This is a genomic window from Streptomyces sp. NPDC003284 (assembly GCF_053589675.1).
Genome location: NZ_JBSFSI010000022.1, coordinates 1 through 56663, shown reverse-complemented (window position 1 = coordinate 56663; position 56663 = coordinate 1). Strand labels below are relative to the sequence as shown.

Annotated in this window: 48 protein-coding genes and 2 pseudogenes (1 of these 50 running past the window's edge); 28 read left to right on the top strand and 22 right to left on the bottom strand. The window is 73.8% G+C overall.

Annotated features, from left to right (window positions below; translation table 11 throughout):
- The 3 genes from ACWDYF_RS31805 to zapE all read right to left on the bottom strand — a co-directional run.
- On the bottom strand, window positions 1-1520 hold the 5' portion of the coding sequence (locus ACWDYF_RS31805) for an FAD-dependent oxidoreductase (RefSeq protein ID WP_389473908.1). The gene continues 40 nt to the left of window position 1, outside the view; the window shows 1520 of its 1560 coding nt (coding positions 1-1520); it begins with the start codon at window positions 1518-1520; its stop codon lies beyond the left edge, outside the window.
- A gap of 100 nt (window positions 1521-1620) precedes the next feature.
- Window positions 1621-2664, bottom strand: coding sequence for a slipin family protein (locus ACWDYF_RS31800; RefSeq protein ID WP_389473906.1), 1044 nt, complete (start codon window positions 2662-2664; stop codon window positions 1621-1623).
- Between the two features lie 155 nt (window positions 2665-2819).
- Entirely contained in the window at window positions 2820-3944 is a 1125-nt protein-coding gene (gene zapE, locus ACWDYF_RS31795) for a cell division protein ZapE (protein WP_381739795.1), read from the bottom strand.
- Window positions 3945-3981: 37 nt separating this feature from the next.
- Here zapE and ACWDYF_RS31790 point away from each other — a divergent pair, with 37 nt between their 5' ends.
- From ACWDYF_RS31790 to ACWDYF_RS31755, 8 genes are all read left to right on the top strand, one after another.
- Entirely contained in the window at window positions 3982-4809 is an 828-nt protein-coding gene (locus ACWDYF_RS31790) for a pyrimidine reductase family protein (RefSeq protein WP_389473903.1), read from the top strand.
- A gap of 206 nt (window positions 4810-5015) precedes the next feature.
- Window positions 5016-5489, top strand: a complete 474-nt coding sequence (locus ACWDYF_RS31785) for an indole-3-glycerol phosphate synthase (RefSeq protein ID WP_381739799.1) — start codon at window positions 5016-5018, stop codon at window positions 5487-5489.
- Window positions 5490-5561: 72 nt separating this feature from the next.
- Window positions 5562-6950, top strand: a complete 1389-nt coding sequence (gene murC, locus ACWDYF_RS31780; protein ID WP_389473901.1) for a UDP-N-acetylmuramate--L-alanine ligase — start codon at window positions 5562-5564, stop codon at window positions 6948-6950.
- Window positions 6951-6968: 18 nt separating this feature from the next.
- Window positions 6969-7376, top strand: a complete 408-nt coding sequence (gene msrB / locus ACWDYF_RS31775) for a peptide-methionine (R)-S-oxide reductase MsrB (protein WP_018564402.1) — start codon at window positions 6969-6971, stop codon at window positions 7374-7376.
- Between the two features lie 136 nt (window positions 7377-7512).
- On the top strand, window positions 7513-7881 hold the full coding sequence (locus tag ACWDYF_RS31770; protein WP_018564401.1) for a DUF6479 family protein: 369 nt from the start codon (window positions 7513-7515) through the stop codon (window positions 7879-7881).
- Between the two features lie 733 nt (window positions 7882-8614).
- Window positions 8615-9757 carry an ABC transporter ATP-binding protein gene (locus tag ACWDYF_RS31765; RefSeq protein ID WP_389473898.1) on the top strand — a complete coding sequence of 381 codons (1143 nt, stop codon included), beginning with the start codon at window positions 8615-8617 and terminating at the stop codon, window positions 9755-9757.
- The gene (locus ACWDYF_RS31760) at window positions 9754-10461 is read left to right on the top strand and encodes an ABC transporter permease (RefSeq protein ID WP_018564399.1); all 708 of its coding nucleotides are present in this window, start codon (window positions 9754-9756) and stop codon (window positions 10459-10461) included. Before ACWDYF_RS31765 ends, ACWDYF_RS31760 begins: the two co-directional genes overlap by 4 nt.
- Window positions 10458-11126: an ABC transporter permease gene (locus ACWDYF_RS31755; protein WP_381739803.1), complete on the top strand. Its 669-nt coding sequence runs from the start codon at window positions 10458-10460 to the stop codon at window positions 11124-11126. The genes ACWDYF_RS31760 and ACWDYF_RS31755 overlap by 4 nt, the downstream gene beginning before the upstream one ends.
- A 73-nt stretch (window positions 11127-11199) precedes the next feature.
- Here the strand turns inward: ACWDYF_RS31755 and ACWDYF_RS31750 are convergent, their stop codons facing one another.
- Genes ACWDYF_RS31750 through ACWDYF_RS31735 form a run of 4 tightly spaced genes read right to left on the bottom strand, consistent with a single transcriptional unit; the run spans window position 11200 to window position 15452 of the window.
- Window positions 11200-11811, bottom strand: a complete 612-nt coding sequence (locus ACWDYF_RS31750) for a GTP-binding protein (protein ID WP_037889347.1) — start codon at window positions 11809-11811, stop codon at window positions 11200-11202.
- The gene (locus ACWDYF_RS31745) at window positions 11798-12214 is read right to left on the bottom strand and encodes a DUF742 domain-containing protein (RefSeq protein ID WP_018564396.1); all 417 of its coding nucleotides are present in this window, start codon (window positions 12212-12214) and stop codon (window positions 11798-11800) included. The genes ACWDYF_RS31750 and ACWDYF_RS31745 overlap by 14 nt, the downstream gene beginning before the upstream one ends.
- 35 nt (window positions 12215-12249) lie before the next feature.
- Entirely contained in the window at window positions 12250-12726 is a 477-nt protein-coding gene (locus ACWDYF_RS31740) for a roadblock/LC7 domain-containing protein (RefSeq protein WP_018564395.1), read from the bottom strand.
- Complete coding sequence (locus ACWDYF_RS31735) at window positions 12723-15452, bottom strand: sensor histidine kinase (protein ID WP_389473891.1); 2730 nt, start codon at window positions 15450-15452, stop codon at window positions 12723-12725. Before ACWDYF_RS31735 ends, ACWDYF_RS31740 begins: the two co-directional genes overlap by 4 nt.
- Before the next feature lie 365 nt (window positions 15453-15817).
- Between ACWDYF_RS31735 and ACWDYF_RS31730 the strand changes: the two genes are divergently transcribed.
- Both ACWDYF_RS31730 and ACWDYF_RS31725 read left to right on the top strand, forming a co-directional pair.
- Window positions 15818-16780 (top strand): ABC transporter substrate-binding protein, encoded by a 963-nt coding sequence (locus ACWDYF_RS31730; protein WP_018564393.1) that lies wholly within the window; start codon window positions 15818-15820, stop codon window positions 16778-16780.
- Window positions 16781-16852: 72 nt separating this feature from the next.
- On the top strand, window positions 16853-18484 hold the full coding sequence (locus tag ACWDYF_RS31725) for an aromatic amino acid lyase (RefSeq protein WP_389473889.1): 1632 nt from the start codon (window positions 16853-16855) through the stop codon (window positions 18482-18484).
- Between the two features lie 103 nt (window positions 18485-18587).
- Here the strand turns inward: ACWDYF_RS31725 and ACWDYF_RS31720 are convergent, their stop codons facing one another.
- Window positions 18588-19043 carry a tellurite resistance TerB family protein gene (locus ACWDYF_RS31720; protein ID WP_018564391.1) on the bottom strand — a complete coding sequence of 152 codons (456 nt, stop codon included), beginning with the start codon at window positions 19041-19043 and terminating at the stop codon, window positions 18588-18590.
- 501 nt (window positions 19044-19544) lie between these two features.
- Between ACWDYF_RS31720 and ACWDYF_RS31715 the strand changes: the two genes are divergently transcribed.
- The 5 genes from ACWDYF_RS31715 (at window position 19545) to ACWDYF_RS31695 (ending at window position 25921) form a co-directional block, all read left to right on the top strand.
- Window positions 19545-20192, top strand: a complete 648-nt coding sequence (locus ACWDYF_RS31715) for a ScbR family autoregulator-binding transcription factor (protein WP_018564390.1) — start codon at window positions 19545-19547, stop codon at window positions 20190-20192.
- A gap of 137 nt (window positions 20193-20329) precedes the next feature.
- Complete coding sequence (gene cyc2, locus ACWDYF_RS31710; RefSeq protein ID WP_389473885.1) at window positions 20330-22513, top strand: germacradienol/geosmin synthase Cyc2; 2184 nt, start codon at window positions 20330-20332, stop codon at window positions 22511-22513.
- Between the two features lie 178 nt (window positions 22514-22691).
- The gene (locus ACWDYF_RS31705) at window positions 22692-23300 is read left to right on the top strand and encodes a PDZ domain-containing protein (RefSeq protein ID WP_389473882.1); all 609 of its coding nucleotides are present in this window, start codon (window positions 22692-22694) and stop codon (window positions 23298-23300) included.
- Between the two features lie 401 nt (window positions 23301-23701).
- Window positions 23702-24829 (top strand): aminopeptidase P family protein, encoded by a 1128-nt coding sequence (locus tag ACWDYF_RS31700; RefSeq protein ID WP_389473880.1) that lies wholly within the window; start codon window positions 23702-23704, stop codon window positions 24827-24829.
- Between the two features lie 42 nt (window positions 24830-24871).
- Entirely contained in the window at window positions 24872-25921 is a 1050-nt protein-coding gene (locus tag ACWDYF_RS31695; protein ID WP_389473878.1) for a phosphotransferase family protein, read from the top strand.
- A gap of 20 nt (window positions 25922-25941) precedes the next feature.
- On the opposite strand, the gene treZ is transcribed toward ACWDYF_RS31695, so the two are convergent.
- Complete coding sequence (gene treZ / locus ACWDYF_RS31690; protein ID WP_389473876.1) at window positions 25942-27696, bottom strand: malto-oligosyltrehalose trehalohydrolase; 1755 nt, start codon at window positions 27694-27696, stop codon at window positions 25942-25944.
- Window positions 27697-27866: 170 nt separating this feature from the next.
- Here treZ and ACWDYF_RS31685 point away from each other — a divergent pair, with 170 nt between their 5' ends.
- Both ACWDYF_RS31685 and ACWDYF_RS31680 read left to right on the top strand, forming a co-directional pair.
- Window positions 27867-28418 (top strand): DUF1707 and FHA domain-containing protein, encoded by a 552-nt coding sequence (locus tag ACWDYF_RS31685; protein WP_018564382.1) that lies wholly within the window; start codon window positions 27867-27869, stop codon window positions 28416-28418.
- Between the two features lie 83 nt (window positions 28419-28501).
- Window positions 28502-28942 carry an SSI family serine proteinase inhibitor gene (locus ACWDYF_RS31680; protein WP_389473873.1) on the top strand — a complete coding sequence of 147 codons (441 nt, stop codon included), beginning with the start codon at window positions 28502-28504 and terminating at the stop codon, window positions 28940-28942.
- A 127-nt stretch (window positions 28943-29069) separates the two neighbouring features.
- Here the strand turns inward: ACWDYF_RS31680 and ACWDYF_RS31675 are convergent, their stop codons facing one another.
- Complete coding sequence (locus tag ACWDYF_RS31675) at window positions 29070-30320, bottom strand: M14 family zinc carboxypeptidase (protein ID WP_381739817.1); 1251 nt, start codon at window positions 30318-30320, stop codon at window positions 29070-29072.
- Between the two features lie 109 nt (window positions 30321-30429).
- Window positions 30430-32796 (bottom strand): malto-oligosyltrehalose synthase, encoded by a 2367-nt coding sequence (gene treY, locus ACWDYF_RS31670; RefSeq protein WP_389473871.1) that lies wholly within the window; start codon window positions 32794-32796, stop codon window positions 30430-30432.
- A gap of 80 nt (window positions 32797-32876) precedes the next feature.
- Between treY and ACWDYF_RS31665 the strand changes: the two genes are divergently transcribed.
- Window positions 32877-34289, top strand: a complete 1413-nt coding sequence (locus tag ACWDYF_RS31665) for an MFS transporter (RefSeq protein WP_389473869.1) — start codon at window positions 32877-32879, stop codon at window positions 34287-34289.
- Here the strand turns inward: ACWDYF_RS31665 and glgX are convergent.
- Window positions 34249-36366 (bottom strand): glycogen debranching protein GlgX, encoded by a 2118-nt coding sequence (gene glgX, locus ACWDYF_RS31660; protein WP_018564377.1) that lies wholly within the window; start codon window positions 36364-36366, stop codon window positions 34249-34251. The genes ACWDYF_RS31665 and glgX overlap by 41 nt on opposite strands.
- A gap of 301 nt (window positions 36367-36667) precedes the next feature.
- On the opposite strand from glgX, the gene ACWDYF_RS31655 reads away from it, so the two are divergent.
- Both ACWDYF_RS31655 and ACWDYF_RS31650 read left to right on the top strand, forming a co-directional pair.
- Window positions 36668-37957: an SAV2148 family HEPN domain-containing protein gene (locus tag ACWDYF_RS31655; RefSeq protein WP_389473867.1), complete on the top strand. Its 1290-nt coding sequence runs from the start codon at window positions 36668-36670 to the stop codon at window positions 37955-37957.
- Window positions 37958-38056: 99 nt separating this feature from the next.
- Window positions 38057-38779 (top strand): 3'-5' exonuclease, encoded by a 723-nt coding sequence (locus ACWDYF_RS31650; RefSeq protein ID WP_018564375.1) that lies wholly within the window; start codon window positions 38057-38059, stop codon window positions 38777-38779.
- A gap of 49 nt (window positions 38780-38828) precedes the next feature.
- Here ACWDYF_RS31650 and ACWDYF_RS31645 read toward each other — a convergent pair whose 3' ends face one another.
- Window positions 38829-39695, bottom strand: a complete 867-nt coding sequence (locus ACWDYF_RS31645; protein ID WP_389473864.1) for a phosphotransferase enzyme family protein — start codon at window positions 39693-39695, stop codon at window positions 38829-38831.
- A 150-nt stretch (window positions 39696-39845) separates the two neighbouring features.
- Here ACWDYF_RS31645 and ACWDYF_RS31640 point away from each other — a divergent pair, with 150 nt between their 5' ends.
- The 4 genes and pseudogenes from ACWDYF_RS31640 to mgt all read left to right on the top strand — a co-directional run bounded on the left by ACWDYF_RS31640 (window position 39846) and on the right by mgt (window position 44149).
- Complete coding sequence (locus tag ACWDYF_RS31640; protein ID WP_389473862.1) at window positions 39846-40775, top strand: carbohydrate ABC transporter permease; 930 nt, start codon at window positions 39846-39848, stop codon at window positions 40773-40775.
- Window positions 40772-41614 carry a carbohydrate ABC transporter permease gene (locus ACWDYF_RS31635; RefSeq protein WP_389473860.1) on the top strand — a complete coding sequence of 281 codons (843 nt, stop codon included), beginning with the start codon at window positions 40772-40774 and terminating at the stop codon, window positions 41612-41614. The genes ACWDYF_RS31640 and ACWDYF_RS31635 overlap by 4 nt, the downstream gene beginning before the upstream one ends.
- Window positions 41614-42897 (top strand): ABC transporter substrate-binding protein, encoded by a 1284-nt coding sequence (locus ACWDYF_RS31630; RefSeq protein WP_389473858.1) that lies wholly within the window; start codon window positions 41614-41616, stop codon window positions 42895-42897. Before ACWDYF_RS31635 ends, ACWDYF_RS31630 begins: the two co-directional genes overlap by 1 nt.
- Window positions 42898-42903: 6 nt before the next feature.
- A pseudogene (mgt, locus tag ACWDYF_RS31625) lies at window positions 42904-44149 on the top strand (macrolide-inactivating glycosyltransferase).
- A 75-nt stretch (window positions 44150-44224) separates the two neighbouring features.
- On the opposite strand, the pseudogene ACWDYF_RS31620 reads toward mgt, so the two are convergent.
- Window positions 44225-44440 (bottom strand): annotated as a pseudogene (locus ACWDYF_RS31620) (hypothetical protein); the annotation flags it as partial.
- 29 nt (window positions 44441-44469) lie between these two features.
- On the opposite strand from ACWDYF_RS31620, the gene ACWDYF_RS31615 reads away from it, so the two are divergent.
- Window positions 44470-45015, top strand: a complete 546-nt coding sequence (locus ACWDYF_RS31615; RefSeq protein WP_389473856.1) for a DUF1697 domain-containing protein — start codon at window positions 44470-44472, stop codon at window positions 45013-45015.
- Here the strand turns inward: ACWDYF_RS31615 and ACWDYF_RS31610 are convergent.
- A complete protein-coding gene (locus ACWDYF_RS31610) occupies window positions 44987-45868 on the bottom strand; it encodes a transglutaminase-like domain-containing protein (protein ID WP_389473854.1) in 882 nt (293 codons plus the stop codon). The two genes, ACWDYF_RS31615 and ACWDYF_RS31610, sit on opposite strands and share 29 nt — an antisense overlap.
- A gap of 33 nt (window positions 45869-45901) precedes the next feature.
- Window positions 45902-46762, bottom strand: a complete 861-nt coding sequence (locus ACWDYF_RS31605) for an aldo/keto reductase (protein WP_389473852.1) — start codon at window positions 46760-46762, stop codon at window positions 45902-45904.
- Window positions 46763-46817: 55 nt separating this feature from the next.
- On the opposite strand from ACWDYF_RS31605, the gene ACWDYF_RS31600 reads away from it, so the two are divergent.
- The 3 genes from ACWDYF_RS31600 to ACWDYF_RS31590 all read left to right on the top strand — a co-directional run bounded on the left by ACWDYF_RS31600 (window position 46818) and on the right by ACWDYF_RS31590 (window position 50969).
- Window positions 46818-47846 (top strand): ketopantoate reductase family protein, encoded by a 1029-nt coding sequence (locus ACWDYF_RS31600; RefSeq protein ID WP_389473850.1) that lies wholly within the window; start codon window positions 46818-46820, stop codon window positions 47844-47846.
- A 43-nt stretch (window positions 47847-47889) separates the two neighbouring features.
- Window positions 47890-48615 carry a mycothiol-dependent nitroreductase Rv2466c family protein gene (locus tag ACWDYF_RS31595; protein ID WP_389473848.1) on the top strand — a complete coding sequence of 242 codons (726 nt, stop codon included), beginning with the start codon at window positions 47890-47892 and terminating at the stop codon, window positions 48613-48615.
- Window positions 48616-49010: 395 nt separating this feature from the next.
- Window positions 49011-50969: a hypothetical protein gene (locus tag ACWDYF_RS31590; protein WP_389473846.1), complete on the top strand. Its 1959-nt coding sequence runs from the start codon at window positions 49011-49013 to the stop codon at window positions 50967-50969.
- Window positions 50970-51036: 67 nt separating this feature from the next.
- On the opposite strand, the gene ACWDYF_RS31585 is transcribed toward ACWDYF_RS31590, so the two are convergent.
- The 6 genes from ACWDYF_RS31585 to ACWDYF_RS31560 form a co-directional block, all read right to left on the bottom strand.
- A complete protein-coding gene (locus ACWDYF_RS31585; protein WP_389473844.1) occupies window positions 51037-51699 on the bottom strand; it encodes a hypothetical protein in 663 nt (220 codons plus the stop codon).
- 72 nt (window positions 51700-51771) lie between these two features.
- Window positions 51772-52512, bottom strand: a complete 741-nt coding sequence (locus ACWDYF_RS31580; RefSeq protein ID WP_018564361.1) for a sirohydrochlorin chelatase — start codon at window positions 52510-52512, stop codon at window positions 51772-51774.
- A 6-nt stretch (window positions 52513-52518) separates the two neighbouring features.
- Window positions 52519-53430, bottom strand: coding sequence for an ABC transporter permease (locus ACWDYF_RS31575; protein ID WP_389473841.1), 912 nt, complete (start codon window positions 53428-53430; stop codon window positions 52519-52521).
- Window positions 53417-54199 carry an ABC transporter ATP-binding protein gene (locus tag ACWDYF_RS31570; protein ID WP_018564359.1) on the bottom strand — a complete coding sequence of 261 codons (783 nt, stop codon included), beginning with the start codon at window positions 54197-54199 and terminating at the stop codon, window positions 53417-53419. Before ACWDYF_RS31570 ends, ACWDYF_RS31575 begins: the two co-directional genes overlap by 14 nt.
- A gap of 27 nt (window positions 54200-54226) precedes the next feature.
- Window positions 54227-55348: an aliphatic sulfonate ABC transporter substrate-binding protein gene (locus tag ACWDYF_RS31565; protein ID WP_381739834.1), complete on the bottom strand. Its 1122-nt coding sequence runs from the start codon at window positions 55346-55348 to the stop codon at window positions 54227-54229.
- A gap of 223 nt (window positions 55349-55571) precedes the next feature.
- A partial coding sequence (locus tag ACWDYF_RS31560) for a sulfate adenylyltransferase subunit 1 (protein WP_389473839.1) occupies window positions 55572-56663 on the bottom strand: 1092 nt, incomplete at its 5' end.

Below are 56663 nucleotides of genomic sequence, written 5' to 3'. Positions count from 1 at the left end.
TGGAGCACCCTGCCCTCGGTGTCGAAGCGCGAGCCGTGGCAGGGGCACTCCCAGGCGCGCTCGGCGGAGTCGAAGGCGACCAGGCAGCCCAGGTGGGTGCAGCGGGCGGACAGCGTGTGCGTGCTTCCCTCGTCGTCGCGGTACACCGCGAGGTGGTCGAGGCCGGACCGGACCACGGCGCCCTCGCCCGGTGCGATCGCCTCGACGGGCGGGGAGGGGCGCAGCCGGTCGCCGACGAAGTGCCGGGCGACCTCGGCCTGGTTCCTCAGGAGGGCGGGCGCCTCCCGGACGGCGGTCCGCAGCCTGCGCGGGTCGTACAGTTCGCGCCACGGGCAGTCCCGGCCGGTGATCAGTGCCGTGAGCAGTCCGCCCGCCATGATGCCGCCGCTCAGCCCCCAGCCGCCGAAGCCGGTGGCCACGTAGGTGTTGCGGGCCGCCTGGTGCAGTGGGCCGACCATCGCCACGGTGTCGGTCGGGTCGGTGTCCTGGGCCGCCCAGGAGCGCGTGAGCGCGGCGCCGGGGAAGTGCTCGCCCGCCCAGGCCGTCAGCCGGTCGAGGCGTGCCCGGCTGTCGCCGGTGCCCGGGGTGAAGTGCTCGCCGGTGACCACGAGGAGGCGCTGCCCGTCGGTGCCGTACGGTGCCGTGCGCACCGAACGGGTGTTCTCCTCCGGGGTGATGTACATGCCGTCCGGGTCCTCGGCGGTGCCGACCGGTCCGGCCACGACCAGTTCGCGGCGCGGGGCGAGCCGGGCGAACAGCAGCGCCCGGTCGAACACCGGATAGTGCGTGGCGACCACCACGTGCCGGGCCCGCACCGTGGCGCCCCCCGCGGTCGTCACCCGGCACGGCTCGCCCTCCGACAGGCCCCGCACCACGGTGTTCTCGAAGACCCGGCCGCCCCGCGCCACCAGGTCCGCCGTCAGGGCCAGCAGATACTTGCGCGGATGGAACTGCGCCTGCCCGGCCACCCGCACCGCGCCCGCCACCGGGAACGGCAGCCCGGTCTCCGTCACGAACGACGCGGCAAGACCGGCCTCCCGGGCCGCCTCCGCCTCGGCGCGCACCTCGGCCACCCGGTCCGCGTCCCGGACGTAGGTGTACGCGCTGCGGGTCTCCCACTCGCACTCGATGCCCAGCTCGTCCACCAGCGACCAGGCGCGCTCGACCGCCTCGGACTGCGAGCGCGCGTACAGCCCGGCCGCCCGCGCGTCGCGGGTCCGGCGCAGCCGGTCGTAGACCAGGGTGTGCAGCGCGGTCAGCTTGGCCGTGGTGTGCCCGGTGACGCCCGCCGCCACCCGCCGCGCCTCCAGCACCGCCACGCCGAGCCCCGCCCGCGTCAGCTCGTACGCCGTGCTGAGCCCGGCCATGCCGGCGCCGATCACGACCACGTCGACGTCCAGGTCCTCGGTGAGCGCGGGGCGCCCGGGACCCGGGGCCGTCTCGATCCAGTACGAGCCGTCGACACGCCGCCGCCCGCGCGGCTGCCCGGGGTGCTGTTCCTGCCGCTGTGCGTCGTCCATGGCCGCCGGGTACCCCGTCGCGGGCGGGTCACGACGGGGCCGGGCGGGGGCGGGCGCGGGTGGACGGGGTCGGCCGGGGTCGGCCGGGCGGCCGGGCGGGTCAGTGCTCGGGGCGGTCGGGTGCCGCGGCGTCGGCCGCCGCCCTGACCGGGGTCACCGAGGCGGCGTCGGCCGGGGGATCGAACGGTGCCTCGGCGGGAGGCCCGCCGGGTGCCTCCGGTACGGCGGTGCCGCCGGGCGTGGCGGCGGGTGGCTCCCCGGCCGGGGCGTCGCCGTTGCCGAGGGCGTGCGCCGGTGGTGCGGGCGGGACCGGGGGCGCGGACGGGGGCGGTGCCGGTGCTGCGGGCGCTGCCGGTGCTGCGGTCTCGGCGGGGGCCGGTGGCTGCTGGTGGGCCCGTTCCAGGAAGCGCAGGAGCTCGACCGGGAAGGGCAGGACCAGGGTGGAGTTCTTCTCGGTGGCCACCGCGGTCACCGTCTGGAGCAGCCGCAGTTGCAGCGCGGCCGGTGTGTCGGCCATCTGCTGGGCGGCCTCGGCCAGCTTCTTCGACGCCTGGAACTCCGCGTCGGCGTTGATGATCCGGGCCCGCCGCTCCCGGTCGGCCTCCGCCTGCCGGGCCATGGACCGCTTCATCGTGTCCGGCAGGGAGACGTCCTTGATCTCCACGCGGTCGATCTGCACGCCCCAGCCGATCGCCGGGCTGTCGATCATCAGCTCCAGTCCCTGGTTGAGCTTCTCCCGGTTGGAGAGCAGATCGTCCAGGTCGCTCTTGCCGATGATCGAACGCAGCGAGGTCTGGGCCATCTGGGACACCGCGAACCGGTAGTCCTCGACCTGGATGACCGCGCTGGCCGGGTCGACCACCTTGAAGTAGACGACCGCGTCCACCCGCACGGTCACGTTGTCCCGGGTGATGCCCTCCTGGGCGGGGATCGGCAGCGTGACGATCTGCATGTTGACCTTGTACAGCCGGTCCACGAACGGCACGATCATGGTGAAGCCGGGATCGCGCGGGCCGCCGGCGAACCGGCCGAGCCGCAGCACCACCCCGCGCTCGTACTGCTTGACGACCCGGGCCGCCGCCGCGAGGTACACGAGACCGGCGCAGCCCGCGGCGACCACGGCGGTCAGTACGTCCTGAAGCATGATGACGACTCCTCGACAGTCGTCCCGCGCCCTTGCAGGGCCTCATTCCACGATAGGCCCGGCGCGAGAGGACGGTCGAGTCCCCGGAGCGGTACGGTCCCGCCCCGCGGGGCGGGACCCGTACGGGGAGCGGCCGCGCACGGCCGCCGGTCAGGTCAGGAGGGTCCGACGAGCCCCTTGGCGTCCCGGGCGAGCGCGGTGAGCCGGGATATCGCGCGGAAGTACTTCTTGCGGTAGCCGCCGTTCAGCATCTCCTCGCTGAACAGCCGGTCGAAGGGCCGTCCGGAGGCGAGGACGGGCACCTCGCGGTCGTAGAGCCGGTCGGCGAGGACCACCAGCCGCAGCGCGGTCGACTGGTCCGGCACCGGGCCGACCCCGGTCAGACAGACGGCCCCGAGGCCGTCGGTGAGCGCGCCGTAGCGGCTGGGGTGCACCCGGGCCAGGTGTCCCAGCAGGTCGGTGAAGTCGTCGAGGGAGGCGTTCCCGGTGGCGTGCGCCGCCTTGGTGACCTGCTCGTCGGAGAACGGGGCCGGTGCCTCGGGCAGGCCGCGGTGGCGGTAGTCCTCGCCGTCGATGCGCAGCGGGCGGAAGTGTGCCGACAGGCCCTGGATCTCGCGCAGGAAGTCGGCGGCGGCGAACCGGCCCTCGCCGAGTTTGCCCGGGAGCGTGTTGGAGGTGGCGGCGAGCGCGACGCCCGCGTCGACCAGCCGGCCGAGCAGGGTGGAGACGAGCACGGTGTCCCCGGGGTCGTCCAGCTCGAACTCGTCGATGCACAGCAGCCGGTGCCCGGACAGCGTCCGGACCGTCTGCTGGAAGCCGAGGGCGCCGACCAGGTTGGTCAGCTCCACGAAGGTGCCGAACGCCTTCAGGGCGGGCTCGGCCGGGGTGGCGTGCCACAGGGAGGCCAGCAGGTGGGTCTTGCCGACGCCGTAGCCGCCGTCCAGGTAGACCCCGCGGGGCCCGGCGGGCACCTTGGGGGCCTTGGCGCGGCCGAAGCCGAAGAGCCCGCGCCGGGCGGGCCCGGCGGCGTGCGCGCCGCCGAGTCCGGCGGCGAAGTCCTCCAGGACCCGCACGGCCTCCGTCTGCGTCGGCTGCTTCGGGTCGGGGATGTACGTGGCGAAGCGGACCGAGTCGAAGCGCGGCGGCGGCACCATCTCGGCGACCAGCCGGTCCGCCGGGACGTGCGGTTCGCGGGCGCACAGGGAGAGAGGGGCGCCGAGGGCGGTGGGGGAGGTACCGGTCACGGGGCTGAGCCGGGAGCCGGCTGTGGAGGACGACACGGTTCCCCATGGTAAGCCGCGTGGAACACTGCACGGCATGCGACGCCTGTTCCCTGTGACCGAAGAAACACCAGCCCAGCCCGCGAGGGGGGCCGCCGGGACCGGCCCGGGGAGCGTGCCGGACGCCCTCGCGGACCGGGAGTGGACCCTGGCCGAGCTGGCCGCCGTCTACGCCTATCCCGAGCTCGCGCCGGGCGGCGGGACGGCCTGGCTGCGGGCCAACATGGTCTCCACGCTGGACGGGGCGGCGCAGCACGAGGGCCGTTCGCAGCCCCTCTCCGGCGCCGCCGACATGCGGATCTTCGGCACCCTGCGGGCGCTGGCCGACGCGGTGGTGGTCGGCGCCGAGACCGTACGGCAGGAGGGCTACCGTCCGGCGCGGGCGCGGACGGAGTTCGCCGCGCTGCGGGCGGCGGCCGGGCAGGGCCCCGCCCCGGCCGTCGCGGTCGTCACCGCCGGTCTTGAGCTGGACTTCTCGCTGCCGCTGTTCACCTCGCCCCTGGTGCCCACGCTGGTCCTCACCGGAGCGGCGGCGGCCCCGGACCGCGTCGCGGCGGCCGAGAAGGCGGGCGCCCGGGTGGTGATCGCCGGTGACGGGGCCGGGGTGGACCCGGCGCGGGCCGTGCGGGCGCTGGCCGGTCTCGGGCACACGCGGCTGCTCACCGAGGGCGGCCCGCGGCTGCTCGGCCAGATGGTCGCCTCCGGCGTCCTCGACGAGCTGTGCCTGACCGTCGCGCCGATGCTCACCGCGGGCGACGCGCAGCGCATCGCCGGCGGCCCCTCGGTCGCCGTCCCGCACCGGTTCGTCCTGGCGTCCCTGCTGGAGGAGGAGGGTTTCCTGTTCAGCCGGTACCGGCGGGCCTGACGGCGGTCCCCGAGGGTCCGCGGCGAGCGGTGTGCGGCCCGCCGTGTCCAGCAAACGGAATTGGTAATTCCGTTCAGGTGGTGGCAGGCGGAGGAAAAGCCGCGATACCCGTGCGATCACAGGGCAGGATGGTTTCTGCGGGGGCTGCTTCGGCCCACACGGAGGTAGCAGAGAGGGCGCGGCCCTCACACGAGAAAGGGCGTCTGGTGTTCACAAGCGTACTGATGATCGAGAAGGCCCTGACGTCCGCCGACGTGGAGTTCGTCACCACATTGCACGGGGAGGAGCAGGTCGCCTTCCACGTACTGCTCCAGCCGCGCGGCGACCAGGCCGACCGGCTGTTGCGGGCCATCGACGACATCGCGCTCGGCGAGATCGACGAGGCCGCGCGCGAGGGCGGCACCCCGGAGGGCGACGCGGCCAAGCCCGAGGGAGAACAGGCCCTGGAGGTCTCCCTGACCGCGCTGCACGCCGCCGGCCGGCAGGCCGACGGCAGACTCGTCGAGGACCACCCGCTGGACGCGCTGAAGTCCCTGGTCGCCGAGGTGGGCGCCGACGAGGTGATCGTGCTCACCGATCCGCACTACGTGGAGGAGTTCTTCCACCGCGACTGGGCCTCCCGGGCCCGCCACAAGGTCGGCGTGCCGGTCCTGAAGCTGTTCTCCCACAGCAAGGCATAGGCTGGGGCGGCGCCCCGCGCCCGCGGCCGGCGCACCTCGTACCGACGCCGCACCACCTGGGGAGAACAGCGCATGGCACCCGGCCTTCCTACCGCCATGGACCGACCGCACTTCATCGGCATCGGCGGCGCCGGAATGTCGGGCATCGCCAAGATCCTCGCCCAGCGCGGCGCCGAGGTGGCCGGCAGCGACGCCAAGGAGTCGGCGACCGCCGAGGCGCTGCGCGCGCTGGGCGCCACCGTGCACATCGGGCACGCGGCCGGGCACCTCGCCGACGACGCGACCTGCGTCGTCGTCTCCTCGGCGATCCGCGCGGACAACCCGGAGCTGGTGCGCGCGGCCGAGCTGGGCATCCCGGTGGTCCACCGCTCCGACGCGCTGGCCGCCCTGATGCACGGCCTGCGCCCGATCGCGGTGGCCGGCACCCACGGCAAGACCACCACCACCTCGATGCTGGCCGTCTCCCTCACCGCGCTGGGCCGGGAGCCCTCGTACGCCATCGGCGGCGACCTGGACGCCCCCGGCTCCAACGCGCTGCACGGCACCGGCGAGATCTTCGTCGCCGAGGCGGACGAGTCCGACCGCAGCTTCCACACGTACGCCCCCGAGGTCGCCATCGTCCTCAACGTGGAACTCGACCACCACGCCAACTACGCCTCGATGGACGAGATCTACGAGTCCTTCGAGACCTTCGCCGGGAAGATCGTGCCCGGCGGCACACTGGTGATCACCGCCGACCACGAGGGCGCCCGCGAGCTGACCCGGCGCCTGGCGGGCTCGGTGCGCACGGTGACGTACGGCGAGTCCGAGGACGCCGACGTGCGCGTCCTGTCCGTGCGGCCGCAGGGGCTGCGCAGCGAGGTCACCGTCCTGCTGGACGGCGCCGAACTGACCTTCACGGTCTCCGTGCCCGGCCGCCACTACGCGCACAACGCGGTCGCCGCGCTGGCCGCCGGTGCCGCCCTCGGCATCCCGGCCGCCGAACTGGCCCCGGCGCTCGCCGCCTACACCGGTGTCAAGCGCCGCCTCCAGCTCAAGGGCGAGGCCGCCGGGGTCCAGGTGATCGACTCCTACGCCCACCACCCCACCGAGATGACGGCCGACCTGGAGGCCATGCGCGGCGCCGTGGGCGACGCCCGGATCCTGGTGGTCTTCCAGCCGCACCTGTTCTCCCGCACCCAGGAGCTGGGCAAGGAGATGGGGCAGGCGCTGGCCCTCGCCGACGCCTGCGTGGTGCTGGACATCTACCCGGCCCGCGAGGACCCGGTCCCCGGCGTCACCAGCGAGCTGATCATCGAGGCGGCACGGGCCGCGGGCGCCGACGTCACCGCGGTCCACGACAAGGCCGAGGTGCCGGACGCGGTCGCGGGAATGGCGAAGGCCGGTGATCTTGTTCTCACCATGGGCGCGGGCGACGTCACCGACCTCGGACCGCGCATCCTGGACCGTCTGAAGAACTGAGTGAGGAGCTGAGGGCTCATGGCGTACGACGTGGAGAAGCCGGACGAGCAGTGGCGCGCGGAGCTGAACCCGGCCGAGTACGCCGTGCTGCGGCAGGCCGCGACCGAGCCCGCCTTCACCGGTGAGTACACCGACACCAAGACCGAGGGTGTCTACTCCTGCCGGGCGTGCGGCGCCGAGCTGTTCACCTCGGACACCAAGTTCGAGTCCCACTGCGGCTGGCCGTCCTTCTTCGACCCGAAGGACACCGACGCGGTGGAGCTGTTGCACGACCGGTCCCACGGCATGGTGCGCACCGAGGTGCGGTGCGCGCGCTGCGGCTCGCATCTCGGGCACGTGTTCGAGGGTGAGGGGTATCCGACCCCGACCGACCAGCGCTACTGCATCAACAGCATCTCGCTGCGGCTGCGGCCCGCGGAGGGCTGAGCGGGCCGTCGTCCACGGCCCTTTGCGGTGGTCCGCTGTGGTGGGACACTGATTGCGGTGGGACAATAGGGACACAGGTGGCGTCGTTGGCGCCACCGGTTGTTTCGCCGCATCTCCGCAGAGGCGGGTGGAAGACATGGGCACAGCGTCCAACGTCGTACTGGCCGTGGCGCCGCACATCTGGGCCACGTTCGGTGCCTTCATCGGCGGGCTCGTCGTCGTGGTGGCGCTCGTCTGGGCCGTGGGCATGGGCATCGGTGTGATGCGCCGCGAGCCCAAGCGGCCCGAGACGTCGGAGCAGCCGCACCTCCCGGTCACCGGCGCGATCGAGGAGATCAGCGAGAAGCGCGAGCCGGACGAGGTGCACTGCGGCGACGACGGCAAGCGGATCCTGCCGCACGAACTGCACGGCGCCGGCACCCGCCGCAGCCAGGACCAGCACCGCAGCCGCTGGGCCCCGGGCGGCAGCGGCTCCTTCGGCAGCGGAGGCCCCGGCCGCACCTGATCCCGCCCGATCCACCCCGCACCACATCGCGCACCCGCACCCGCCCGCCGACCGGTCCGACGGCCCCGGCGGGCGGCTCGGTGCGCGGACCGGAGGTGCGGCCTCCGGGCGGGCGGATCTCGTCCGGCGGCTCGCGCTGGGAGGCGGGTCGGTCCGCCGTTCCCGGGCCGGTGGCCTCCCTGCGCGGCGCCGGGGACCACCGTGGAGTGCGGTGGCCTGCTCGCAGGGGCGGGGGGCCATGCGGGAGCGGCCCCGGCCGACGCGACCCGCGCCGCGCACTCGTGTGCTCCCGCACGCGTGGTCCGGGCCGCCGGGCGGCTCGGCGCGTGGAGTGGCAGAGGCCGCGCCCTGCGCGCGGGCGGCCGGATCTCGTCCTGTGGCGGGTCCGTAGGGGGAGGGGGCGGCCGTTCCCGGGGCGGCGGCCCCGCGCGTCCCGGGGCCCCGGGACGCGGGTTCCGGGACCCCGGTGGCTCTGCCGGAGAGTCCGGCCGTCCTCCGCGCCCGGCGGCGGCGCCGTCCGTGCGCCGGGGCGGCGTAGGGCCGTGTTCCTGGGCGGCGTACGGCGGCGCTCCGGGGTGGCGTACGGCCGTGCGCCCGTGTCCAGGGGCCCCGCCCCGGCGCCGATGCCGCAACCCTGCCGCAATCACAGGCGTCTAGACTCTCTCCGCAACGGCCCGCGCGACCGTGGCCGAGAGCGGGCAACTCCTGCCAGACCCGAAGGGTATGCGGCGTTTTGATACGCATAGATTCAGTCACCAAGCGGTACCCGGACGGCACCGTGGCGGTCGACCGGCTCTCGCTGGAGATACCGGACCGTTCGATCACCGTCCTCGTGGGACCGTCCGGCTGCGGAAAGACCACCACGCTCCGCATGATCAACCGGATGGTGGACCCGAGCGAGGGCCGCATCCTCCTCGACGGCGCCGACATCAGGGAACAGCCCGTCAACACCCTGCGCCGGTCGATGGGTTACGTCATCCAGAACGCCGGGCTCTTCCAGCACCGCACCATCGTCGACAACATCGCGACCGTGCCCCGCCTGCTGGGCTGGAACAAGCAGAAGTCCCGGGCGCGCGCGGTGGAGTTGATGGAGCGCGTCGGCCTCGACGCGGCGCTCGCCAAGCGCTACCCCTACCAGCTCTCCGGCGGCCAGCAGCAGCGCGTCGGCGTGGCGCGGGCGCTCGCCGCCGATCCGCCGGTGCTGCTGATGGACGAGCCGTTCTCGGCCGTCGACCCCGTGGTGCGCAAGGGGCTCCAGGAGGAACTGCTGCGCATCCAGGGCGAGCTGGGCAAGACCATCGTCTTCGTCACCCACGACATCGACGAGGCCATCAAGCTCGGCACCATGGTCGCGGTGCTGCGCACCGGCGGCCGGCTCGCCCAGTACGCCCCGCCCGCCGAGCTGCTGACGCACCCCGCCGACGCCTTCGTCGAGGACTTCCTCGGCACCGACCGGGGCATCCGCCGGCTCTCCTTCTTCGGCACCGACGAACTGGAGCTGCTGACCGAGCCGATCGTCGCCGTCGACTCCACCGCCGAGCAGATCGCCGCCCGCACCCGCGCCGACGTGCCCTACCTCCTCGTCACCGACCTCGAAGGGCGCCCCCTCGGCTGGAGCGACCCCGACGGCCTGACGCCCGGCCGGATCGACCAGGACCGGCTGCTGCCCCACGGGCGGCCCTTCGCGCGGGGCGAGTCGCTGCGCGCCGCCCTGGACTGCGCGGTGCTCTCGCCGACCGGCTGGGCGGTCGCCGTGGACGAGTCGGGACGCGCGGCCGGGGTGGTCTCGCAGCAGGCCATCGGCGCCGCCATCCGCGCCGCCCACGCCGAGGGCCACCGGGACGCCGCCGCCACCGACGCCAGGGTCGCCGGATGAACCGCTTCTTCGACCTGCCGAGCGACCTCCAGCACAGCTGGTTCGGACTGATCGGCCTGCATCTGCGCGAGGCGCTGCTGCCGGTCCTGGCCGGACTCCTGGTCTCCCTGCCGATCGCGCAGCTGTGCGTGCGCTTCCGCTGGCTCTATCCGCCGGTGCTCGGCCTGACGACCGTGCTGTACGCCGTCCCGTCGCTGGCCTTCATCGTCTTCCTCATCGACTACACCGGCCAGACCGAGCTGACGGTGATGATCCCGCTCGCCGTCTACAGCCTGGTGGTGCTCGTCCCGGCCATCGTCGACGGTGTGCGCGCGGTGCCGCAGGAGACGCTGGCCGCCGCCACCGCGATGGGCCTCGGCCCCGTACGCCGCTACTTCCAGGTGCAGCTGCCGATCGCGGTGCCCGCCATCTTCGCCGGTCTGCGGGTGGCGACCGTGTCCAGCATCTCCCTGGTCAGCGTCGGCATGCTGATCGGCAACCAGGGCGCGCTCGGCAACCTGCTCAACGACGCGAACATCTACCACCGCCCCGAGCTGGCGGTGAACTCCGTGGTCACCACGGCGGCGCTCGCCATCCTCGCCGACGCCGCGCTGGTCGGCGTACGGCTCCTGCTGACCCCGTGGATGCCGCGCGGCACCCGCCGCCGCGGACCGCAGGCAGAGCCGGAGCCGGCCGCACCCGCACCGAAGGACGCCGTCCGGTGAACGTACTCCACTTCGTCAACGCCTTCTTCAGCGACAGCGCCCACTGGCACGGCTACGACGGCATCCCCACCCGGCTCGCCGAGCATCTGCGGTACTGCCTGATCGCGCTCGCCGTCGCCGCCGCCATCGGGCTGCCCGTCGGCCTGGTCACCGGGCACTACGGGCGCGGCGGCAACACGCTCGCCTTCCTCGCCACCGCCGGGCGGGCACTGCCCAGCTTCGGCCTGCTGGTCCTGATGACCATCCTGGTCGGCTTCGGGCTGCTGCCCGTCATGGTGCCGCTGGTCGTCCTCGCCGTCCCGCCGATCCTGGTGACCACCTACGAGTCGATGCGCTCGGTCGACCCGTCGCCGGTGGACGCGGCCCGCGGCATGGGCATGCAGGAGTCGCGGATCCTCTTCCAGGTCGAACTGCCCGTCGCGCTCCCGCTGATCCTGAGCGGCCTGCGCTCGGGCGCCATCCAGATCGTGTCCACGGCGACCATCGCCGCCTACGTCGGCATCGGCGGCCTGGGCCGCTATGTCATCGACGGGCTCTACCAGCGCAACTACGAGAAGGTGGTGGGCGGCGCCAGTCTCGTCGCCGGTCTCGCGCTGGTGACCCTGGTGCTGTTCTGGGCCGCGGCACGGCTCGCGGTGTCCCGGGGCGTACGGCGCGGCGCCTGACACCCGGCGCCCCGGCGCGGCGGACCGGACGGCACGCCGCCCGGTCCCCGTACCGGCCGAGGGGGGCCGGGCCTCAGGCCCCGGTCCTGGCCAGCGCCAGTTCCAGCACCACCAGCAGCGCGTCGCGCACCGAGCCGCGTTCCCGGGCGTCGAAGACGACCACCGGGACGCGCTCGGACACGTCGAGCGCCCAGCGGACCTCTTCGAGGGAGTGCTCCACCCGGCCGTCGAAGGCGTTGAGCGCCACCGCGAACGGGATCTGCCGGTGCTCGAAGTAGTCGACGGCCGCGTAGCAGTCGTCCAGGCGCCGGGTGTCGACGATGACGAGGCCGCCGACCGCGCCCTCCACGATGTCGTCCCACATGAACCCGAACCGCTCCTGGCCGGGCGTGCCGAACAGATACAGCTTCAGCGTCGGGTCGATGGTGAGGCAGCCGAAGTCCATGGCGACCGTGGTGGTCGTCTTGCGCGGCGTGTGGGTGAGGTCGTCGACGCCCGCGGCGACCTCGGTGATGGCCGCCTCGGTGGTCAGCGGCTCGATCTCGGAGATGGAGCCGACCGCGGTGGTCTTCCCCACGCCGAAGCCGCCCGCGATCACCATTTTGACCGGCAGCGGCGGCCGTACGGCGCTCTGCCCGGCCGCCCCGGCGGCGGCACCGCGGGCGAGTTGTTCAGTCGGTGTCACGGAGTACTCCCCGGGAGTCGGGGATGGCCCGCAGGCCATCGATAACCCTGCGCAGGACGGAGGCGTCGTGGGTGGCGCCGGAGTCGGGCACGTGCACCGTCAGCTGCCCGGCGGCCCGCAGGTCCTCGGCGAGCACCCGTACCACGTTGAGGTGCAGCCGCAGCCGGGCCGCGAGTTCCGCGATGGACTGCGGCACGCGGCAGGCCGCGATGATGTCACGCTGTTCGAAGGAGAGTCCGTCCAGCGCCGCGAGCCCGGCGGTGGTGGCCACCACCTGGGTCTCCACGGGCACCGGCCGGCCCGCGGCGGTGGGCGCCACCCGGCCGGCCGTGACCAGGAACGGCCGTACGGCGGGGGCGGGGCCCACCGGGTCTCCTCCCGGGGGCGGGGAGCCGTCCGCCATGGGTGCTACTTCCTTCCTCGACCGGCGGTGACCGGTCAGCGCGCCGACGTGGCGCCGACGTTGTTCTTCAGTTCCAGGACGAGCTGCGGGCTGAGCGCGGCACCGGCCCGGTTGGCGAACAGCGTCATCTCGTAGGCGATGTTGCCGAGCTTGGCCTCCTTGTCGGTGACCACACCGAGCACCGCGCCGCTGCCGATCGCGGAGACCAGGACGTGGCCGCCCTCCAGGTCGATGATGACCTTGTTGAGGGCGCCGAGGCGGTAGTTGCCGGAGGCACCGGCGGCCAGGCTGGTGATGCCGGAGACGATGGCGGCCAGCCGCTCGGAGTCCGCGTGCTCGCGCAGTTGCGAGACCGCGATGAGCAGTCCGTCGGAGGAGACCGCGATGGCGTCGACGACACCGGCGGTCTCGGTCGCGAAGCGGTTGAGCAGCCAGGTGAAGTCGGCTGCGGCGGCCTGGAGATCGGTCGGCGTGGTGCCTCCCGTCGGAGTGTCACCTGTCGACGTGCTCACTGCTCGGCTCCTTCCGGGAGGTCGTTCTGGCGGTGCGTGCCGGGGGTGGCGGGACGCGAAGAGGTCGGGGGAGAGGCGGGCGGGGCGGCGGTGTCGCGGTGGGCGCGCTCCACCGCCTCCTCGAACTCCTCCAGCGCGGACCGTACGGCCTCGGCGTCGGCCGGCCGCGCGCTCTCGTGGGCGTTCGCGGCGGAGGCGTCCGCCGTGGTGCGCAGGGTGGCGCCGCGCACACGTCGGCGCAGCGGCCGGGAGGCGGGTTCCGGGCCGGACGCCGTCCGGTCGGGCGTGGCCTCCGTGGGCGCCGCCTCCATGGGCGCCGCCCCCATGGGCATGGCCTCTTTGCGGGCCCGGGGGATGAACGGGGCGGGGGCCGCCGGGAGTTCGGCGGCGGGCACGGGCTCGGGCGCCGTCGCTCCGGTCGCTCCGGTCGCTCCGGGAACGGTCGTACCCGTGCCGGTCGTACCCGTACCGGTCGTATCGGTGTCGCTCGTGCCGGTGTCGCTCGTGCCGGGACCGGCCGTGGCCTCGTCGGCGGGCTCGCGCCGGGGCAGCCGGCGCGGGAGCGGGCCGGGCTCGTCCTCGTCGGCCGGGGCGTGCGCGGGCGCCACGGCGGTCGCGGGCCTGGGTCCGCCGGTACCGGACGCTCCGGCGGCGCCGGGCGCGTCAGCGGGGGCCGCCGCGGGCGCGGGGTCCGCGCCGGTCCGCGATCCGGCCGATCCCGCGGCCTCCGCCGGGCCCGCCATGGCCACCGCGCTCAGCGACAGCAGCAGGGCGGACGGGATCACCACCTCGGCCGTGACACCGCCGCCCGGGGTGCGGGTCAGGGCGACCTCGATCTCCCAGCGGCGGGCCAGCGTGCCCACCACGAACAGGCCCAGCACCTTGGTCGGCACCACGTCGAGGCGTTCGCGGCGGATCAGCCGGGCGTTCTCCTCGGCGAGGCGCTCGGCGCTCATCCCCAGACCGTGGTCGGCGACCGCGATCGACGCGCCCTCGGCGTTCGAACGCACGGTGACCTCGACGGGACTGCCCGCCGGGGAGAACGACACGGCGTTCTCCAGGAGTTCGGCCACCATCAGCGTGAGGTCGCCGATGATGTCCGGCGCCACCATGACCTCGGTCTCGGCGTACAGGCGTACCCGCTGATAGCCCTCGATCTGGCCGAGCGCGGCCCGCACCACGTTGGTCAGCGCGGCGGGTCCGGCGTCCAGGACGGTCTCGCGGATGCCGGCCAGCAGCATCAGGCTGTCGGCGTTGCGCCGCAGGCGTACGGCGATGTGGTCGATGGAGTAGAGGCGTTCGAGCAGGGCCGGGTCGGTCTCGCCGCGCTCGACCGCGTCGATCAGCGCGAGCTGGCGGGTGGTGAGGTTGCTGACCCGGCGGCCGACGTTGCCGAACATCTCGGCGACGTTGCGGCGGCTGAGCACCTGGCGCTCCAGCAGCGCGGCGGCGGTGGTCTGCACCTGGTTGAAGGCCGCCGCGAGGTCGCCGATCTCGTCGCGCGCGGTGACCGGCACGTCCCTCAGCCGGGGCGGTCCGCTGTCGTCGGCGTCGTCGTCGGCGACCCGGGCCAGCTCCCGTCCGGTGGCGGCGGAGACCTCCTGCGCGGCCCCGGTCAGCGCCTGCACCGGCCGGACCACCGAGCGGCGCACGGCCACCGAGAAGCCGAGCCAGAACAGGAAGCCGAGCAGCGCGGCGGCCAGCAGTCCGGCGGCGCGCCACCAGGCGTCGGACGAGGCGTCGTCGGCGGTGTCGGCGATCTCGCCGATGAGCGAGGAGGCGATCTGGAGCCGGGCGGCGGCCTGCCGGGGGTAGGACGGGTAGTCGGCCAGCGCGTCCTGGAAGGCCCGCCGGATCTTGTCCGGGGTGTTGGCCTGCAGACCGCTCGGGTCGATCTGGAGTTCGGCGTACGCCTCGGCGATCCGGCGCTGGTCGGCGGTGTGCTCCATGTCCGCGAGCCGGTCGGCCTGGGCGGCTCCGGCGAACCGGGTGAAGCGGTCGGCCTGGTACGTGTACAGCTCGTAGGCGCCGACCGCGCCGGTGAACTCGATCAGCGCGTTGGTGTCACCGGTCGTCGCCGAGAACACGCTCGTCTCGAAGGAGCTGTGGGCGGCGTCGGCGCGCAGCAGGGAGTCCAGCAGATTGCCGGTGAAGGTGGCGGCCAGCGCCGGGTTGCGGTCGAGGCCGAGACCGTCGATCAGGTTCTTGGCGGCGCCGGTGTAGGCCGGGTCGATGTTGTCGGCGGGCAGATAGCTCTGCTCCACGGTGTCGCGCAGGCTGGTCAGGCCCTCGATCTCCTTCAGGGCCTGTGCCTCGGTGGCGGGCAGCCGGTCGCCGAACGCCCGCCGGACGGCGGCGACCTGGGCGTCGACGGCGGCCTGCGCCGTGCGGTAGGCGGTGGCGGAGGGCCGGGAGCCGACGCCCTGGGCCTCGTAACGCACGGAGAGCAGGACCGCCTGCTGGTGCTCGGCCTCCACCCGGTCGACGAGCGCGGCGACCTGGGCGCTGTCCCGCACCAGCCGGGCGGCGGCGGCCGCGTCCCTGGCCTGGCCGACCTGTCCGGCGATGAGGTAGGCGAGCAGCAGGCCGACGACGGCGAGCGGGACACCGACCAGGACGTTGAGCTTGCGCCGGAAGGGCCACCGGTCGGCGAATTCCCTGATGCCGCCGGCCGGGGGCGGCGCCGGGGCCTGCCGGGCGGGCGCGTCCACCTCGTTCGTGGACACCGGGCCTCCTTCGACGGGTGTCTCCACCCGGGACGGTCATGAGAACGATGATGCGCGACGACACCGGAGCGGTCCGAGTCCACCGCTGTGGCCGATGTCAACTGCGCTGGAATCTATCGCTTCTTCGCAGCGCGGTCAGACGCGTCCCATGTCAAGAATGCATTACGAAGCAATCGCTTGCGCTTCACAAGTGCACCAGGATCGAAGCCAATCGGTGACCTGGCTGCCCTTGACCGATCGAGAAGCGGCTGGATTGGATCAGTAAAGTGCGGTGTTCCGCATGCCGTACCCCCTTGTCACCCCTGTCACCCTGTCCCCCCTGTCCATGTAACGCCCCCACGACTTTCCGACCCGGAACGAGAATTGTGACTTCTTACGCGAAGAGCACCAGGTCCAGCACGAGGCGCACCGGCACGGCCGTCGTCACCCTCGCCGCCACCGCCGCACTCGTCGCCGGGTGTTCGTCCTCCGACGACAAGTCCGGCAGCGACCCGCTCTCCGGCGGCAAGGCCAGCGGCGACAGCGTCGTCGTCGGCTCCAACAACTTCGCCGAGAGCATCCTGCTCGCCGACATCTACGGCGAGGCCCTGAAGGCGAAGGGCGTCAAGGTCACCTACAAGCACAACATCGGCAGCCGCGAGACCACCTACGGCCTGCTCAAGAACGGCTCCGTCACCGTGCTGCCCGAGTACAACGGGGCGCTGCTGGCCTATCTCGACAAGGACGCCGCCCCCAAGACGGTCGCCGCCACCACCGCCGCGATCGGCGCCAAGCTCGACCCCAAGCTGACGCTGCTGGAGCCCTCGCCCGCGCAGAACAAGGACTCGGTCACCGTCAACGCCGCGACGGCGGACAAGTACAAGCTGACCGACAAGTCCTCCATCGCCGACCTCAAGGACGCGGCGAAGGACATGGTCATCGGCGGCTCGCCGGAGTTCCAGACCCGGCAGCAGGGCCTGCTGGGCCTGAAGTCGCTGTACGGGCTGGAGTTCAAGTCGTTCAAGGCGCTGGACGCGGGCGGCCCGCTGACCCAGGCCGCGCTGAAGAAGGACACCGTGCAGGCGGCGGACGTGTTCACCACGGACCCGACCATCGCCAAGGAGAAGTTCGTCGTCCTCCAGGACCCGAAGAACCTCTTCGGTTTCGAGAACGTGCAGCCGCTCGTCTACAAGAGCGGCCTGGACAAGAAGGGCGTCGACGCGCTCAACGCGCTCTCCGCCAAGCTGGACACGGCGACCCTGCTGGACCTGGACACCCAGGTGCAGTCGCAGAACAAGGACCCGCTGGACGTCGCCAAGGCCTGGCTGAAGTCGGCCGGCCTCGTCTGACCCACCACCGCGCACCGGCGCGGACCGCACCACCGCGGGAGCACCGGAACACAGGACCATCAGGACGCAGGGATGAGCAGCACGGCGTGGGCGCCCCGGGAAGCGGGCCGGGCCCGCGTCGTGCTGGACGGGCGCGAGCTGACCCCGGACGACGTGGTCCGCCTCGCCGACGCCTCGGCCGAACCCTTCGTACCGGCCGAGGCGCTGGCGCGCGCCCACCGCTCCTGGAAGGCGGCGGACCGGCTGGCCCGCGACGGCCGGCTCTACGGCCGCGGCACCGGGGTCGGCGCGCACCGCTCGGTGCCGGTGGAGGATCCGGAAGGGACCGGGCACGGCCTGCGGCTGCTGCGCAGTCACGCGGGCGGCGCGGGCGCCGAGCTGCCCGCCCGCCAGGTCCGGGCGATGCTGGCGGTCCGCGCCAACCAGCTCCTGGCCGGCGGCTCCGGCATCCAGCCCGCCTTCGTCACCGCCCTCGCCGAGGCGCTGCGCCTCGGTGTCCACCCGGCCGTCAACGAGTACGGCGGTCTCGGCACCGGCGACCTGACGGCCCTGGCCCAGACGGGCCTGACCCTGATCGGCGAACGCCCCTGGCGGACCGCCGCTCCCGCTCCCGCTCCCGCTCCCGGTCTCGCTCCTGGTCCCGCCGCCGTCCCGGACGGCGTGGGCGGGCCGTCCGCGCCCGTGCCGCCCACCGCCCCCGCACCGGCCGCCGCGGCCGCCGCCACGGGCCCCGCCGTGGTCGTGCCCGCCGTCCCCGAGCTGCCCGCTCCGGTCGTCCTGCGGCCCGGTGACGCGCTCGCGCTGCTCAGCAGCAACGCGCTCACCCTCGGGCAGGCGGCCCTGGCCTGCCACGACCTCGACGTGCTGCTGCGGGCCACGCACGCCGTGGCGGCCCTCTCGCTGGCCGCCGTCTCCGGTTCGCTGGAGGCGTACGCGCCCGAGGTGCACGCCCTGCGCCCCTATCCGGGAGCCGCCCGTGCCGCCGCCGAGGTGCGGCGGCTGCTCGGCGGGCCCGGCGGGACGGGCACCGGCGGTGCGCGCCGGATCCAGGACCCGTTCGGATTCAGGGCCTTCCCGCAGGCGCACGGGCCCGCGCTGGACGCGGCGGACGCGCTGCGCCGCGTCGTGCGGACCGAGGTCAACTGCCCCTCGGAGAACCCGCTCATCGGCGCGGACGGCACCACCGCCCACCACCACGGCGGCTTCTACGCCGCTCCGCTGGGCCTCGCCCTGGACGGGCTCGACCTCGCGCTGCTCCAGACCGCCCAGCTGTCCGCCGCCCGCCTCGCCGCGCTCGGCCGCCCGGACCTCACCGGACTGCCGGCCTTCCTCGCCTCCGGACCGGCGGGCAGCTCCGGCACCATGATCCTGGAGTACACCGCCAACTCGGCCCTGGCCGAGCTGCGGGCCTGCGCGCTGCCCGCCTCGGCCGGTCACGCGGTGCTCTCCCACGGACTGGAGGAGGCGGCCAGCTTCGCCTCCCAGGCGGTCCGCCAGACCCTGCGCGCGGTGGACGCCTACGCGACCGTCCTGGCCTGCGAACTGGTCACCGCCGTGCGCGCGTTGCGCTGCTTGCGGGAGCCGCCGCGCTGCGCGGTGTTCGCCGTGGCCGCCGCCGCGCTGCCGGCCGGTACGGAGGACCGGCCGCTGACGGCCGATGTCACGGCCGCCACCCGGCTCCTTCCGGTGCTGGCCGGGCTGTGACCGCACACCGGCGGCGCGCAGCCGGGCGCGGCGGCCGTCCGGCCCCGCCGGACCGGCCGGGTCCACCGCCGCCCGCGTGCCGCCATCGCCCTGTCCGCGCCGCTCAGAGGTCGAACTCGTGCGGCGGGAGGTCCAGCGCGTAGCACGCCTCGCGGACCACGGCCTGCTCGGTCTTGTCGAAGTCGCCGTCCGCGCCGCCGATGACGATGCCGATCTGCACGACCGCGCGGGCCTCGGCGGGCTTCTTCTTCGCCTTGGCGATCTCCTGGAGGACGCTCACCTTGCCGAAGGCGAAGTCGGCGGTCAGCTTGTTCAGATTGTCCTCGAAACGGCGGCGCAGATCGTCGGCGGGGAAGTTCTGCAACACCTCGTTGGTGGCGATCAACTGGGCGACGCGCTGCCGCTCAGAGGGGTCGACGGTGCCGTCGGCGGCGGCCACGAGCGCGCACATCGCCATGCTCGCGTCGCGGAACGCACCGCTCTTCAGGTCGTTCTTCTTCGCCGTCAACTGGGTCTGCATCTGCGTCGCGGAATCCTTGATGCGGTCCCACAGGGCCATGGTCGCTCTCCAAAAGGTCGGATGGCCGCACCGGTCGCGCACGGCAACCGGGCGCGGCCGGGACGGTCAGGTCAGATCTACAGCAACGTAGAAACTAGCGGGGCACCGGATAAGTTCCGCCCGCCGTCCGGGAGGCCGGGACCGGTCCGCGAGGGGCCCGGCCGCCGCCGCTACGATCGCGTCCATGGCGAGGCGTGGAGTGCGGCGGTGGACCTCTTCCCGGGCACCGTCGAGTGCCGCCCTCACGCGGCGGACCGACGTCCGCGCGCCCCGATGTCGACGGGTGGCCCCCGTGTCGCGCCCACGGTGATCAAAATAAAACCGCGCGCCCTGTTTTTATCGAGTCTGCTTTCGCCCTACTTTGAGGGCTTTTCCGCTGATTATTCGGGGTAAACAGGACTGCCGTTCGCCTGGTGACGGGTCGGGCGAGTGGGCTATCGTAGGCTCGAACGAGAAACAAACAGCATGCCCCGTTCGTTACATCCCTGGAGTGTTCTGGCCATGGCGAGGCAGTTACGGGCCGAGCAGACGCGCTCGACGATCATCACGGCGGCTGCCGACCTGTTCGACCGGAACGGCTACGAACGGACGAGCCTCAGCGACATCGTCGAACACGCGCAGGTCACCAAGGGTGCCCTGTACTTCCACTTCGCGGCCAAGGACGATCTGGCCCACGCCATCATGGAGTTGCAGGCCGCGGCCCTGCGTCAGGTGACCGGAGAGGTGGAGGGGCGGAACTGCTCGTCCCTGGAAGCGCTGATGCGCATCACCTTCGCGTTCACCCGGCTCTCCGTGGAGGGCCCGATCGCCCGCGCCGGACTGCGGCTCGCCACCGGCGGGGTGGAGGTGCGCGCGCCGCTGCGCCACCCCTTCACCGAGTGGCTGGAGATCGCCACGCACCGGCTGCTGGGCGCGGTCAAGGAGGCCGACATCCATCCCGACGTGGACGTCCAGGCCGCGGCGCGCTCCCTGGTCTCCTTCTTCGTCGGCACCCGTGTCACCGGCCGCCCGCTGGAGCCGGTGGCCCGGCTGCCGCGCCGGACGGCCGAGATGTGGCACCTGCTGATCCGCGGGCTGGTGCCCGTGCCCCGGCGGCCGCGCTATCTGAGCCTGGCGGTGCAGCTGGAGCGCGACATCGAGCCCGGCTGAGCCGGGGCGGCCGGGCCACCGGGGCCGCCTGCCCGAACCGGCCTCCGGGGGAGGGGTGTTCGGCGGTGATTCACGCGATGGTGTGATCGAATGGGTGGCGGAGGATGGTCGCGGAGCGTCCCGGGTAGGGCCCGGCCATGACGCAGCAGCCCTTCGAACTCCCGCACTTCTACATGCCCCACCCGGCGCGGCTGAACCCGCACCTGGGTGAGGCACGCGCCCATTCGACGCGCTGGGCCCGCGACATGGGCATGCTGGAGGGCTCCGGGATCTGGGAGCAGTCCGACCTCGACGCGCACGACTACGGACTGCTCTGCGCCTACACCCACCCCGACTGCGACGGACCCGCCCTCTCCCTCATCACCGACTGGTACGTGTGGGTCTTCTTCTTCGACGACCACTTCCTGGAGACCTTCAAGCGCAGCCAGGACCGGACCGGCGGCAAGGCGTACCTGGACCGGATGCCCCTGTTCATGCCCCTGGACGACACCACCGAGGTCCCCGAGCCGCAGAACCCGGTGGAGGCGGGCCTGGCCGACCTGTGGGCGCGTACGGTCCCCGCGATGTCGGCCGACTGGCGCCGCCGGTTCGCGGTGTCCACCGAGCACCTGCTGAACGAGTCCCTGTGGGAGCTGTCCAACATCAACGAAGGGCGGGTCGCCAACCCCGTCGAGTACATCGAGATGCGCCGCAAGGTCGGCGGCGCGCCCTGGTCGGCCGGGCTCGTGGAGTACGCCACCGCCGAAGTGCCCGCCGTCGTCGCCGGATCCAGGCCGCTGCGGGTGCTGATGGAGACCTTCTCCGACGCCGTGCACCTGCGCAACGACCTCTTCTCCTACCAGCGGGAGGTCGAGGACGAGGGCGAGCTGAGCAACGGCGTGCTCGTCCTGGAGACCTTCTTCGGCTGCACCACCCAGGAGGCCGCCGACACCGTCAACGACGTCCTCACCTCGCGGCTGCATCAGTTCGAGCACACCGCGCTCACCGAAGTGCCCGCCCTGGCCGTGGAGAAGGGCCTCACCCCCGGCCAGGTCGCGGCGGTGGCGGCGTACACCAAGGGGCTCCAGGACTGGCAGTCCGGCGGCCACGAATGGCACACCCGCTCCAGCCGCTACATGAACGAACGCGCGCGCCCCGCCGGCCCCTGGCAGGCCCCGGCCGGGCCCGGCACCTCGGGCGTCGACGTGGCCGCGCTGCTCGCCGTGGCCGCCGCCGAACGGCTGCGCGCCCACAGCCACGTCCCGTACGAGAAGGTCGGCCCCTCGCGCATCCCCGACCTCTACATGCCCTTCCGGCTGGAGCTGTGCCCGCATCTGGACCGCTCCCGGCCGCGGCTCGCCGACTGGTGCCACCGCATGGGGATCCTCGCCGAGGGCGTCTGGGACGAGGACAAGCTCGACGCCTACGACCTGGCGCTGTGCTCGGCCGGACTCGACCCGGACGCGACACCCGAGGCCCTGGACCTCAGCGCGCAGTGGCTCGCCTGGGGCACCTACGGCGACGACTACTACCCGCTGGTCTACGGCCACCGCCGCGACCTCGCCGCCGCCCGGCTGACCACCGCCCGGCTGTCGGCCTGCATGCCGGTCGACGGCGAGGAGGCCACCGTCCCCGGCAACGCCATGGAACGGGGCCTGGCCGACCTGTGGGCGCGGACCACCGCCGACATGACCCCCGACCAGCGGCGCACCTTCAAACAGTCCATCGACTCGATGACCGAGAGCTGGGTGTGGGAGCTGGCCAACCAGATGCAGAACCGGGTGCCCGACCCCGTCGACTACCTGGAGATGCGGCGCGCCACCTTCGGCTCCGACCTCACCCTGAGCCTGTGCCGGCTGGGACACGGCCCGTCGATCCCGCCCGAGGTCTACCGCAGCGGGCCGGTCCGGTCCCTGGAGAACGCCGCCATGGACTACGCCTGCCTGCTCAACGACGTCTTCTCCTACCAGAAGGAGATCGAGTACGAGGGCGAGATCCACAACGGGATCCTCGTCGTGCAGCACTTCTTCGGCATCGACTACCCCGCGGCGCTCACCGTGGTGCACGACCTGATGACCCAGCGGATGCGCCAGTTCGAACATGTCGTGGCACACGAACTTCCGGTCGTCTGCGACGACTTCGCGCTGTCGGACGAGGCGCGGGCGACCATGGAGGGCTATGTGGCCGACCTGCGCAACTGGCTGGCGGGCATCCTCAACTGGCACCGCAGCGTCAACCGCTACAAGGCCGAGTGGCTGGGCCGCCGCGCCCACGGCTTCCTCCCGGACCACCCGCCGGCCCCCGCGCTGCCGACCCCGGCCCGCGCGCTGCCCGTCGGCTGAACCGGCGCCGGACCGGTGCCGGACCGGCGCCGGTTCAGCGCTGCGGTGCCTGCGGCCGTGATCGTGGCGGTGCGGTCCAGGGGTCTTACGTGCCGCCCGAGCCGTCGCCCGCGCTCTCACCCTTTCGTGGCTCGTGGCGGGCCGTCCCGCCGGGTAGGCACCAGCCGGAGGAGAACGAATGGAACAGACTGCGTTGCGTCCCAAGCCCCTGCCCGGTGCCGAGCCCGCGGGCGGCCCCTCGCGCGAGCGGAGCCCGTCCGGCACCGGCGAGCGGCGGCCCGGCCGCCGGTTCGCGGGGGCGCTGTGCGGCCTGTGCGCCGGGCTGGTGCTGCTGCTGGCCGGGGTGGGGCTGGGCGCGGTGGGCGCCACGGTGATCGGTGCGAGCAGGCTGGCCGAGGCGCAGCGGCACGCGGGCCTCGCGGGTCCGGCGGCGGCCCCGGCGGTACCGGCGTCCGGGGCCGGGTCAGGGGCCGGGTCCGGCCCGGAGGGCGCCGCGGCGGTGCGGCCGGCGCCGGTTCCGGTGGGACCGACCCTCGGCGTGGAGGCGGTGGACGACGGGAAGCCCGGGGCGCGGGTCGTCGGCGTCCATGTGCCGGGCCCCGGCTACTCGGCCGGGCTGGTCCGCGGCGATGTGCTGCTCGTGTTCGACCGGACGCGGATCGACTCGGCGGCCGACCTGGCGCGCGCGGTGGCCGAGGCCGACCCCGGCCGCTCGGTGGTGCTGACCGTGCGCCACCGCGGCGGGGGCTACCAGCAACTGGACGTCACCCCGGGCGTCGTCACCTGACCACGCCGCGTACGCGACGACGGGTACGGCGGCACGGCCCCCGTCGTCGGATCGACGGCCGCCGTCCAGATCGTCGCGTCAGGCCGTCCCGGCAGGCCTTCTGGCCGGTCTTCTGGACGGTCTTCCGTCAGGTCGTCCTTCAGGGTCTCCTTCAGGGCGTCCTCGTGGCTGCCGGTGATCACGGCATCAGCGCTCATGGCCGTGCGAGCCCGGCCGTGAGATCGAATCCGGGAAAGCGGTGGTCGTGCGGACACCCGGGCAGCGAGGATGGAGGAGGGAGCGGACGGCGGACCGACCGGCTCGCGCCGCCCACTCCGCGCGGGCAGGATGCTGCCCGTGGGCCCTGCCCGCCGCTCGACTGTTCGTCCCACCCGCCCCTTCAGCCGCACACGGAGGCCCGGATGACCGGCACCGCGCCCGCGCCCTTCACCGCCGACGACTACCGGGCCCGGATGGCGCGCGCCGAGCGCGCCGCGGCGGACGCGGGGCTGGCCGGACTGCTCGTCGCCCCCGGACCCGACCTGGTGTGGCTCACCGGCTACGCGCCGCCCGCCGCCACCGAACGGCTCACCCTGCTGGTCCTGGTCCCCGGCCGCGACCCCGTCCTCGTCGTGCCCACCCTGGAGGCCCCGGACGCCGCCCAGGCCACCGGCGCCCCCGCGCTGACCCTGCGGGACTGGACCGACGGCAAGGACCCCTACGCCCTCACCGCCGCCCTCCTCGACGAGCGCGGCCGCTTCGGCGTCAGCGACAACGCCTGGGCCCTGCACCTGCTCGGCCTCCAGCAGACCCTGCCCGGCATCTCCTGCGCCGCCCTCACCGAGGCCCTGCCGATGCTCCGCGCCGTGAAGGACCCGGCCGAGCTCGACCTGCTCGCCGCCGCGGGCGCCGCCGCCGACCGCACGTTCGAGGAGATCCGGCACGTACGCTTCGCCGGGCGCCGCGAGCGCGAGGTCGGCGCCGACCTCGCCGGTCTGCTGCGGCGCTTCGGCCACTCCCAGGTCGACTTCACCATCGTCGGCTCCGGGCCCAACGGCGCCGACCCGCACCACGAGGTGGGGGACCGGGTCATCGAACACGGCGACATGGTCGTCCTCGACTTCGGCGGTCTCAAGGACGGCTACGGCTCCGACACCACCCGCACCGTGCACGTGGGCGAGCCCACCGACGAGGAGCGCCGGGTGCACGACGTCGTGCGCGAGGCCCAGGAGGCGGGCTTCGCCGCCGTACGGCCGGGCGCGGCCTGCCAGGACGTGGACCGGGCCGCCCGCGCGGTCATCGCCGACGCGGGCTACGGCGAGTACTTCATCCACCGCACCGGCCACGGCATCGGCGTCACCACCCACGAGCCGCCGTACATGATCGAGGGGGAGGAGCAGCCCCTCGTGCCCGGCATGTGCTTCTCCGTGGAGCCCGGCATCTATCTGCCCGGCCGCTTCGGGGTCCGGATCGAGGACATCGTGACGGTCACCGAGGACGGCGGCCGCCGCCTCAACGACACCACCCGGGAGCTGGTCCTGGTGGACTGATCCGCCGGCCGACCCCATCCGACCCGACGACACGGCGCGACGATGACCCAGGCACCGACACCCACGGCGGACAGCGTCCGCAGACTGGTCCGCACCCTGCTCCCCGACGCCCCGCGCGACGGCTACGCCCCCGCCGGGGTGCCCGAGGTACGGCCGGTCACCACGGGCGGCGAGCACTCCACCTGGTGGGTCGGCACCCGCCATGTGCTGCGGCTGGCCCCCGACCGCGACGCCTCGGCGCGGCTGCGCCGCGAACTGCGCCTGCGCGACCTGGCCCGCCCGCACCTGCCGGTGGCCGTCCCCGCGAGCGCCGCGCACGGCGAGTGGGCGCCCGGACTGGCGTACACCCTGGACACCCGGATCACCGGCGGCACGGCCGACGAGCTGGACGTCTCCGCGCTCGGCGAGGACGACCTGGCCGGGCTGCTGGCCGGGCTGCGCGCGGTGCCCGTGCGGCAGGCCGGGACGCTCGGCGTCCCGCGCACCGCGCCCCGCTCCCTGGAGGCGCTGCGCCGGATGGCCGTGCACGCCGCCGAGGCCCTCGGCGCGGCCGACGAGTTCGAACCCGCGCGGATGGCCCAGCTCGCCGCGCCCGCCGCGGCCCAGCTGGCCGCCCAGTCCCATGCCGCCGTCCTCGTCCACCACGACCTCAAGGGCGAGCACCTGGTGCTCTCCCCGGACGGCCGGGTCCGCGGTGTCCTGGACTGGACCGACGCGGTGGTCGGCGACCCGGCCGAGGACATCGCCGGGCTCGCGCTGGCCGTGGGGTCACCGGCCGCCGTGCGCGCGGCCACCCTCGCGGGCTACGGCGCCCGCCCTTGTCTGCGCGGCCTGTGGCTGGCCCGCTGCGACACGCTGATCCGCCTCGCCGACCGCCTGGCGGGCCGCGACGAGAGCCCGCTGCCGCTGCTGCGCGTCCAGCTGCGCCACTCCTGGGAGGCGATCCTGCTGGAGCGGGTCACCGAGTTCCGCGAGGACGGCGAGCAGGACGACGAGCAGGACTACGAACGGGAAGGCGAGCGGGACGACGGGCGGGACGGCAAGCAGGACGGCGGCGGGGATCCGGCGGACGGCGGGGGCGGGCGGCCGTAGCCGCGTGGGGCGGTCCGTGCTCAGCTCTGCGCCAGCACCACGCAGGAGCGGCCGGGCAGCCGCAGCAGTCCCGTCCCGTCGGGCGCCTCGACCGGCTCCCAGGCGGCGAGCACCCGGGCCGGGCGGGTGCCCAGCGGGATCGCCGCCGTCGTACTGCCCAGGTTGACGGCCACCCGTACGTCCCCGCGCCGCAACGCCAGCCAGCCGGCCTCCTCGTCGTGGGCGACCCGGGTGGCGGCGAGGTCCGGATCGGTCAGGTCGGGCAGAGCGCGGCGCAGCGCGATCAGCCGCCGGTACCAGTCCAGCACGCGCGCGTGCGGCGCGCGTCCGGGCTCCGACCAGTCGAGGCAGGAGCGGTCCCGGGTCGCCGGGTCCTGCGGGTCGGGCACGTCCTGCGCCGCCCAGCCGTGCGCCCCGAACTCCCGCCGCCGCCCCTGGCGCACCGCCTCGGCCAGCTCCGGGTCGGTGTGGTCGGTGAAGTACTGCCACGGTGTGCCCGCCGCCCACTCCTCGCCCATGAAGAGCATCGGCGTGAACGGCGCGGTCAGCGTCAGCGTCGCCGCGCACGCCAGCAGTCCGGGGGCGTCCGCCAGCAGCCCCGACAGCCGGTCGCCCCGGGCCCGGTTGCCGATCTGGTCGTGGGTCTGGCTGTAGCCGAGCAGCCGGTGCCCGGCGGTGCGGGTGCGGTCCAGCGGGCGGCCGTGGTGGCGGCCCCGGAAGCTGGAGTACGTCCCGTCGTGGAAGTAGCCGCCGGTGAGCGTCTTGGCGAGCGCGGCGAGCGGGGCCCGCGCGAAGTCGGCGTAGTACGCCTGCGACTCGCCGGTGACGGCGGTGTGCACCGCGTGGTGGAAGTCGTCGCTCCACTGGGCGTGCAGCCCGAGGCCGTGCTCCGCGCGCGGGGTGATCAGCCGCGGGTCGTTCAGGTCCGACTCGCCGATGAGGAACAGCGGCCGGCCCAGGTCCGCCGCGAGCGCGTCCACGGCCGCGGACAGCTCCTCCAGGAAGTGCCGGGCGCGGGTGTCCACGAGCGCGTGCACCGCGTCCAGGCGCAGCCCGTCCAGCCGGTAGTCGCGCAGCCAGGCCAGGGCGCTGCCCAGGAGGTAGTCGCGCACCTCGTCGGAGCCGGGTGCGTCCAGGTTGACGGCCGAGCCCCAGGGCGTGTGGTGGGTGTCGGTGAAGTACGGCCCGAACTTCGGCAGGTGGTTGCCGGACGGTCCCAGGTGGTTGTGCACCACGTCCAGGACCACGCCGAGGCCCAGCTCGTGCGCCCGGTCGACGAAGCGCTTCAGCCCCTCGGGGCCGCCGTACGGCTCGTGCACCGCCCACAGCGACACCCCGTCGTACCCCCAGCCGTGCCGCCCGGGGAACGGGCAGACCGGCATCAACTCCACGTGCGTGACGCCCAGTTCCACCAGGTGCTCCAGGCGGCCCGCGGCGGCGTCGAAGGTGCCCTCGGGCGTGTACGTGCCGAGGTGCAGCTCGTAGAGCACGGCCCCGGGCAGCGGGCGTCCGGCCCAGCCGTCGCTGCGCCAGGTGTGGCGGCCCTGGTCGACGACGGCGCTCAGGCCGTCCGGTCCGTCCGGCTGCCGCCGCGAGCGCGGATCGGGCAGCACCGGGCCGTCGTCCAGGGCGAAGCCGTAGCGCGAGCCGTCCCGCGCCTCGGCCTCGCCGCTCCACCAGCCAGGACGCTCCGGATCGGGCTCCAGCGCGCGCGTGGCGCCGTCGCACCGGAGCGTCACCCGGCCGGCCTGCGGTGCCCACACCTCGAAATGCACGGACGGTTCCCCTTCGTCTGCTTCACCGTGTTGGCGTCCCCATGGTCCTGCAAAGACGATCAATCCGCTTTCGGTTCCACCCTTTCGCGGGAGATGTCGTCAACTCGGCACACCGCGGCGCCGTTCCCGTTTTCTGGACACCCCGGGCCGGTTGTCCGACAATCACCAGCGTGACGTCGTCCTTCGAGTTCCCCACCCACCCCGCGCGGGTGTCCGACGCGGAGCGTGACCGGGCGCTGGAGGTGCTGCGCGACGGCGTCGCGGCCGGACGGCTGTCGTACGACACGTTCGCGCACCGCATGGAACGGGCGCTGGCCGCCCGCCGACCGGACGAACTCGCCGTGCTCACCTCGGACCTGTCCACCGAGGGGCGGCTCTCGCGCGCGCTGTTCGGCGCCGTCGGGGCCGTCTCCGGCTTCACCGTGCGGCTGCGCCGGGCCTGGCAGTCCGAGCGGCTGCCCAAGCTGCTGCTGCCGCACGCGGACAGCGGACATCCGCTGCGCATCGGGCGCGACCCGGCGAGCGGGCTGCGGCTCAACCACGAGACGGTCTCGCGCACCCACGCCGAGCTGCGCCACCAGAGCGGCCTGTGGGTCCTGCGCGACCTCGGCTCGACCAACGGGACCACCGTCAACGGGCGGCGGGTGACCGGCGCGGCCGTCGTCCGCGAGGGCGACCAGGTCGGCTTCGGGCAGGTGTCCTACCGGCTGTCGGCGCACTGACGCGGCCCGCGTGCCGGGCGGGGGCGCTCCCGTTCGGGTGAGCCGGGCTGGGGGCGGCGCACCCGGGTGCCGATACACCCGCCATGACCCACTTCATCAGCAAGGCGACGACCCGGTGGCTGCGCCGGGCAGTGCCCGCCGCGGCGGTCCTCCTCGCGGGCACGGCGGTCCCGGCCCAGGCGGCCGGGTGGGCCCGGCACCACGACCGGGGCGACTGGCTCTACGTCACCGTGACCCACGGCGACACCCGTTCCGGCGGCGGCGACACGCGCGGCACCCTGCTGCTGTGCGACCCACCGCACGGCCACGCCCACGCGGCCGAGGCGTGCGCGGAGCTGCGCTCGGCGCGCGGCGACATCCGGGGCATCCCCCGCAAGGACGCGTTCTGTTCGATGATCTACGCGCCGGTGACCGTGCGGGCGCGCGGCGAGTGGCAGGGCCGCGCGGTCGACTACACGGAGACCTTCGCCAACGGGTGCGAGATGAACGCCCGGACGGGGGACGTGTTCGCGCTGGACGCGTGAGCGGCGCGCGGCGGGACGGCGGGGCGGCGGCACGGGTCTCCCGTACCGGCGGCGGGGCAGGATGCCCGTCCCGGTGGCGGCGCGGGCGGCCCGTACCGATGGCGGCGCGAGTGCCCGTCCGCCCCCGTCAGCCCGCCACGTCACGGGCGTGCCGGGCCGTCTCCAGCACCGTGCGGGACTGGTGCTCCACCTGGTGCTCCAGCGGCACCCAGCGGGCCCGGAACCGGTCCGCGAAGGCCACGCTCCAGGTCGCCACGAGACGGGCGAGCGCCGGTGCCGCCCGGTCGTCGGCCGCGCGCAGCACCCGCAGCAGCATCGCGGCGGCCCGCAGCGGCAGCCGCCGGCCGAAGGCGTCCACACTGCCGACGTACGCCCTGCTCGTGTCGGCGGGCGGGCCGTCCGTCCAGTCCGCCGCCAGCCCCGGCACCACGCCGAGACCCCAGCGGGCCGCGCGCAGCAGCGGCCCGTCGGCGCCCCGCAGCCGGGGCAGCGCGTCGGCGAGCACCGCCTCCACCGCCCGCGCGTCCCGCAGCAGCCGGGCGGCCAGCCGCCGCAGCTCCGCCTCGGGCGCGGGGTGCGGTGCGGGGTCGTCGACCAGGTCGCTCGCCCACATCGGGATCTCCACGACCGCCGTCAGACCGCCGTGGCGGTGCGCGTGGTACCAGGTGCTGTGCCGGGCGTCGTCGGGCATGCTCGGGTAGGCCAGGGCCGCGCCGGGCGCCGGCATCACCCGCACCCCGGGCCCGGAGACGGGCCAGCCCGCCGCGTCGCAGGCCCCCGTCTCGATGGGGATGCGCAGCTCCGCCGCCGACTTGCAGAAAGGTTCCGCCAGGCCGGGTACGTCGCGGGTGAGCTGCACCCAGCTGCCGCCCAGCTCGGTGCCGTGCAGCGTCACCTGGAGATAGGGGCGCAGCGCGTCGATCACCCCGGTCAGCGCCCGGGTCTCGGGCGGCAGCCGGTCGGGCGGCAGCACGGACGGCGACCACTCCGGCTGCTCGGCCCCGGCCGGCCGGAAGAAGCCCAGGTGGTAGTCGAGCAGCGTGCGCGGCGCCGGGGTCACGTGCAGGCTCGCCCCGTCCGGGTCGGCGCAGAGCAGGAAGTGCCAGGAGGTGTCCGCCCGCAGCTCCCGCTCGTCGCGCACCCGCCGGGCCAGCGCCAGGAGTGTCGAACCGCCCGCCGGCTCGTTGGCGTGCGCGCCCGCGACCACCAGCACGGCCCGGCGGGCGTGCCCCACGGACAGCAGGTGCAGCGGTCTGCCCGCCCGGGAGAGACCGACCCGGTCGAGGGCGCACAGGCCGGGCCGGTGCGCGGCCAGCGCTCGGGCACCGGCCACCAGTTCGGGCACACTGGGGTAGCGCGTCTCCGGCAGAGGACTCACCCCCGTACGCGTCCGTCCGGTTTCGCATTCCGCAGTACCCCACGGCCGGTGACGCCTGTCAAGGGCGTGCTCGACGGCGGACCGGGCGCCCCCTTCCGGCGCCCCGCGCTCAGTCCTCGCCGACCGGTCCGCCGACCCGTTCCAGCAGTGCCACCGGCAGCGCCGCGAACAGCTCCTCCACGCGCGCGTGCCCCTCGAAGTGCCGCCCCGGAGCCAGGGCGTCCGCCCAGCGGCCCGGCGGCAGCGGCAGCCGGGTGCCGCGCCAGCCGCCCGCCTCCGCCAGGCGCAGCGACAGCCGGGTCACGGCCGTGACCACCTCACCGGAGCGCGTGAAGGCCGCGCAGTGCTCCGCCGCCGGGCCCTCGGCGCGCAGCGGCTCGTACGTCCCCGAGGCGCCGAACACCCCGGGCCGGCGCGCCCGCAGCCGCAGCGCCGCCGCCGTCAGCGCGCCCTTGACCCCCGCGTCGGCGGGCGGCAGGTCCACGGGCCGCCGGTTGTCCGGGTCGACCAGCGCCCGGTACTCGGCCTCCGTGCCCTGGTAGAGATCGGGCACGCCCGGCATCGTCAGGTGCACCAGGGCCGTGCCCAGCACATTGGCCCGGATGTGCGCCGCCAGCTCGTCGCGGAAGGCGCTCACCCGCGCGCCCGGCGCCCCGCACGGCCCCTCGGCGACGAACCGCTCCACCGCCTCCTCGTACGCCGCCTCGCGCTCCGTCCAGCTCGTGTGCAGCCCCGCCTCGCGCACATGCTTCAGCAGCGCGCCCCGCACCCGCTCCGGGTCGGCGGGCCCCAGGCCGAACACCGTCTGCCAGGCCGCCCAAGCCAGTTGAGCGTCGGGCACGAGCGCGTCCTCGCCCGTCACCTCGGCCAGCAGCTCCGCCCAGCGCCCCGGGCACTGGGTCAGCACCGACAGGGCCGCCCGCACGTCCGCGCTGCGCTTGGTGTCGTGGGTGGTGACCACCGTCCCGGTCCCCGGCCAGTCGCGCTGCACGCGCGCGCAGTACGCGTGGAAGTCCCCGGGCGGCACGGCCGGGCGCCCCGGGTCCCCGCCGACCTCGTTGGCCGACAGCAGCGGCACGTACCGGTAGTACGCGGTGTCCTCCACGGACTTCGCGCGCAGCGCGGAGGCGGCCTGCGCGAACCGGGTCCGCAGCTCCGCCGCTCCCGCCCCCTCGCCCGCCCGGCCGAGCACCAGGTCGCGCACCACGTCCACGGCATCGGCCTCCTCGGGCACGGCGAAGGCGAGCCGGGCCCGTCCGGCGGCCTCCTCGGTGACCACGGAGGCCGCGTCCACGGAGGCGTAGGGCCGGTACACCTCCAGGCGGACCAGCAGCTCCCGGAGCGCGGTGCGCAGCGCCCACGGCGCGCGGTCGCGCAGCGCCGGATCGGGCGCGGACGAGCACACCCGGTCCGCCGTCCGGGTCAGCCGCGCGCTCTCGGCGGCCAGCTCATGGCCGATCACCTGGTACGCGGCCCGCCGGACCGTGGCCGCCCAGTCGCCGCCGCGGTCGGTCCGCGGGGCGGCGAAGCTCCGGTAGTGGTCCAGCAGTTCGTCCGCGCCGGCCGGATCGGTGAACAGCCCGTCCACGTGCCGCAGGGCGTCGTACCCGGTGGTGCCCGCGACCGGCCAGGAGGGCGGCAGGTGCTCACCGGCGGAGAGGATCTTCTCCACCACCGTCCAGCGGCCGCCGCTCGCCCGGTGCAGCCGGGCGAGGTAGCCGTCGGGGTCGGCGAGGCCGTCGGGGTGGTCGATCCGCAGCCCGTCGACCACGCCCTCGCGCAGCAGCTGGAGGATCTTGCCGTGGGTCGCGGCGAACACCTCCGGGTCCTCCACCCGCACCCCGATCAGCTCCGAGATGCTGAAGAAACGCCGGTAGTTCAGCTCCGTACGGGCCAGCCGCCACCACACCGGCCGGTACCACTGCGCGTCCAGCAGCTCCGGCAGCGGCAGGTGCGCGGTGCCCGCCCGCAGCGGGAAGGCGTGGTCGTAGTAGCGCAGCACGTCGCCGTCCGCCTTCAGATGTCCGGCCTCCGCGCCGACCGGGCCGCCGAGCACCGGCAGCAGCACCTTGCCGCCCCCGGCCTCCCAGTCGATGTCGAACCAGCGGGCGTACGCGGACGCGGGTCCCTCGCGCAGCACGTCCCACAGGGCGGGGTTGTGGCGCGGGACCATCGCCATGTGGTTCGGCACGATGTCCACGATCAGGCCGAGACCGTGCTCCCGCGCGGTGCGCGCCAGCGCGCGCAGCCCCTCCTCGCCGCCGAGTTCGCCGCGCACCCGCGAGTGGTCCACCACGTCGTACCCGTGCGGCGAGCCCGGTACGGCCTCCAGGACGGGGGAGAGGTGCAGGTGCGAGACGCCGAGCGACGCCAGGTACGGCACGGCCGCCGCGGCGGCCTCGAACGGGAACGCGGGCTGGAGCTGGAGCCGGTAGGTGGCCGTGGGCACGGCGGGTACGGGGTGCTCGGGTGTCATGCGATGCTACGTACCCGCCTGGCCCGGTTTCGTGTCATCGGTCCGTCCACGTGCGCGGTGTGAATGGCTAGCTTCGGACGATGACCACAGCGCGGCGGCGCGGCGCCCGGGAGACCTACCGTGACGTGATCGGCCTGACCGGCCCGCTGCTTCCTGCGGTGTCGTTCCCCGGGCGGCTGCCCACGGCCACCATCCAGTTCGGCAGTGTGCTGCTGGTCGCCCGGACGAGTGACTCGCTGGCCGCCGCCGGATTGACCGGAGGAGCGCTCGCCCTCGGGCAGGTCTCCTGCGGGCCCCTCGTGGGACGGCTCGCCGACCGGCACGGACAGCGCACCGTCGTGCTGCTGTTCGCCTGGGCCAACGCGGTGGCGATCGCCGCGCTGGTCGCCGGGGCGCTCGCCGGGCTCGGCGCGCCCGCGCTCGCGCTGCTGGGCGCGGGCGCGGGGGCGACCGTACCGCTGATCGGCCCGCTGGCCCGCGCCCGCCTCGTCGCCCTCGCCCGCGGGGCCGGGGCGTCCGAGGAGACGGTGGGCGCGGCGCTCTCCTTCGAGAGCACGCTCGACGAGATCTCCTTCGTCCTCGGCCCGGCCCTGGTCGGCGTCGCCTCGGTCCTCGCGCACCCGGCGTACGCCCTGGGCGCGGCGGCGGTGCTGGTGGCGGTGTGCGGCACCGGCTTCGCCCTGCACCCGACGGCCGCGGCGACCCGCCCGGCCGCCACCGGCCACCGGGCCCCCACCCGCACGCGCACGCGTGCCCTGCGGTGGCCCGTCCCGCGCGCGCGTGCCGGGCGGACGGCAGCCGCACGCGCGCGTGCCGACCGCGGCGAGGACACCGGCCGTCGTCCGCGCATGCCGCGCGCCGTGCACGCGCTGCGGGCGGCACTGGCCCTCCAGGGGGCGATGTTCGGCGCCTGCCAGGCGGGCATCACCGCGCTCACCGGGCGGCTGGGCCACGAGGACCAGGCCGGACTGGTGTACGCCGCCATGGGGGTGATGAGCGCGGTCGCCGGGCTGTCCATGGCGGCGCTGCCCGCCCGCTTCGGACTGCGGGCCAGATGGCGGACGGCCACGGCGGCGGCGTTCGCGCTGTCCCTGCCGCTCCTGGCCACCCACGGCCTGGCCGCGCTGTACACCGTGGTGACCGTGCTCGGGGTGGCCTACGCCCCGCATCTGATCACGGTGTTCGCGCTGACCGAGCGCGCGGTGCCGCCCGCCCGGCTCGCCGAGGCGATGGCGTACGCGACGAGCGCGATCGTCGCCGGGCAGGCCGTCGCCGTCGCCGTGTGCGGCCGGCTGGCCGGTGCCCACGGGCCCGCCGCGGCCTTCGCCGTGGCGAGCACGGCGGCCGCGCTCGCCGCGGTGCTCGCGCTGGCGGCGCGGCCGGTGCCCCGCGCGCCCGCCTCGCCGGACACCCTCCCCGCGCGCGTGGGCGCCGACGACCGCGCCCGGGGGACTACGCCGGGCGTTGCAGGACGACCAGGCTCCGGTCCGTGAGGGTGAGCCGGTCGCCCGCCTGCGCGGCGCGGCCGGTGCCGGGCGGGACCGGGACGGAGCGGGCGGTGTCCACGACCACCCGCCACTGTCGTCCGTGGTCGACCGGCACGACGAAGTCCAGGGGCCGGGCCGCCGCGTTGAACATCAGCAGGAACGAGTCGTCGGTGATCCGCTCGCCGCGCTGGCCCGGCTCGGAGATCGCGTTGCCGTTGAGGAACACGGTCAGCGCGGAGGCCGGCGCGGAGTCCCAGTCCTGCTGGGTCATCTCCTTGCCCTCCGGGGTGAACCAGGCGATGTCCGAGAGTTCGTCGTGGGTGCCCTCCACCGGCCGCCCGTGGAAGAAGCGGCGCCGCCGGAAGACCGGGTGCTCCTTGCGCAGCCGGGCCATCGCCCGGACGAACTCCAGCAGCTCGCCGTCCGGCTCGCCCGGTTCCGGCCAGCGCACCCAGGCCAGTTCGTTGTCCTGGCAGTAGGCGTTGTTGTTGCCCCGCTGGGTGCGGGCGAACTCGTCGCCGTGGCTGATCATCGGCACGCCCTGGGACAGCATCAGCGTGGAGAGGAAGTTGCGCATCTGCCGGGCCCGCAGCTCCCGCACCTCCGGGTCGTCAGTGGGGCCCTCGGTCCCGCAGTTCCAGGACCGGTTGTGGCTCTCGCCGTCCCGGTTGTCCTCGCCGTTGGCCGCGTTGTGCTTGTCGTTGTACGCCACCAGGTCGTGCAGGGGGAAGCCGTCGTGGCAGGTGACGAAGTTGATCGAGGCCAGCGGGCGGCGCCCGTCGTCCTGGTAGAGGTCGGAGGAGCCGGTCAGCCGGGAGGCGAACTCCGCCAGCGCCCGCGGCTCACCGCGCCACAGATCCCGTACGGTGTCGCGGTACTTGCCGTTCCACTCGGTCCACAGCGGCGGGAAGTTGCCCACCTGGTAGCCGCCCTCGCCCACGTCCCAGGGCTCGGCGATCAGCTTCACCTGGGAGACCACCGGGTCCTGCTGCACCAGGTCGAAGAACGACGACAGCCGGTCCACCTCGTGGAACTGCCGTGCCAGGGTGGCCGCCAGGTCGAAGCGGAAGCCGTCCACATGCATCTCGGTGACCCAGTAGCGCAGCGAGTCCATGATCAGCTGGAGGACGTGCGGGGACCGCATCAGCAGGGAGTTCCCGGTGCCGGTGGTGTCCGTGTAGTGGCGCGGGTCGTCCGCCAGGCGGTAGTAGCGGGGGTTGTCGAGGCCCTTGAAGGACAGGGTCGGGCCGAGGTGGTTGCCCTCGGCGGTGTGGTTGTAGACCACGTCGAGGATGACCTCGATCCCGGCCTCGTGCAGCGCCCTGACCGCCGACTTGAACTCCAGGACCTGCTGCCCGCGGTCGCCCCAGGAGGTGTAGGCGTTGTGCGGGGCGAAGAAGCCGATGGTGTTGTAGCCCCAGTAGTTGTTCAGGCCCATGTCCACCAGACGGTGGTCGTTGACGAACTGGTGTACGGGCATCAGCTCCAGGGCCGTCACCCCCAGCTCCGTCAGGTGTTCGATGACCGCCGGGTGGGCCAGCGCCGCGTAGGTGCCGCGCAGCTCCTCGGGCAGCCCCGGGTGGCGCATGGTGAGGCCCTTGACGTGCGCCTCGTAGATCACCGTCTCGTGGTAGCCGCGGCGCGGCGGACGGTCGTCGCCCCAGTCGAAGTACGGGTTCACCACCACCGACGTCATGGTGTGCGGGGCGGAGTCCAGGTCGTTGCGGCGGCCGGGGTCGCCGAAGTGGTAGCCGTAGACCTCCTCGCCCCACCGGACCGAGCCGCTGATCGCGCGCGCGTACGGGTCCAGCAGCAGCTTCGCCGAGTTGCAGCGCAGCCCGCGCTCCGGCGCGTACGGACCGTGCGCCCGGAACCCGTACCGCTGGCCGGGCATCACGCCCGGCAGGTACGCGTGCCGGACGAACGCGTCGCTCTCCCGCAGCTCCACCGCCGTCTCCGAGCCGTCGTCGTGCAGCAGACACAGCTCCACTCGGTCCGCGGCCTCCGTGAAGACCGCGAAATTGGTGCCGGCGCCGTCGTACGTGGCGCCGAGCGGATACGCCTCTCCAGGCCAGACCTGCATGGACACGACCCTCTGTGGTGTGCGGCGCCCCGGGTGGCGCCCCTGGCCCGAGTGTCCCCGAAAGTGCGGCCGCCACCTATGACTTCGCCACGGGTGCGTCGTCCGGCCGCGTTCTGTCCGAAGCTGTTCGAAAACCCCGGCGCCGGGTCCGCCGCTCCCGTCAACCCCGTGATTCCGCTCACCGCGCCGCCCGTCGCGGCCGGAACACGTGAGTGACCGGGGGAAGTTGGGAAAGGAGCTGTCCATCCGGCTGCACCCGGTACCGCTCCCGGAGTACCCTTCCTTGATCGTTGGGACGGGGATGCTCGGGGGAGCGGAAGGCGGTGCACGGGTGGGCTCGGGAGGCCTGGAGCTTCCCCCTGGTGACGAGGGTCACGAGGGGAACTCCGCAGACGTCCCGCCCGGCGCGGTGTCCCTGGCCCGGCCGATGGACGCGGGTGCCATCGGCCCGGAGCTGGAATGGGACGCGGACGCCTGGCGCGAGGTGCGCACCCGCGCCCAGCGGGCCGGCCGGGCCTACATCTGGCTGAACCTCGTCGAACAGCGGCTGCGCTCGGTCGTCTCGGCCGTGCTGCGGCCCGTCTACGAGCCCGTCCACGGCGACGACTGGGTGGTCGCCGCCGCCGGACCCGCCGGACAGGAGTGGGTGCAGCGCGCCGTCGCGGTCCGGGAGGTCAGCCGCCGCAAGGGCTATCTGCTCGACCCGGCCGACGACCATGTCATCAGCTTCCTCACCCTGCCCCAGCTGCGCGAGCTGATGGTGCAGCACTGGCCCTGCTTCGAGCCGTACCTCGACGAGCGCCGGGACGTCGAACTGGCCCTGGACGAGCTGGAGGTCACCCGCAACGTCGTCTCGCGCAACCGCGCCCTGTCCAAGGCCGTGCTCAGCCAGGCCGAGCGCGCCTCCGCCCGGCTGCTGGAGATCCTCGGCACCGGCGGCGACGTGCCCTCCGCCCGGCGGCTGCCGGTGGACGCCGTGGAGGACCTGGTCGGCGACCGGTACGCGGACGTGGTCGCCGTGCACCCGGACCGGGTGCGGCTGCTGCGGCAGTTCCCGGCCGAGGACATCTTCGGCGGCGCCCGCCGCCTGGACGCCATGGGCATCGGCCTGAACCTGCTGGTGCAGAACTTCTCCGGCCGCCGCCTGGTGCGGCTGTCCGAGTCCGGCTGCCGGGTGCGGCTGCTGTTCCTGAACCCGGCCTCCAGCGCGGTCAAGCGGCGCGAGCGGGAACTGGGCCTCAAGCGCGGCGAGCTGAGCCGGTCGGTGGAGATGAGCATCCTGCACATGCGCCGGGTGCGCTCCCGGCTGCGCGACCCGGACGCCTTCGAGATCCAGGTCTACGACGAGACACCGCGCCTGACGGCCTACCTGGTGGACGGCGACGGCTCCGACGGCGTCGCGGTCGTCCAGTCGCACCTGCGGCGCAGCCGGGGCATGGAGGCGCCGGTGTTCGTGCTGCGCAACGGGAACAGGCACGGGACCAGGACGGTCAAGCCGGACGAGGTGGGCGACGTGGGCGAAGGCGGCCTCTTCTCCACCTACCGCGAGGAGTTCGAGCTGATGTGGACCGATTCGCGCCCAGTGTCCTGAATCATCCCGCCGATCAGCGGAACGCGCTCCTCGCGTTGTCAGTGGCCCGTGCGAAGGTGGGGACCACTGGGGGAAGCACCACCGAGAAGGGGGGCCGCCATGGGCTGGCACCAGGAGCTGCTGATCGGCTTCGACCTGGAGACGACCGGGACGGATCCGCACGAGGCGCGCATCGTCACGGCGGCCGTGATCGAGGTCAGAGGAGGAGAGCCGCTCGGCCACCGGCAGTGGCTGGCCGACCCGGGGGTCCCGATCCCCGAGGACGCGGTCGCCGTGCACGGCATCAGCAATGAGCGGGCCGCCGCCGAGGGCGCCCCGGCCGACCGGGTCGCCGACGCGGTGGCGGAGGCACTGACCGGCTACTGGAGGGCGGGCGTGCCCGTCGTGGCGTACAACGCGGCCTTCGACCTGACCCTGCTCGCCGCCGAACTGCGGCGCCACGGGCTGCCGTCGCTCGGCGACCGCCTGGGCGGGGCCGAGCCGGGCCCGGTCGTCGACCCGTACACCATCGACCGCTCGGTCGACCGCTACCGCCGCGGCAAGCGCACCCTCCAGGCCGTCTGCACGGAGTACGGCGTGGTCCTCGGCTCCGCGCACGACGCCTCGGCGGACGCGCTCGCGGCGGCCCGGCTGGCCGGAGCGATAGCCGGCCGCCACCCGAAGGTCGCGGCCCTCGGCCCGGCGGAGCTGCACCGCCGCCAGATCGAGTGGTACGCGGCCTGGGCGGCGGACTTCCAGAGCTTCCTGCGCCGCAAGGGCGACGCGGCGGCGGTGGTCGACGGGACCTGGCCGCTGCGGCAGCCCGCGGGCGAGACCGTCTGACGCCCCCCGGGCGACAGGCCCCGGGAGGGGCGGGGCGCGCCGGGGCGGCTCAGAAGGGGTACCAGCGCACCGTCTCGTCCCCGTCCCGCAGCGACGCCACCCGCCGTTCGAACTCGGCCAGCGCCTTGGGGTTGCCCGGCGCGTGCTGGGCGACCCAGGCGCAACTGGCCGTCTCCCGCGCCCCGCGCAGCACCGGGCACCCCGCCCACTCCCGTACGTCCCAGCCGTAGCCCAAGGTGAAGGAGTCGTAGGCGGCGGCGGGCAGGCCGTAGCGGTCCCGGGACAGCGCCAGCACCACCAGGTCGTGCTCGCGCAGGTCGAAGGAGAAGGTCTCCAGATCGACCAGGACCGGTCCGTCCGGGCCGATGTGCACATTGCGGGGCAGCGCGTCGCCGTGGATCGGGCCGGGCGGCAGCTGCGGGGTGAGCGCGGCGGCGGCCGGGGCGAAATCGTCGCGGCGCTCGCGCAGATACGCCGCGTCCGCCGGGTCGATCGCGTCGCCCGCGAGCCGCAGCCAGCGCTCCACCCCGCCCAGCAGTTCGCGCGGCGGCAGCGGGAAGTCCGGGGCGGGCAGGGCGTGGACGGCCCGGAGCAGAGGAGCGAGGTCACCCGGCTCGGCCGGGCGCACCGGGTCCGGGAGCCGGTGCCACACGGTCACCGGATGACCCTCGACGAGCCGCGCCCGCGGGTCGGCCGCCCGGACCGCGGGCACCCCGGCCCCGGCCAGCCACTCGGCCACCGCCAGCTCGCGGCCGGCCCGGTCGAACAGTTCGGCGTCGCGGCCCACCTTGACCACCAGGTCACCGGCGGCGAACACCGCGTTCTCGCCCAGCGCCAGCAGCCGCGCCCCGCGCGCCGCCGGGACCGGCAGCACCCCGGCCGCGACCAGCACCTCCCGCGCCCTCGCCTCGTCCATGTCGCCCGCCTCCGTGTCCGCCCGGATCCCGTTCTCCGCCGGACAGTGTCGCATTCGTACAGGTGGGAGCGTGTGCGCGGGCTCTTGACGGGGCACCGCGCCTTCACGACCATGACCGGGCCCGCCCCGGCCGACCAGGGGGTTGATCACGTGACAGCGGTGACCGAGGCACGACCACCGGTGCGCGGCACGCCCGGCCCCGGGCGGGGCCCGCACGGGCCCGGTGCCTGGTTCCTGGTGCTGCCCGCGCTCGTGCCCATCCTGGTCCTCAGCGTCGGCCCGCTGCTGCACGGCGTGCTGCTCGCCTTCACCGACGCCCAGTCCGGCCGCACCGAGCCCACCCGGTGGACCGGCACCCTCAACTTCCAGGACCTGGCGCACGACCGGCTGTTCCAGGAGTCGTTCAGGATCGGACTGGTGTGGGCGCTCACCGTCACGGCGGCGCAGTTCCTGCTCGCCCTCGGCCTCGCCCTGCTGCTCGACCAGGACCTCCGGCTGCGCTGGGCGGCCCGCGCCCTGGCCATCGTGCCCTGGGCGATGCCCGAGGTCGTCGTCGGCATCATGTGGCGGCTCGTCTACCACCCGGACGCCGGCATCCTCGGCGAGACGCTGCGCGGCCTCGGCCTCGGCGGCGGACACGACTGGCTCGGCGACACGGCCACCGCGCTGCCCGCCGTCGTCGTGGTCGGGGTGTGGGCCGGGATGCCGCAGACCACCGTCGCCCTGCTCGCCGGTCTCCAGAGCACCCCGCGCGAACTGCACGAGGCCGCCGCCGTGGACGGCGCCGGGGCCTGGCGCCGCTTCCGCACGGTCACCTGGCCCGCCCTCAGACCCGTCGCCCTCGCCATCAGCGCGCTCAACCTGATCTGGAACTTCAACTCCTTCGCCCTGGTCTATGTGCTGACCAACGGCGGACCGGGCGGCCGGACCCGGCTGCCCATGCTCTTCGCCTACGAGGAGGCCTTCCGCTACGGGCAGTTCGGATACGCGGCGGCGATGGGCTGCGTCATGGTCGCCGTCGTCGCGGTGCTGCTGGCGGTCTTCCTCGCCGGCCGGCTGAAAGGAGGTGACCGGACGTGACGGGCACGAGGACTTCGCCCGGCGCCCGCGCGGGACAGTACGCCGCGCTGCTCGCCTATCTCGCCTTCCTGGCCCTGCCGTTCCTGTGGCTGCTGTCCACCGCGTTCAAGACCCCGCGCGAACTGGCCGCCGCGCACCCCGCCTGGATCCCGCGCCACCCCACCCTCGGCAACTTCCGGCGGGCCTTCGACGAACAGCCGCTGCCGCACGCCGCGCTCAACTCTCTGCTCGTCGCGCTCGGCGCGGCGGTGATCGCCGTGCTGCTCGCCACCCCGATGGCCTATGTCATGGCGCGTGGCCGCGGGCGGCTGGCGCGCGCCGCCACCGGCTGGGTGGTGGTCAGCCAGGCGTTCCCCTTCGTCCTGCTGATCATCCCGCTCTTCCTCGTCCTCAAGGAACTGCGGCTGATCGACTCCCTCGCCGGTCTGGTCCTCGTCCATGTGGTGTGGTCGCTGCCGTTCGCGCTGTGGATGCTCGCCGGATACGTCCGCGCCGTCCCGGCCGAACTGGAGGAGGCCGCGGCGGTGGACGGCGCCGGACGGCTGCGGACGCTGGTGTCGGTGACGGCGCCGCTGCTCGCGCCGGGCATCGCGGCCACCGCGCTCTTCGCGTTCGTCACCGCGTGGAACGAGTTCTTCTTCGCGCTGGTGCTGCTCAAGTCCCCCGAGAAACAGACACTGCCCGTCGTCCTCACCCACTTCATCGGCGCCGAGGGCGTCGCGGACCTCGGGCCGCTCGCCGCCGCGGCCTTCCTCGCCACCCTGCCCTCCCTCGTGGTCTTCGTGATCGTCCAGCGGCGGATCACGGGCGGCCTGCTCGCCGGGGCGGTGAAGAGCTGATGCGCGCCCGCGCCGCCACGGCCGTGGCCCTGGTCCTCGCCGTGCTGCTGGCCGGCTGCACCGCCCGTCCCCGCACCGACGGCGGCCGGATCACCCTGCGCTTCCAGTCGACGGCCTGGCAGCGGGAGTCCGTCGCGGCCACCAAGGCGCTGGTGGCGGAGTGGAACGCGGCCCATCCGGACATCCGGGTGGAGTACGTCCAGGGCAGCTGGGACAGCGTCCACGACCAGTTGCTCACCGCCTTCGAGGGCGGCGAGGCGCCCGACATCGTCCACGACGCCTCCGACGACCTCGCCGACTTCGCCCACGGCGGCTACCTCGCCGACCTGACCGGGCTGCTGCCCCGGGACCTGACGGCGGACATACCGCGGCAGAGCTGGGAGACGACCACCTTCGGCGACGGCGTCTACGGCGTGCCGTTCCTCCAGGAGCCACGGGTGATCATCGCCAACTCCCGGCTGCTGGACCGGGCGGGGGTGCGGATCCCGACGCCCGCCGCGCCCTGGAGCTGGGAGGAGTTCCGGCAGGTGGCGAAGCGGCTGAGCGGCCCGGGGAGATACGGGGTGGCCTGGCCGCTGAAGGAACCCGTCTCCGCCACGCTCGACCTGTCGCTGTCCACCGGCGGGCGGCTGTTCCACCGGGACGCGGACGGCAAGGTCACCGTGCGGTTCGAGGACGCCGACCAGGTGGTGCCGCGCACCGTCCGCGCCCAGATCGGCGCCGACCGCAGCGCCTCCCCGACCACGCTGGGCAGCGGCGGCTCCGACACCCTGCCCGGCTTCTTCGCGGGCCGGTACGCGATGGTGCCGCTCGGCTTCTCCTACCGCCAGCAGATCCAGCAGCAGGCGCCCGAGGGCTTCGCCTGGCGGGTGCTGCCCGCCCCGGCCGGATCCGGCGGACCCGCGCAGGGCGTCAGCCCGCAGACGCTGTCCGTCGCGGCCGACAGCCCGCACAAGAAGGAGGCCGCGGCGTTCCTCGGCTTCCTGCTCCGCCCCGGCCACATGGTGCGTCTGGCCCTCGGTGACTGGATGCTGCCCACCGGCACCCGGGCCCTGAAGGACCCCGCCCTGCACACGGAGCGCTACGGCTGGGCGACCGGCACCGCCCTCGCCGCCGGGCTGCGCGGCGCGCCCGCGCAGTCCGTGCGGGGCTATCCGGAGTGGAAGGACAAGGTCGCGACACCGGCGTTCCAGGAGTACTACAGCGGGGCCATCGGCCTCGGTGAGCTGCGCGAACGGCTGGAGCGGGACGGGAATCGCGTGCTCGCCCGCTACCAGCGCTGAAATGAGTTGTACGAGACGTCTCGTCTCGCCTAAGGTCGGGGACATGACCACTCCCGCGCACATCGCCATGTTCTCCGTCGCCGCCCACGGCCACGTGAACCCCAGCCTGGAGGTGATCCGCGAACTCGTCGCGCGGGGCCACCGGGTGACGTACGCCGTCCCGCCGTCCTTCGCGGAGAAGGTCGCGGAGACCGGCGCCGAACCCAAGCTGTGGAACAGCACCCTGCCGGGGCCCGACGCCGACCCGGAGGCCTGGGGGAGCACCCTGCTGGACAACGTCGAGCCGTTCCTCGCCGACGCGATCCAGGCGCTCCCGCAGCTCCTCGACGCCTACGAGGGCGACGAACCGGACCTCGTCCTGCACGACATCACCTCCTACCCGGCCCGGGTCCTCGGCCACCGCTGGGGCGTGCCCGTCGTCTCGCTCTCCCCGAACCTCGTCGCCTGGGAGGGCTACGAGCAGGAGATCGCCGAGCCGATGTGGCGCGAGCCCCTCCGGACCGAGCGCGGCCGGGCCTACTACGCCCGCTTCGGCGCCTGGCTGGAGGAGAACGGCATCACCCTGCATCCCGACGTGTTCGCCGGGCACCCCGCCCGCTCCCTGGTGCTCATCCCGAAGGCGCTCCAGCCGAACGCCGACCGGGTGGACGAGACGACGTACACCTTCGTCGGCGCCTGCCAGGGCGACCGCAGCGCCGAGGGCGACTGGCAGCGGCCCGCCGACGCCGACAAGGTCGTCCTCGTCTCGCTCGGCTCGTCCTTCACCAAGCAGCCCGCCTTCTACCGCGCCTGCGTGGCGGCGTTCGGCGCCCTGCCCGGCTGGCACCTGGTGCTCCAGATCGGCCGCCATGTCGACCCCGCCGAACTGGGCGACGTACCGGACGGCGTGGAGATCCGCTCCTGGGTCCCGCAACTGGCCGTCCTCAAGCAGGCCGACCTGTTCGTCACCCACGCCGGGGCGGGCGGCAGCCAGGAGGGGCTGGCCACCGGCACCCCGATGATCGCCGTACCGCAGGCCGTCGACCAGTTCGGCAACGCCGACATGCTCCAGTCGCTCGGCGTCGCCCGGCAATTGCCCACCGAGGAGGCCACCGCCGAGGCACTGCGTGAGCACGCCCTCGCCCTGGTCGGCGACCCCGAGGTGGCGCGGCGGCTGGCACAGATCCGCGAGGAGATGGCCGAGGAGGGCGGCACCCGCCGGGCGGCCGACCTGATCGAGGCCGAACTCGCGGCGGCCCGCGCCACCGCCTGACCGGCCGGACCACCGGCTCCGGCGCCTCGTCGTGGGGGAGGCCGGGCATCCGGTGCAGCCACCCGGGCAGGTGGCCAGGATGCCGTGGGCCGCGCCCACCGACAGCAGGTTCAGCGCGATCGAGGTGACGGCGACCGTCAGCGAGCGGAACGACAGCAGCATCGGCAGGAAGGCGAAGACCACCACGAACACGAAGACCACCACGAACACGAAGACCGGTACCACCGAGCCGACGAGCTGATCGTTGGCGTCGCGGGAGCCCGCCACCTGCCCGGGGACCGGCGCCCGCACACGCGGCGCCGTGGTTCTAGGCTGAGGAGATGACGACGTACGCGGCGCTGCTGCGCGGGATCAACGTGGGCGGCAGCCGGAAGCTCCCGATGGCCGGGCTGCGCGCCCTGATGGGCGAGCTGGGCCTCGGGGACGTCCGCACGCACCTCCAGAGCGGCCAGGCCGTCTTCACCGCGGAGGACGGCGACGAGGAGGCGCTCGCGGCCCGGATCGGGGCGGCGGTCGAGCAGCGGTTCGGCTTCCCGGTGGACGTCCTCGTGCGCGACCACGCCTATCTGCGGGCCGTCGTCGAGGCGTGCCCCTTTCCGGCCGCCGCGCTGGAGCCCCGGCAGCTCCACGTCACCTACTTCTCCGCGGCCCCCGGCCCGGCCCGCTACGACGGCATCGACCGGGCCGCCTTCCTGCCCGAGGAGTTCCGGCTCGGCGACCGGGCCCTGTACCTCTACGCGCCCGACGGCATCGGCCGCTCCCGGCTCGCCCAGCGGCTGTCCGGGGCCGGATCGGACAAGGACCTGATCGCCACCAGCCGCAACTGGAACACCGCCGTCAGACTCGTGGAGCTGACCGCAGGGTGACCTCCCGCACCCCGGTGTGCGTGGTGTACGAGGTGATCACCTCCGGCACGGTGAGCCGCGCCTCCCGGGCGTACAGCTCCCGCAGCTCCGCCTCGGAGCGGGCGGCGGCGACGGTGTCGAGGAGGGCGAGGTGTGCCGCGTCGAGCGCCGAGTCGTCGGCCGCCCCCGGGCCCCACATGTCCCAGGGGAGCAGTTCGACGCCGTTCAGCGCGGCCAGGTCGCGCAGCAGGTCGGCGCCGACGAACCACAGTCCGGAGATCCCGTCGAGCCCGATCACACCGAACCGCCGCGGGTCGGCCCGCCCCGAGCGGCAGGCCCGCCAGGCGTCCGCCGCCACCAGGAACCGGTCGCGTGGCACGTCCACGGGATCGAAGTCCAGGCCCGTGTAGGTGTGATGGAGCTGGGCGTCGGCCAGCCGCCACGTGCCCCGCGGCGTGCGGAACTCGGTGACCCAGTGGTCGGCGAAGCAGCCGTCCTCGAAGTACGTGGCGAAGCCGCAGCGGACCCGGGCGGGCGTCCCGGTCGCCCGCAGCAGTGCGCAGTGCAGCAGGGCGAAGTCCCGGCAGGTGCCCACGAACCGCTCGGCGGGCGGCCGGGGTTCGGTGAGCGGAGCGGCGCCGCGCTCGGCCAGCAGGCGGAGGATGCCGGTGACGTACCGCGTCTCGGCGTCGTGGTGCAGCCGGTCGCGGGGGACCGTCCAGCCGAACCGCTCGCCCTCGCCCCGGTGGATGATCAGGTCCCGTACGAGCCCTGCCAGCCGCCCGGGATCGCGCGGCAGCGCGCGCACGTCGAGCCCGCCCGGATCGCTGTACGGCGTCTGCCGCAGATATGTCTGGAGATCTGTCTGGTCCATGCCGCGAAGCTCCACCCTGCCCCAGGGGCAAGGTCAATCGCGGTGCGCGGGTGCGGCGAGGGCGTCGAGGCGGGCCAGGTCGGCCGCCGTGAGCCGCACCCCGGCCGCGTCCAGGTTCTCCTCCAGATGACCGAGCGTGCCCGTGCCCGGGGTCGGGCAGAGCACGGGGGAGTGGTGCAGCAGCCAGGCCAGCGCGATCTGCCCCGGCGCGGCCCCGTGCCGGGCGGCGATCTCCGCGCACACCGGGTGCCCGGTCAACTCCCCGTTGCCCAGCGGGAACCACGGTAGGAACGCGATGCCGCGCGCCGCGCACAGCCGCAGCAGCGGCTCACCGGCCCGGTCGAGCAGGTGGTAGCGGTTCTGCACCGAGACCACCTCCGTCACCTCCAGTGCGGCGGTGACCTGGTCCGCGGTGACGGTGTCCAGACCGATGTGCCGGATCTTGCCCTCGGCCCGCAACTCGGCCAGCGTGCCCAGTTGTTCGGCCAGGGGCACCGCCGGATCCAGCCGGTGCAGCTGGTACAGGTCGATCCGCTCCCGGCGCAGCCGGCGCAGACTCGCCTCGCACCTCGCGCGCAGCACCTCCGGCCGCCCGTCCACGTGCCAGGCGTCGGGGCCGGTGCGCACCACCCCGCCCTTGGTGGCCACCACCACGGCCTCCGGGTACGGGTGCAGCGCCTCGGCCACCAACTCCTCGGCGACGTCCGGGCCGTAGTTGTCGGCCGTGTCGATCAGGGTCACCCCGCGCTCCACCGCCCGCCGCAGCACCGCCACCGCGTCCCGGGCGGCGCCGCGCGGACCCCAGTAGCCGGGGCCGGTGAGCTGCGCGGTGCCGTAGCCGAGGCGGCGCACGGGCAGCTCGCCGCCGAGGAGGAACGTTTCGGAGGGCTGCACGGAAACTCCTGGATCTCTCGACGGACCACGGCCGGTGCTGTGGGAGGCTCCTCCCATGCGCTACATCATCATCGGGGCAGGGGCGGTCGGCGGCGCGGTCGGGGGGCGGCTCGCGCAGAGCGGGCGCGAGGTGGTGCTCGTCGCGCGCGGCGCGCACCTCGCGGCACTGCGCGCGGACGGGCTGCGGCTGACGGTGCCGGACGGCGAAACGGTCCTGCGGCTGCCCGCCGTGGACGGACCCGCGGCACTGGGCGCGCTGCGCGCCGACGACGTACTGATCCTGGCCGTCAAGACACAGGACACCGAGGCGGCGCTCGACGCCTGGGGACCGGCGCCGGTCGAGGGCGGCGGCACGGCGGCCGAGCGGCTGCCGCTGCTGTGCGCCCAGAACGGCGTCGAGGGGAAGCGGCGCGCCCTGCGCCGCTTCCGCCGGGTGTACGGCGTCTGCATCTGGCTGCCCGCCACCCACCTGGAACCCGGCGCCGTCTCCGCCGCCGGGAGCCCCCTCACCGGCATCCTCCACCTGGGCCGGTACCCGCACGGCACCGACGACACCCTGCGGGCGATCGCCGCCGATCTGGAGGCGTCCCGGCTGGGGGCGCCGGTCGTCCCGGACGTGGCCCGCTGGCAGTACGCCAAGCTCCTGAGCAACCTCGCCAACGCCATGGAGGCCGTCAGCGGCCCGCTGGAGAGCGAGGCGGCGCGAGAGCTGTACGCCAGGGTGCGCGCCGAGGGGGAGGCGGTGCTGGACGCGGCCGGGATCGCGTACGCGAGCGAGAAGGAGCAGCAGGCGGCCCGCGAGGGTCGGATGACCCTGGTGCCGATGCCCGGTGTCCCGCGCGGCGGCGGGTCCTCGTGGCAGTCCCTCACCCGGGGCACCGGCAGCATCGAGGCGGACCACCTCAACGGCGAGATCGTCCTGCTGGGGCGGCTGCACGGCGTGCCGGTCCCGCTCAACGAGCTGCTGCAAGGGCTGGCCGGTGCCTTCGCCGCCGAACGCCGGGAGGCCGGGTCGCTGCCGATCGCGGAACTGGTCCGCCTCGCCGACCGGGCGGTCGAAGCGGACCAGGAAACGGGCCGCTGATTGGGCCGTGCCCCGGTACCGCCCGGCGCCTAGCGTCGTCGGTATGACGCACTCCGGTCAGCCCGACCAGCACGACCAGCACGACCAGCCCGACCAGCACGACCAGCAAGGCCGGTCCGGCCCGTCCGGCCCGTCCGGTCAGGACACCACGGCACCCGCCCGGGTCGACTTCTTCTTCGACCCGGCCTGTCCCTTCGCCTGGATCACCTCCCGCTGGCTGCTGGAGGTCGAGCGGCAGCGCCCGCTCGACCTCCGCTTCCATGTGATGAGCCTCCACCTGCACAACACCGGCAACGACCTGCCCGACTGGTACCGCGACCTCGTCGACCGGTCGGTCGGCCCGGTGCGGGTCGCCGTGGCCGCCGCCGAACGCCTCGGCGACGGCCACGGGGACGTCGTCCTGCGCGACCTCTACACCGCGTTCGGCACCCGCATCCACGAGGGCGGCCAGGAGGACTTCGACGCGGTCGTCGCCGACTCCCTCGCCGAACTCGGCCTGCCCGCCGACCTGGCGCGCGCCGCGCACGATCCGGCGTACGACGACGCCGTGCGCCACAGCCACCAGGCGGGCGCCGAACCCGGCTCGGGCGGCTATGTCGGCACGCCGACCCTCCATGTCGACGGCACGGTGTGGTTCGGTCCGGTCCTGCGGGCGGTCCCGCGCGGCGCCGAGGCGGCCCGGCTCTTCGACAGCTTCCGGGTCCTGGCCGCGCACCCCGACTTCTTCGAACTCAAGCGCACCCGCACGGGTTCCCTGCGCTTCGACTGACCGTCACCTCCCGGCCGGTGTGCGCCGATCCCCATGGAACCTTCACGTCCGAGCGCACAACCACCGCCAAACATGGGGATGGACACAGTCGCGTTGCGCCCTCCTTGTCCGGTGCGCCGTGGTTTATCTGCTGGCTTGTCATGTGCCCGTCGGCATAGGAAGGGGCGGCGGCGTCGCACGGACGTCGCGGCCGGGTCTCGTCGCCGCGGGCGCGAGCGGCACGAGCGGACCGGCACCCGTGTACGGGAAGCAGCAGAGAAGGAACCAGCTCCGCCCCGGGGGGACCCATGGGGCGGAGCCAGAAGGGAAACGTCTTGTCTGGTACGTCCAGAAGAAAGCTCATCCTTCACCGGGCAGCCGTCGCCACCGCGGCGCTGCTGTTCGCGGGATCCGGGATGGCGAGCGCGACCGCGGCCGACGGCGGCGGTTTCGTGCGCAACCCGGACCCGAACTCCGCGCCGTCCTCCCGCCCGGCCGCCGGGCCCGCGCTGAAGGCCACCGCCGCCGCGGCGTCCCGGCCGGTGTCGGGCAAGAACCCCTCGGCGGGGCCGGGCAAGAAGGACGCCTCCGGCGTCTGGCAGGTCAGCACCCCCAAGGTCAAGCTGAGCAACACCGTGACCAACGCCGACGGCGGCACCGCCAACCTCACCTTCGAGGTCTGGACCGCCGACTCCGCGGGCAACGCCAAGACGCAGGTGAAGATCAGCGACAACCAGTACGGCGTCCTGGTGTCCGACTTCGTCAAGTCCGGCGCCACCGCCTCCGTGAGCGTGGGGGCGGGCCGGCTGACGCCGAACACCGACTACGTCTTCCACACCTCCGCCTACGCCAAGGAAAGCGGCCTGTACGAGACGTCGTGGTCGCCGTGGGCGCGCTTCCGCGTCAGGATGCCCGTCGACCTGGCGCTGCCCGCCCCCAACGCCTCGGCGGCGAACCCGGACCAGACCGCGCAGCCGTACACCGACACCCTGGCACCCGCCTCCCCGTGGCAGACCGCGTCCGGCACGAGCCGCACCCCCTCCGCCGTCTTCGGCATGTCCGGAACCCACTGCACCACCTCGTCCGACGGGGTGAAGGTGTGCGGCAGCGCGGAGCCCTACGACGGCCGCAACTTCACCCTCCACCGGGCGGCCGGCGCACGGCAGCAGGCCGCCGAGCAGGCGTCCCTGGTCAGCGGCTGCGACCCGGCCGCCCCGCGCAAGGGGCTGTGGACCACGCGCTTCGAGGAGTGCTCCTCGTTCACCATGGCGTGGGAGGCGACCCTCAACGACGCCCCCGTGGGCACCGTGAAGGCGCTGGTGGTCAACGAGCGCAAGCTGGACCCGAAGTCGGGGAACATCACCGAGCGGATCAACGTCACCGACGTGGACGTCCCGGCGACCATCCCCGCGTTCACCCTGGACGCCCCGAAGATCGACTGCGAGCCCTCCGGCAACTGCGGTGTTCAGAACGTCAGCGGCTGGACCGGCGCGGCCGCCTGGGTGCCCGGTGACCACCACAGCGTCTCCGCCGACGCCTCCTACCTCTGGGCGCCGGACCTGTCCGGGCCGAACACCAGCAAGCCGCAGGTGATGAAGCTCGGCGTCGCGGTCGCCCTCCAGGGCAACCCGAAGATTCCCGGCCAGACGGTGCAGACGACTCCCGCGGTCTTCATGGACGTCGCGGGCGGCGACCTGGAGAACGGCGGGGCTCCCGACCAGATCCGCTGCGACAACACCAAGATCGTCAGCAAGGTGCCGACGACCGGCTGCGTGTTCCACAACTACGTGCCGACCTACACCTTCAACGCGGCGAAGTACCCGCAGGCCTCGTCGCACGCCTGGCTCATCCAGCACAAGCTGTCCAACCACCCCGGCAGCAAGGCCGACAGCAAGCCGCTGTACTTCCTGCCCGACGGCGACATCAGCGGCAACCGCACGGTGATCTGCCCCACCGGATGGGCGGCCGCCAACGGCGACACCAGCGCCCTCAACGGCGCCACGGACAAGGAGCTGAACTGCGACGAGTTCGCGTTCAACGCCACCTACAACAGCGGCGGCATGCCCTCGCTCGCGGGCGGCCTGAACCCGGTCGGCAGCGGTGACGCCTGTGTGCAGACCCTGGCGAGCAAGCAGGGCGGCACCGTGCACCTGTTCAACATCGACGGCCACACCCCGACGTGGAAGGAGGTCTGCGGGCGGTCCGCGATCTCCGGCAACGACAACAGCGGTTCGATGGCCGCCTTCGGCTCCTTCAACGCCAACCAGCGTCTGCTGGACCGGGACCCGTACTGGCTGGACACCAATGTGCGCGCGGCGTGCTCCGAGGACAGCGCGACCGCCGTGCAGTGCACCATGACCGCGAACAACCAGTAGCAGCACCACCTCGCTCACCGGGGGCGCCGTGCCGAGCGGGCACGGCGCCCCCGTCGCGGCTCACGGCTCACACCGGTGAGGGCAGATGCACCGCGGGCAGCAGGCCCAGCTCGATCTCCCGGCGCGGCAGCGACAGCCCGAGCGCTTCGCCCACCGCCGCGAACAGCCGCTTCGCCAGCTCCTCCGCCTCGTCCTCGGGGTCCTCGCAGCCGGGGAAGGTGTCCCGCACCGCACCGGCCCGGCGCATGGCCCCGTCCAGCCCGGCGAACGCCCCGAGCCGGTCCTCGACCGCGACGGCGCTCTCCAGCAGGCTGTCACCGAGCCCGCCCGCACCCACCTCGCCCACCGCGTCGACCCGGCACACCCACGGCTCCTCGTCCAGGAAGCGGTCCAGGCACACGAGTTCCTCACCCGGCCCCAGCAGGGTGTCCTGGCCCAGCCGGTCCAGGAGGACCAGATGCCAGGTGGACCGCTCGACCTCCAGGACGTACGACCACTCGCCGGCGCGGCCGAACATCGCCACGCTGTCGCCCAGATCCACACTCAGCCGGTCGAAGTCCTTGAACAGCGGCGGGTGTTCGGCCGCGGCGCGATCGGCACCGAGGCGCACCACGAAGTCCACCGGATCCACGCCCCGCACCGCCGTGAGGCTGATGTCCGAGAGCATCCCGTCCTTGGCGACCGCACCGCTGTACCAGTGCTCACCCATCCACGCCAAGCCGTCCGTCATCGCGACCGACCCCTCTCCTCGACCTCGGCCGCCACGATAGCGACCCCCGTGAGAGGCGCCCAGGACAGGTCCTCAAGCGCCCACGGCCGCCACCCTCGGCAGCCGTGCCGCGTCGTAGCGCTCCAGCAGCACCCGGGCCACCTCGGGGGCCGGGCCGAGGACCTCGGCGAGGACATCGGCGCCGGCCGCGCCCCGGGCGATCCGGTCGGGGAGAAAGCCGGGCGCCAGGACGTACGGGGCGACGGCCACCCGCGCACAGCCCTGCTCCCGCAGCTCGCGCACCGCGTCCTCGGTGCGCGGCAGGCAGGCGGAGGCGAACGCAGGCCGCACGGCACACCAACCGGTGCGCCGCCACTCCCGCGCGATGTCTGCGATCACTGCGATCGCCTCCGGGTCGGAGGACCCCGCCGAGGCCAGCACGACCCCGGTCGAGGACCTGTCGGCGGGGGCGAGCCCCGCCTCGCGCAGCCGCCGTTCCAGGGCCGCCGTCAGCAGCGGCGAGGGCCCCAGCACGTCGGCCTGCCGGATCCGCAGCCGCGGCGGCGCCTGGCGCAGCACCGCCGGGATGTCCGCCTTGGCGTGGAAGGCGCGGGTCAGCAGCAGCGGCAGCGCCACCACGTCCCGTACGCCGTCGGCCGCCAGCGACTCCAGGACGGCCGGCACGGACGGCACGTTGAAGTCCAGGAAACCGGTCTCCACCCGCAGGTGCGGGCGCAGCGCCCGCACCCGGCGCACCAGGGCGTGCACGGTCGCGGCATGCCGCGGATCACGGCTGCCGTGGGCGACGACCAGGAGGACGGGCTGCGCGGACATGGGCGTTCAGCTCTTCACGAAGAGACCGCGGCTGCGCAGCACCCACCGCTCCAGCGGACTGAAGATCAGCAGGTCGATGGCGATGCCGACGAACAGGATGAGGACGATGGCCTGGAACACCAGCGACATGGAGCTGGCGTTGCGGCCGTTCTCCAGCAGCGCGCCCAGACCGATGCCCAGGTCGGGCGAGGAGGCGATGATCTCCGCCGCCATCAGCGAGCGCCAGGAGAAGGCCCAGCCCTGCTTCAGGCCCGCCAGATAGCCGGGCAGCGCGGCCGGGAGCACGATGTGCCACGCGCCCCGCAGCCCGGTCGCGCCCATGGTGCGGCCCGCCCGCAGGAACAGCGGCGGCACCTGGTCGATGCCGGACACCAGGCCGTTGGCGATGGAGGGCACCGCGCCGAGCAGGATCACCGCGTACATCATCGAGTTGTTCAGGCCCAGCCAGATCACCGCGGGCGGCACCCACGCCACCGACGGCAGCGACTGGAGTCCCGACAGCACCGGGCCGATGGCCGCGCGCACGAACTTCACCCGGGCCACCACCAGGCCCAGCGGGGTGCCGATGGCCAGCGCGAACAGGAAGCCCAGCAGACCGCGCGAGACGGACGTCCAGATGAAGCCGAGCAGGGTGCCCTGGAGCCAGGCGTCCTTGAACTCGCGGCCCACGTCGGCGGGGGAGGGCAGCTTGGTCGGGTCGTCGACCACATGGAAGGTGATCAGCCCCTGCCACAGCAGCAGGACCACCACGACCGCCGTGATCGGCGGCAGGATCTTGTCGGTGAAGGTCTTCCGCAGCGGGGTACGGCCGCCCGGGGTGTCCTCCAGCGCGTCGAGTCCGGCCTCGACCCCGCCCAGGCCCTCGTCCCGGCCGTCCGGGTCGGCGTCGCGCGCCGGTGTCGTCTCAGTGCTGGCCATGGCGGCGGATCTCCCCACGCAGTACTTCGGTGATCTCCAGGGACAGTTCCGCGACGGGCGCGTCCTCGATGCGGCGCGGCTGCGGGATGTCCACCGACCACTGGCGGGCCACCCGCCCCGGCCGGGAGGACAGCAGCACCACGCGCTGCGCGAGCCGCACCGCCTCGCGCACGTTGTGCGTCACGAACAGCACCGAGACGCCGGTCTCCTGCCAGATCCGGGTCAGCTCGTCGTGCAGCACGTCCCGGGTGATGGCGTCGAGCGCGGCGAACGGCTCGTCCATCAGCAGCAGGTTGCTCTCCTGGGCGAGCGCGCGGGCCAGCGCCACCCGCTGCCGCATCCCGCCCGACAGCTCGTGCACCCGCTTGCCGTACGCGCCCGAGAGCCGGACCAGCGCGAGCAGTTCCTCGGCGCGGCCGCGCCGGTCCTGCTTGGTCACGCCCCGCAGCCGCAGGGCCAGTTCGATGTTCTTGCCCGCGGTGAGCCACGGGAACAGGGCGTGCTCCTGGAACATCAGCGCGGGCCGGCCGTCCGTGGTGATGGACCCGGCGCTGGGCCGGTCCAGACCCGCCACCAGGTTCAGCAGGGTGGACTTGCCGCACCCCGAGGCCCCCAGGAGGGTGACGAACTCGCCCGGGGCGACATCGAGACTGATGTCGTCCAGCACGAGCTGCTGCCCGCGCGGAGCCGCGAAGGACTTCGAGACATGCTCAAGGCGTGCCGCGTGTTCGACGGCCTCGGGGGCCTTGGCGAGAGTGGTCGTGGCCATGGTCGTCACCTCCTGGGAACTCGTGGGCTAGGAGTGCTGCTTGACGCCGAGACCGGCGTCGCCGACAGTGGGCCGGCCCTCGGCCTTGAGCACCTTGTTCAGGAGGGTGAGGTCGTAGATGCCGTTCAGCTCGGGCTGCTTGAGCAGGCCCGCCTTCACGGCGTGCTGCGCCTGGCTCTCCAGGGTGGCGGCCAGCGGATCATCGGTGATCTTGATGGACTGCCACGCCGGGTCGAGGATGTCGGTGGGCAGTGCCTTGCCGGAGTCGGCCGCGAGCTGCTTGTTGGCCGCCGCCTTCGCCTCGTCCGGGTTGGCGTTGATCCACTTGTTGGTGTCGACGGACGCCCTCAGCACCGCCTCGACGGCCTTGGGGTGCGCCTTCAGGAACTTCTGCGACACGATGATGTTCGTGATCACGAACTTCTTGTCCGGCCACAGCGCGGACTCGTCCAGCAGCACCTTGGCGCCCTCGGCGACCAGCTTGGAGGCGGTCGGCTCCGGCACCCAGGCGCCGTCCAGGGAACCGGCCTTGTAGGCGTCCGGGGTGACCTTGTTGTCGGTGCGGACCACCGACACGTCGCCCTTGCCGCTCTGCGCGTCGACCTTCCAGCCCTGCTCGGCGATCCAGTTGAGCAGCGCCACGTCCTGGGTGTTGCCCAGCTGCGGGGTGGCGATCTTCTTGCCCTTGACGTCCGCGATGGACTTGATCTTGTCGGGGTTCACCACCAGCTTGACGCCGCCGGAGGCCGAACCGCCGATGATGCGCAGGCTCTTGCCGTCGGACTTGGTGTAGCCGTTGATCGCGGGGGAGGGGCCGATCCAGCCGATGTCGACGGAACCGGAGTTCAGCGCCTCGATCTCGGACGGACCGGCGTTGAAGACCTGGTACTTGGCCTTGGTGGCGCCCAGCGCCTTCTGGAAGAAGCCCTTCTGCACCCCCACCAGGGCGGTCGCGTGGGTCACGTTGCCGAAGTAGCCGATCTTGACGGAGTCCAGGCCGTCGGTCTTCTGGGCCCCCGCCGCGATCTTCTGGTCGGCGGGGTCGTCCGCGGCCTTGGAGCCGTAGCTGCATGCGGCCAGGGCGAGCAGCGGAAGCGCGGTGGCCACGGCGAGGCCGCGGCGCAAGGTGGTCGAGCGGTTGACAGGCACGGGAGGCTGTCCTCTCGGAGGCCCGGCGGTCACGGTCTCTCAGGTCGTGGCCGGGAGGTCGGCAGGTCTTCGTCTACTGCGGTGGGGGGTGAGGGCGCGCGAGCGGTGCGCGTACGTCAGCGCACACATCGCGCCACTCCGCCCTGTCCGCTGCCGAGGGCACCGCTGCCGACCCGGCCGCCCTCCTTGGCGAACAGCGAGTAGTAATCGAAGCAGTTCATCGTCAGAAGTCCCAGCCGTCCTCGTCGGCGGCGTCCTTCACGGGGTCCGGCGCGGCGAACGACTCGCCTACCATGCCCGCGGTCAGGGTGGTGCCGTCGGCGGGATCGATCAGGATGAAGGAGCCGGTGCGGCGCGAGTCGGCGTAGGAATCGACCGGCAGCGGCTCGGCGGTGCGGATCTTGACCCGGCCGATGTCGTTGGCGGCGAGCCGCCCCGGGTGCGGGTGCAGCGACAGGTCGTCCAGGGTGAGCCGGGACGGGATGTCCTTGACGATCGCCTTGACCGTGCGGGTGCCGTGCTTGAGCAGCACCCGGTGGCCGACGGTCAGCGGCGCGTCGGCCACATGGCAGACGGTCGCCTCGACGTCCTGGGTGGTGGCCGGCGCGTCCTGGCTCGGCACGATCAGGTCGCCGCGCGAGACGTCGATGTCGTCCTCCAGCAGCACCGTCACCGACTGCGTCGTCCAGGCCGCCTCGACCGGTTCGCCCAGCAGGTCGATGCCGGAGATCCGCGAGGTGCGCCCGGAGGGCAGCACGGTGACCTCCTCGCCGACGCGGAAGGAGCCCGCGGCGATCTGCCCGGCGTATCCGCGGTAGTCGGGGTGCTCGGCGGTCTGCGGCCGGATCACGTACTGCACGGGCAGCCGGGCGTGGCAGTGCGCCAGGTCGTGGCTGACCGGGACGGTCTCCAGGTGTTCGAGGACGGTGGGTCCGCCGTACCAGTCCATGACCGCGGAGGGCTCCACCACGTTGTCCCCGGCCAGCGCCGAGATCGGGACGGCCGTGACCTCCGGCACGCCCAGCTCCGTCGCGTACGCCGTGAACTCCTTCGCGATGGCCGCGAACACCGGCTCCCGATAGCCCACCAGGTCCATCTTGTTCACCGCCAGCACCACGTGCGGCACCCGCAGCAGAGCGGCGATCGCGGCATGACGGCGGGTCTGCTCGACGACACCGTTACGGGCATCCACCAGGATCACGGTCAGTTCGGCCGTGGAAGCACCCGTGACCATGTTCCGCGTGTACTGCACATGCCCCGGAGTGTCGGCCAGGATGAACCGGCGCCGGGGCGTGGCGAAGTAGCGGTAGGCGAC

What these genes read in the sequence shown, in the direction of transcription:
- ACWDYF_RS31800 (WP_389473906.1), bottom strand. Translation starts at nt 2,664, where the DNA reads ATGCTTCAGGACGTACTGACCGCCGTGGTCGCCGCGGGCTGCGCCGGT.
- ACWDYF_RS31790 (WP_389473903.1), top strand. Translation starts at nt 3,982, where the DNA reads ATGCGACGCCTGTTCCCTGTGACCGAAGAAACACCAGCCCAGCCCGCG.
- murC (WP_389473901.1), top strand. Translation starts at nt 5,562, where the DNA reads ATGGCACCCGGCCTTCCTACCGCCATGGACCGACCGCACTTCATCGGC.
- msrB (WP_018564402.1), top strand. Translation starts at nt 6,969, where the DNA reads ATGGCGTACGACGTGGAGAAGCCGGACGAGCAGTGGCGCGCGGAGCTG.
- ACWDYF_RS31770 (WP_018564401.1), top strand. Translation starts at nt 7,513, where the DNA reads ATGGGCACAGCGTCCAACGTCGTACTGGCCGTGGCGCCGCACATCTGG.
- ACWDYF_RS31760 (WP_018564399.1), top strand. Translation starts at nt 9,754, where the DNA reads ATGAACCGCTTCTTCGACCTGCCGAGCGACCTCCAGCACAGCTGGTTC.
- ACWDYF_RS31745 (WP_018564396.1), bottom strand. Translation starts at nt 12,214, where the DNA reads ATGGCGGACGGCTCCCCGCCCCCGGGAGGAGACCCGGTGGGCCCCGCC.
- ACWDYF_RS31725 (WP_389473889.1), top strand. Translation starts at nt 16,853, where the DNA reads ATGAGCAGCACGGCGTGGGCGCCCCGGGAAGCGGGCCGGGCCCGCGTC.
- ACWDYF_RS31720 (WP_018564391.1), bottom strand. Translation starts at nt 19,043, where the DNA reads ATGGCCCTGTGGGACCGCATCAAGGATTCCGCGACGCAGATGCAGACC.
- ACWDYF_RS31715 (WP_018564390.1), top strand. Translation starts at nt 19,545, where the DNA reads ATGGCGAGGCAGTTACGGGCCGAGCAGACGCGCTCGACGATCATCACG.
- cyc2 (WP_389473885.1), top strand. Translation starts at nt 20,330, where the DNA reads ATGACGCAGCAGCCCTTCGAACTCCCGCACTTCTACATGCCCCACCCG.
- ACWDYF_RS31705 (WP_389473882.1), top strand. Translation starts at nt 22,692, where the DNA reads ATGGAACAGACTGCGTTGCGTCCCAAGCCCCTGCCCGGTGCCGAGCCC.
- ACWDYF_RS31700 (WP_389473880.1), top strand. Translation starts at nt 23,702, where the DNA reads ATGACCGGCACCGCGCCCGCGCCCTTCACCGCCGACGACTACCGGGCC.
- ACWDYF_RS31695 (WP_389473878.1), top strand. Translation starts at nt 24,872, where the DNA reads ATGACCCAGGCACCGACACCCACGGCGGACAGCGTCCGCAGACTGGTC.
- ACWDYF_RS31680 (WP_389473873.1), top strand. Translation starts at nt 28,502, where the DNA reads ATGACCCACTTCATCAGCAAGGCGACGACCCGGTGGCTGCGCCGGGCA.
- treY (WP_389473871.1), bottom strand. Translation starts at nt 32,796, where the DNA reads ATGACACCCGAGCACCCCGTACCCGCCGTGCCCACGGCCACCTACCGG.
- ACWDYF_RS31665 (WP_389473869.1), top strand. Translation starts at nt 32,877, where the DNA reads ATGACCACAGCGCGGCGGCGCGGCGCCCGGGAGACCTACCGTGACGTG.
- glgX (WP_018564377.1), bottom strand. Translation starts at nt 36,366, where the DNA reads ATGCAGGTCTGGCCTGGAGAGGCGTATCCGCTCGGCGCCACGTACGAC.
- ACWDYF_RS31655 (WP_389473867.1), top strand. Translation starts at nt 36,668, where the DNA reads ATGCTCGGGGGAGCGGAAGGCGGTGCACGGGTGGGCTCGGGAGGCCTG.
- ACWDYF_RS31650 (WP_018564375.1), top strand. Translation starts at nt 38,057, where the DNA reads ATGGGCTGGCACCAGGAGCTGCTGATCGGCTTCGACCTGGAGACGACC.
- ACWDYF_RS31645 (WP_389473864.1), bottom strand. Translation starts at nt 39,695, where the DNA reads ATGGACGAGGCGAGGGCGCGGGAGGTGCTGGTCGCGGCCGGGGTGCTG.
- ACWDYF_RS31630 (WP_389473858.1), top strand. Translation starts at nt 41,614, where the DNA reads ATGCGCGCCCGCGCCGCCACGGCCGTGGCCCTGGTCCTCGCCGTGCTG.
- ACWDYF_RS31615 (WP_389473856.1), top strand. Translation starts at nt 44,470, where the DNA reads ATGACGACGTACGCGGCGCTGCTGCGCGGGATCAACGTGGGCGGCAGC.
- ACWDYF_RS31610 (WP_389473854.1), bottom strand. Translation starts at nt 45,868, where the DNA reads ATGGACCAGACAGATCTCCAGACATATCTGCGGCAGACGCCGTACAGC.
- ACWDYF_RS31600 (WP_389473850.1), top strand. Translation starts at nt 46,818, where the DNA reads ATGCGCTACATCATCATCGGGGCAGGGGCGGTCGGCGGCGCGGTCGGG.
- ACWDYF_RS31595 (WP_389473848.1), top strand. Translation starts at nt 47,890, where the DNA reads ATGACGCACTCCGGTCAGCCCGACCAGCACGACCAGCACGACCAGCCC.
- ACWDYF_RS31590 (WP_389473846.1), top strand. Translation starts at nt 49,011, where the DNA reads ATGGCGAGCGCGACCGCGGCCGACGGCGGCGGTTTCGTGCGCAACCCG.
- ACWDYF_RS31585 (WP_389473844.1), bottom strand. Translation starts at nt 51,699, where the DNA reads ATGACGGACGGCTTGGCGTGGATGGGTGAGCACTGGTACAGCGGTGCG.
- ACWDYF_RS31580 (WP_018564361.1), bottom strand. Translation starts at nt 52,512, where the DNA reads ATGTCCGCGCAGCCCGTCCTCCTGGTCGTCGCCCACGGCAGCCGTGAT.
- ACWDYF_RS31575 (WP_389473841.1), bottom strand. Translation starts at nt 53,430, where the DNA reads ATGGCCAGCACTGAGACGACACCGGCGCGCGACGCCGACCCGGACGGC.
- ACWDYF_RS31570 (WP_018564359.1), bottom strand. Translation starts at nt 54,199, where the DNA reads ATGGCCACGACCACTCTCGCCAAGGCCCCCGAGGCCGTCGAACACGCG.